This is a genomic window from Chryseobacterium lathyri, assembly GCF_030812195.1.
In the GTDB taxonomy this organism is placed as follows: domain Bacteria; phylum Bacteroidota; class Bacteroidia; order Flavobacteriales; family Weeksellaceae; genus Chryseobacterium; species Chryseobacterium lathyri_A.
Genome location: NZ_JAUSSF010000002.1, coordinates 519,042 through 576,712, shown reverse-complemented (window position 1 = coordinate 576,712; position 57,671 = coordinate 519,042). Strand labels below are relative to the sequence as shown.

54 protein-coding genes (2 of these 54 cut by a window edge) are annotated in these 57,671 nt (G+C 38.0%); 24 read left to right on the top strand and 30 right to left on the bottom strand.

The window, feature by feature from the left end; all coding sequences use genetic code 11:
- The 3 genes from J2T03_RS12745 to J2T03_RS12735 form a co-directional block, all read left to right on the top strand.
- Nucleotides 1-1,431: the 3' portion of a YifB family Mg chelatase-like AAA ATPase gene (locus J2T03_RS12745; RefSeq protein ID WP_306840855.1), read on the top strand. The gene continues 105 nt to the left of window position 1, outside the view; only the last 1,431 of its 1,536 coding nucleotides appear in the window; its start codon lies off the left edge, out of view; it ends in the stop codon at nucleotides 1,429-1,431.
- 409 nt (nucleotides 1,432-1,840) lie between these two features.
- On the top strand, nucleotides 1,841-4,945 hold the full coding sequence (locus tag J2T03_RS12740) for a non-ribosomal peptide synthetase family protein (protein ID WP_307211558.1): 3,105 nt from the start codon (nucleotides 1,841-1,843) through the stop codon (nucleotides 4,943-4,945).
- A 150-nt stretch (nucleotides 4,946-5,095) separates the two neighbouring features.
- Nucleotides 5,096-7,135 carry a hypothetical protein gene (locus tag J2T03_RS12735; protein ID WP_307211556.1) on the top strand — a complete coding sequence of 680 codons (2,040 nt, stop codon included), beginning with the start codon at nucleotides 5,096-5,098 and terminating at the stop codon, nucleotides 7,133-7,135.
- Nucleotides 7,136-7,224: 89 nt separating this feature from the next.
- Here the strand turns inward: J2T03_RS12735 and J2T03_RS12730 are convergent, their stop codons facing one another.
- Nucleotides 7,225-7,701, bottom strand: coding sequence for a YdeI/OmpD-associated family protein (locus tag J2T03_RS12730; RefSeq protein ID WP_307211554.1), 477 nt, complete (start codon nucleotides 7,699-7,701; stop codon nucleotides 7,225-7,227).
- 71 nt (nucleotides 7,702-7,772) lie between these two features.
- The gene (locus J2T03_RS12725) at nucleotides 7,773-9,983 is read right to left on the bottom strand and encodes a S46 family peptidase (protein WP_307211552.1); all 2,211 of its coding nucleotides are present in this window, start codon (nucleotides 9,981-9,983) and stop codon (nucleotides 7,773-7,775) included.
- A gap of 86 nt (nucleotides 9,984-10,069) precedes the next feature.
- Here J2T03_RS12725 and J2T03_RS12720 point away from each other — a divergent pair, with 86 nt between their 5' ends.
- Entirely contained in the window at nucleotides 10,070-10,504 is a 435-nt protein-coding gene (locus J2T03_RS12720) for an META domain-containing protein (RefSeq protein WP_306840850.1), read from the top strand.
- Between the two features lie 117 nt (nucleotides 10,505-10,621).
- Here J2T03_RS12720 and J2T03_RS12715 read toward each other — a convergent pair whose 3' ends face one another.
- From J2T03_RS12715 to J2T03_RS12700, 4 genes are all read right to left on the bottom strand, one after another.
- Nucleotides 10,622-11,047, bottom strand: a complete 426-nt coding sequence (locus J2T03_RS12715) for a hypothetical protein (RefSeq protein WP_307211549.1) — start codon at nucleotides 11,045-11,047, stop codon at nucleotides 10,622-10,624.
- 6 nt (nucleotides 11,048-11,053) lie between these two features.
- Nucleotides 11,054-13,603 carry a beta strand repeat-containing protein gene (locus J2T03_RS12710; RefSeq protein ID WP_307211548.1) on the bottom strand — a complete coding sequence of 850 codons (2,550 nt, stop codon included), beginning with the start codon at nucleotides 13,601-13,603 and terminating at the stop codon, nucleotides 11,054-11,056.
- A 4-nt stretch (nucleotides 13,604-13,607) separates the two neighbouring features.
- Entirely contained in the window at nucleotides 13,608-14,090 is a 483-nt protein-coding gene (locus J2T03_RS12705) for a T9SS type A sorting domain-containing protein (protein ID WP_307211546.1), read from the bottom strand.
- Between the two features lie 161 nt (nucleotides 14,091-14,251).
- Nucleotides 14,252-14,959 carry a LytR/AlgR family response regulator transcription factor gene (locus J2T03_RS12700; RefSeq protein WP_307211544.1) on the bottom strand — a complete coding sequence of 236 codons (708 nt, stop codon included), beginning with the start codon at nucleotides 14,957-14,959 and terminating at the stop codon, nucleotides 14,252-14,254.
- Nucleotides 14,960-15,156: 197 nt separating this feature from the next.
- Between J2T03_RS12700 and hflX the strand changes: the two genes are divergently transcribed.
- The 10 genes from hflX (at nucleotide 15,157) to J2T03_RS12650 (ending at nucleotide 25,258) form a co-directional block, all read left to right on the top strand.
- Entirely contained in the window at nucleotides 15,157-16,383 is a 1,227-nt protein-coding gene (gene hflX, locus J2T03_RS12695) for a GTPase HflX (RefSeq protein ID WP_306840843.1), read from the top strand.
- Nucleotides 16,383-17,012 (top strand): DUF4919 domain-containing protein, encoded by a 630-nt coding sequence (locus J2T03_RS12690; RefSeq protein WP_307211542.1) that lies wholly within the window; start codon nucleotides 16,383-16,385, stop codon nucleotides 17,010-17,012. Before hflX ends, J2T03_RS12690 begins: the two co-directional genes overlap by 1 nt.
- A gap of 22 nt (nucleotides 17,013-17,034) precedes the next feature.
- Nucleotides 17,035-18,321: a cation:proton antiporter gene (locus J2T03_RS12685; protein ID WP_306840840.1), complete on the top strand. Its 1,287-nt coding sequence runs from the start codon at nucleotides 17,035-17,037 to the stop codon at nucleotides 18,319-18,321.
- A 29-nt stretch (nucleotides 18,322-18,350) separates the two neighbouring features.
- Complete coding sequence (locus J2T03_RS12680; RefSeq protein WP_307211540.1) at nucleotides 18,351-18,995, top strand: DUF4919 domain-containing protein; 645 nt, start codon at nucleotides 18,351-18,353, stop codon at nucleotides 18,993-18,995.
- On the top strand, nucleotides 18,992-19,711 hold the full coding sequence (locus tag J2T03_RS12675; protein ID WP_307211538.1) for a DNA alkylation repair protein: 720 nt from the start codon (nucleotides 18,992-18,994) through the stop codon (nucleotides 19,709-19,711). Before J2T03_RS12680 ends, J2T03_RS12675 begins: the two co-directional genes overlap by 4 nt.
- 86 nt (nucleotides 19,712-19,797) lie before the next feature.
- Nucleotides 19,798-20,466, top strand: a complete 669-nt coding sequence (locus J2T03_RS12670; protein WP_306840836.1) for a hypothetical protein — start codon at nucleotides 19,798-19,800, stop codon at nucleotides 20,464-20,466.
- Nucleotides 20,467-20,481: 15 nt separating this feature from the next.
- Nucleotides 20,482-22,506, top strand: a complete 2,025-nt coding sequence (locus tag J2T03_RS12665) for a hypothetical protein (RefSeq protein WP_307211537.1) — start codon at nucleotides 20,482-20,484, stop codon at nucleotides 22,504-22,506.
- The gene (locus J2T03_RS12660) at nucleotides 22,507-23,748 is read left to right on the top strand and encodes a hypothetical protein (protein WP_307211535.1); all 1,242 of its coding nucleotides are present in this window, start codon (nucleotides 22,507-22,509) and stop codon (nucleotides 23,746-23,748) included.
- A gap of 34 nt (nucleotides 23,749-23,782) precedes the next feature.
- Nucleotides 23,783-24,121: a DUF6122 family protein gene (locus J2T03_RS12655; protein ID WP_307211534.1), complete on the top strand. Its 339-nt coding sequence runs from the start codon at nucleotides 23,783-23,785 to the stop codon at nucleotides 24,119-24,121.
- A 66-nt stretch (nucleotides 24,122-24,187) separates the two neighbouring features.
- Nucleotides 24,188-25,258 carry a calcium:proton antiporter gene (locus tag J2T03_RS12650; protein WP_306840828.1) on the top strand — a complete coding sequence of 357 codons (1,071 nt, stop codon included), beginning with the start codon at nucleotides 24,188-24,190 and terminating at the stop codon, nucleotides 25,256-25,258.
- 29 nt (nucleotides 25,259-25,287) lie between these two features.
- On the opposite strand, the gene J2T03_RS12645 is transcribed toward J2T03_RS12650, so the two are convergent.
- A complete protein-coding gene (locus J2T03_RS12645) occupies nucleotides 25,288-25,668 on the bottom strand; it encodes a group III truncated hemoglobin (protein ID WP_307211533.1) in 381 nt (126 codons plus the stop codon).
- 153 nt (nucleotides 25,669-25,821) lie between these two features.
- Here J2T03_RS12645 and J2T03_RS12640 point away from each other — a divergent pair, with 153 nt between their 5' ends.
- From J2T03_RS12640 to J2T03_RS12625, 4 genes are all read left to right on the top strand, one after another.
- Complete coding sequence (locus J2T03_RS12640) at nucleotides 25,822-26,787, top strand: ion channel (RefSeq protein ID WP_307211531.1); 966 nt, start codon at nucleotides 25,822-25,824, stop codon at nucleotides 26,785-26,787.
- Nucleotides 26,788-26,791: 4 nt separating this feature from the next.
- Nucleotides 26,792-27,280, top strand: a complete 489-nt coding sequence (locus J2T03_RS12635; RefSeq protein ID WP_306840822.1) for a YkgJ family cysteine cluster protein — start codon at nucleotides 26,792-26,794, stop codon at nucleotides 27,278-27,280.
- Nucleotides 27,281-27,393: 113 nt separating this feature from the next.
- Nucleotides 27,394-27,729, top strand: a complete 336-nt coding sequence (locus tag J2T03_RS12630) for a hypothetical protein (protein ID WP_307211529.1) — start codon at nucleotides 27,394-27,396, stop codon at nucleotides 27,727-27,729.
- A 178-nt stretch (nucleotides 27,730-27,907) separates the two neighbouring features.
- Nucleotides 27,908-28,174, top strand: coding sequence for a hypothetical protein (locus tag J2T03_RS12625; RefSeq protein ID WP_306840818.1), 267 nt, complete (start codon nucleotides 27,908-27,910; stop codon nucleotides 28,172-28,174).
- Nucleotides 28,175-28,470: 296 nt separating this feature from the next.
- On the opposite strand, the gene gdhA is transcribed toward J2T03_RS12625, so the two are convergent.
- From gdhA to J2T03_RS12610, 3 genes are all read right to left on the bottom strand, one after another.
- Nucleotides 28,471-29,829, bottom strand: coding sequence for an NADP-specific glutamate dehydrogenase (gene gdhA, locus J2T03_RS12620; RefSeq protein WP_223558007.1), 1,359 nt, complete (start codon nucleotides 29,827-29,829; stop codon nucleotides 28,471-28,473).
- A gap of 190 nt (nucleotides 29,830-30,019) precedes the next feature.
- Complete coding sequence (gene dprA, locus J2T03_RS12615) at nucleotides 30,020-31,129, bottom strand: DNA-processing protein DprA (protein ID WP_307211527.1); 1,110 nt, start codon at nucleotides 31,127-31,129, stop codon at nucleotides 30,020-30,022.
- Between the two features lie 33 nt (nucleotides 31,130-31,162).
- On the bottom strand, nucleotides 31,163-31,930 hold the full coding sequence (locus J2T03_RS12610) for a rhomboid family intramembrane serine protease (RefSeq protein ID WP_307211525.1): 768 nt from the start codon (nucleotides 31,928-31,930) through the stop codon (nucleotides 31,163-31,165).
- Between the two features lie 254 nt (nucleotides 31,931-32,184).
- Between J2T03_RS12610 and J2T03_RS12605 the strand changes: the two genes are divergently transcribed.
- Together J2T03_RS12605 and J2T03_RS12600 are read left to right on the top strand one after the other, a co-directional pair.
- The gene (locus tag J2T03_RS12605; protein WP_306840811.1) at nucleotides 32,185-33,111 is read left to right on the top strand and encodes a DUF3078 domain-containing protein; all 927 of its coding nucleotides are present in this window, start codon (nucleotides 32,185-32,187) and stop codon (nucleotides 33,109-33,111) included.
- A gap of 217 nt (nucleotides 33,112-33,328) precedes the next feature.
- Nucleotides 33,329-34,249, top strand: coding sequence for a DUF3078 domain-containing protein (locus J2T03_RS12600; RefSeq protein WP_307211523.1), 921 nt, complete (start codon nucleotides 33,329-33,331; stop codon nucleotides 34,247-34,249).
- A gap of 72 nt (nucleotides 34,250-34,321) precedes the next feature.
- Here J2T03_RS12600 and sufD read toward each other — a convergent pair whose 3' ends face one another.
- The 5 genes from sufD to J2T03_RS12575 form a co-directional block, all read right to left on the bottom strand.
- Nucleotides 34,322-35,629, bottom strand: coding sequence for a Fe-S cluster assembly protein SufD (gene sufD / locus J2T03_RS12595; RefSeq protein ID WP_306841715.1), 1,308 nt, complete (start codon nucleotides 35,627-35,629; stop codon nucleotides 34,322-34,324).
- A 117-nt stretch (nucleotides 35,630-35,746) separates the two neighbouring features.
- On the bottom strand, nucleotides 35,747-36,490 hold the full coding sequence (gene sufC / locus J2T03_RS12590; RefSeq protein ID WP_306840808.1) for a Fe-S cluster assembly ATPase SufC: 744 nt from the start codon (nucleotides 36,488-36,490) through the stop codon (nucleotides 35,747-35,749).
- An 18-nt stretch (nucleotides 36,491-36,508) separates the two neighbouring features.
- The gene (locus tag J2T03_RS12585) at nucleotides 36,509-37,012 is read right to left on the bottom strand and encodes a GNAT family N-acetyltransferase (RefSeq protein WP_307211521.1); all 504 of its coding nucleotides are present in this window, start codon (nucleotides 37,010-37,012) and stop codon (nucleotides 36,509-36,511) included.
- Nucleotides 37,013-37,019: 7 nt separating this feature from the next.
- Nucleotides 37,020-38,468: a Fe-S cluster assembly protein SufB gene (gene sufB / locus J2T03_RS12580; RefSeq protein WP_306840804.1), complete on the bottom strand. Its 1,449-nt coding sequence runs from the start codon at nucleotides 38,466-38,468 to the stop codon at nucleotides 37,020-37,022.
- Between the two features lie 70 nt (nucleotides 38,469-38,538).
- Nucleotides 38,539-38,868 carry a HesB/IscA family protein gene (locus J2T03_RS12575; RefSeq protein WP_111954251.1) on the bottom strand — a complete coding sequence of 110 codons (330 nt, stop codon included), beginning with the start codon at nucleotides 38,866-38,868 and terminating at the stop codon, nucleotides 38,539-38,541.
- 145 nt (nucleotides 38,869-39,013) lie between these two features.
- On the opposite strand from J2T03_RS12575, the gene J2T03_RS12570 reads away from it, so the two are divergent.
- Nucleotides 39,014-39,853: a GLPGLI family protein gene (locus tag J2T03_RS12570; RefSeq protein ID WP_306840798.1), complete on the top strand. Its 840-nt coding sequence runs from the start codon at nucleotides 39,014-39,016 to the stop codon at nucleotides 39,851-39,853.
- Nucleotides 39,854-39,877: 24 nt separating this feature from the next.
- Here the strand turns inward: J2T03_RS12570 and J2T03_RS12565 are convergent, their stop codons facing one another.
- Both J2T03_RS12565 and ypfJ read right to left on the bottom strand, forming a co-directional pair.
- The gene (locus J2T03_RS12565; RefSeq protein WP_306840796.1) at nucleotides 39,878-40,186 is read right to left on the bottom strand and encodes a hypothetical protein; all 309 of its coding nucleotides are present in this window, start codon (nucleotides 40,184-40,186) and stop codon (nucleotides 39,878-39,880) included.
- Between the two features lie 165 nt (nucleotides 40,187-40,351).
- The gene (ypfJ, locus tag J2T03_RS12560) at nucleotides 40,352-41,209 is read right to left on the bottom strand and encodes a KPN_02809 family neutral zinc metallopeptidase (RefSeq protein ID WP_306840794.1); all 858 of its coding nucleotides are present in this window, start codon (nucleotides 41,207-41,209) and stop codon (nucleotides 40,352-40,354) included.
- Nucleotides 41,210-41,285: 76 nt separating this feature from the next.
- On the opposite strand from ypfJ, the gene J2T03_RS12555 reads away from it, so the two are divergent.
- From J2T03_RS12555 to J2T03_RS12545, 3 genes are read left to right on the top strand one after another with little or no spacing between them, the layout of a single operon-like run.
- Nucleotides 41,286-41,606, top strand: coding sequence for a hypothetical protein (locus J2T03_RS12555; RefSeq protein ID WP_306840791.1), 321 nt, complete (start codon nucleotides 41,286-41,288; stop codon nucleotides 41,604-41,606).
- Entirely contained in the window at nucleotides 41,606-41,932 is a 327-nt protein-coding gene (locus J2T03_RS12550) for a hypothetical protein (protein ID WP_307211519.1), read from the top strand. Before J2T03_RS12555 ends, J2T03_RS12550 begins: the two co-directional genes overlap by 1 nt.
- A gap of 3 nt (nucleotides 41,933-41,935) precedes the next feature.
- Nucleotides 41,936-43,063, top strand: coding sequence for a glutathionylspermidine synthase family protein (locus tag J2T03_RS12545; RefSeq protein ID WP_307211517.1), 1,128 nt, complete (start codon nucleotides 41,936-41,938; stop codon nucleotides 43,061-43,063).
- Here the strand turns inward: J2T03_RS12545 and J2T03_RS12540 are convergent.
- The 13 genes from J2T03_RS12540 to J2T03_RS12480 all read right to left on the bottom strand — a co-directional run.
- Nucleotides 43,053-45,131, bottom strand: a complete 2,079-nt coding sequence (locus J2T03_RS12540) for an LTA synthase family protein (protein ID WP_307211515.1) — start codon at nucleotides 45,129-45,131, stop codon at nucleotides 43,053-43,055. The two genes, J2T03_RS12545 and J2T03_RS12540, sit on opposite strands and share 11 nt — an antisense overlap.
- 223 nt (nucleotides 45,132-45,354) lie before the next feature.
- Entirely contained in the window at nucleotides 45,355-45,873 is a 519-nt protein-coding gene (gene ribH, locus J2T03_RS12535; protein WP_307211513.1) for a 6,7-dimethyl-8-ribityllumazine synthase, read from the bottom strand.
- A 3-nt stretch (nucleotides 45,874-45,876) separates the two neighbouring features.
- On the bottom strand, nucleotides 45,877-46,584 hold the full coding sequence (locus J2T03_RS12530; RefSeq protein ID WP_306840781.1) for a tetratricopeptide repeat protein: 708 nt from the start codon (nucleotides 46,582-46,584) through the stop codon (nucleotides 45,877-45,879).
- 209 nt (nucleotides 46,585-46,793) lie between these two features.
- The gene (locus tag J2T03_RS12525) at nucleotides 46,794-47,330 is read right to left on the bottom strand and encodes an adenine phosphoribosyltransferase (protein ID WP_307211512.1); all 537 of its coding nucleotides are present in this window, start codon (nucleotides 47,328-47,330) and stop codon (nucleotides 46,794-46,796) included.
- Entirely contained in the window at nucleotides 47,330-48,523 is a 1,194-nt protein-coding gene (locus J2T03_RS12520; protein ID WP_307211510.1) for a hypothetical protein, read from the bottom strand. The genes J2T03_RS12525 and J2T03_RS12520 overlap by 1 nt, the downstream gene beginning before the upstream one ends.
- Nucleotides 48,524-48,770: 247 nt before the next feature.
- Complete coding sequence (locus tag J2T03_RS12515; RefSeq protein WP_307211509.1) at nucleotides 48,771-49,583, bottom strand: N-acyl homoserine lactonase family protein; 813 nt, start codon at nucleotides 49,581-49,583, stop codon at nucleotides 48,771-48,773.
- Nucleotides 49,584-49,652: 69 nt separating this feature from the next.
- Complete coding sequence (locus tag J2T03_RS12510; protein WP_306840773.1) at nucleotides 49,653-50,213, bottom strand: Crp/Fnr family transcriptional regulator; 561 nt, start codon at nucleotides 50,211-50,213, stop codon at nucleotides 49,653-49,655.
- Between the two features lie 225 nt (nucleotides 50,214-50,438).
- On the bottom strand, nucleotides 50,439-51,452 hold the full coding sequence (locus tag J2T03_RS12505) for a hypothetical protein (RefSeq protein ID WP_306840771.1): 1,014 nt from the start codon (nucleotides 51,450-51,452) through the stop codon (nucleotides 50,439-50,441).
- Between the two features lie 171 nt (nucleotides 51,453-51,623).
- Nucleotides 51,624-52,955, bottom strand: coding sequence for a quinol:cytochrome C oxidoreductase (locus J2T03_RS12500; protein ID WP_116010316.1), 1,332 nt, complete (start codon nucleotides 52,953-52,955; stop codon nucleotides 51,624-51,626).
- 8 nt (nucleotides 52,956-52,963) lie between these two features.
- Entirely contained in the window at nucleotides 52,964-53,674 is a 711-nt protein-coding gene (locus tag J2T03_RS12495) for a c-type cytochrome (RefSeq protein ID WP_306840767.1), read from the bottom strand.
- Nucleotides 53,667-54,188, bottom strand: a complete 522-nt coding sequence (locus J2T03_RS12490) for a DUF3341 domain-containing protein (RefSeq protein WP_184163928.1) — start codon at nucleotides 54,186-54,188, stop codon at nucleotides 53,667-53,669. Before J2T03_RS12490 ends, J2T03_RS12495 begins: the two co-directional genes overlap by 8 nt.
- Nucleotides 54,175-55,572 carry an NrfD/PsrC family molybdoenzyme membrane anchor subunit gene (gene nrfD, locus J2T03_RS12485; RefSeq protein WP_306840765.1) on the bottom strand — a complete coding sequence of 466 codons (1,398 nt, stop codon included), beginning with the start codon at nucleotides 55,570-55,572 and terminating at the stop codon, nucleotides 54,175-54,177. Before nrfD ends, J2T03_RS12490 begins: the two co-directional genes overlap by 14 nt.
- A gap of 25 nt (nucleotides 55,573-55,597) precedes the next feature.
- Nucleotides 55,598-57,671 carry the 3' portion of a TAT-variant-translocated molybdopterin oxidoreductase gene (locus J2T03_RS12480; protein ID WP_306840763.1) on the bottom strand. It continues 992 nt past the right edge of the window, so only the last 2,074 of its 3,066 coding nucleotides appear in the window; its start codon lies beyond the right edge, outside the window — the gene reads right to left on this strand; its stop codon occupies nucleotides 55,598-55,600.

Sequence of the window (57,671 nt, the reverse complement as noted above, 5' to 3'; positions counted from 1 at the left end):
CTTCCCGATAATGCCATCAAAGAAAGCAGTTACAGAATTTCCGCTGCTCTGAAGAATGTAGGATACAAAATTCCCGGTAAGAAAATTACGATTAATATGGCACCTGCAGATCTTAGGAAAGAAGGTGCTGCTTACGACCTCTCCATTGCGATAGGAATTCTTGCCGCGTCAGATCAGATTCTTGCCAAAAATATCCATGACTATGTTATTATGGGTGAGCTTTCCCTTGATGGGAGTCTTCAGCCCATAAAAGGAGTATTGCCTATAGCAATTCAGGCACGGGAAGAAGGTTTTAAAGGAATTATACTTCCTGTTCAAAATACCCGTGAAGCTGCAATTGTAGATAATCTGGAGGTGTATGGAGTAGAAAATATCAAAGAAGTAATTGATTTTTTTAATGAGGGAAAGCCTATCGAAAGAGTTATTCTAGATACCAGAAAAGAATTTCAGGAAAAAATGAACGATTTTCCATTTGATTTTTCTGAAGTTAAAGGTCAGGAAACAGCAAAAAGAGCGATGGAAATAGCTGCTGCCGGTGGACACAATATTATCCTCATCGGTCCTCCAGGAAGTGGAAAGACAATGCTTGCCAAAAGAGTACCGGGCATACTTCCTCCATTAACTCTCAAAGAAGCTTTAGAAACAACAAAAATACATTCGGTAGCCGGTAAAATGGGAGCGGAAACTTCTCTCATGACCGTAAGACCTTTTAGGTCGCCACATCATACCATTTCGGATGTTGCATTGGTGGGTGGCGGAAGCTATCCCCAGCCTGGGGAAATCTCACTTGCTCACAATGGTGTCTTGTTTCTTGATGAGATGCCCGAGTTTAAAAGAACAGTTTTAGAAGTCATGAGACAGCCTCTTGAAGACAGGGAAGTAACGATTTCCAGGGCCAGATTTACTATAAACTATCCTGCCAGCTTCATGCTGGTAGCCTCTATGAATCCAAGTCCCAGTGGTTTTTTTCCGGACGATCCGGGCAATACCTCATCCGTTTATGAAATGCAGCGGTATATGAATAAGCTTTCCGGGCCCTTATTAGACAGGATCGATATTCATATAGAAGTGCAGAAAGTTGAATTTGAACAGCTGGCAGAAAAAAGGAAAGGCGAGAAAAGCTCAGATATCCGGGAACGGGTACTCAAGGCACGCAATATTCAAAATGAACGCTATAAAAATCTCAATATCAGTTACAATGCACAGATTGGTCCTAAGGAAATTGAAGCATTTTGCAGCCTGGATGAAGCTTCTTTGCATCTCATTAAGCTTGCTATGGAAAAGCTGAATCTTTCAGCAAGGGCATATGACCGTATCCTGAAAGTGGCCAGAACTGCAGCTGATCTGGAAGGAGTTGAAAATATACTATCCCATCATATTTCGGAAGCCATACAATACAGAAGTTTAGACCGAGAATTTTGGAATGTGTAATTGCAGAAGTCCGGTACAGATCTCGCAAAATTCTAAATTATCAGATAATTTCTTTTAAGAGTAAAGGAATGCCCTGCTGTCTTGATTAAATCTGTGATTTTGCTGTTCCCTTTAACTATAAAGGCTAATAATAGCATGAACTTAATTCTCTTTTTTGGGAAAATATTTCAATATGTAATGCTCGTTTTAAATATTATGTTAAATTTGATTGCCATATTTTTAAAAATATTACAATATGAAAGAAAAATCCATGAACAGTACTTAAGCATTCTGATTTGAATGATTATAGCATAGAATCTACGATATTCTAAGCTGTTTAGCCTGTATTAGATATGTTTAAATATATCTAAAGACTGCCGAAAAGCAGATCATTTGACCCTATTATCACCACCAAAAAACAAAAACTAATATGCCAAATACACTACCAACGCCATCGGGGCAGCCCGCTGGTGTACCGGTTCTTTTATCCCTTGAAGACAGAGAAAGACTTCTCAACGATTTTAATAAAACAAATTGGGATTATCACAAAGAAGAAACATTGGTTTCCCTTTTCAAAAAACAAGCACTCCTTCATCCCGAAAGCCTGGCTGCTGTTTATCAAGACAGCAGGATCAGTTACTGCGAGCTCGATCGGAAAAGCAGCCAGCTTGCTAATGTGCTGTTAGAAAAAGGAGTAAAAGAAGGAATGTTTGTTCCTGTATGGCTGGACCGTTCGCTCGAGTGGGTAGTTGCCATTCTGGGTATTTTGAAGACAGGAGCAGCTTATGTGCCAATAGACCCTACTTATCCTGTAAAACGTGTAGAATATATCCTTACCGATACCTCAGCCGGAATACTTATTACCGACACACAGCGGGGAAATTCACTGACAGGGGGAATTCACACTGAAATTTTTTATCTGGATAATGCAGAAACCCTGGCTCATTTATCTGCAGAATTACCGGATATTACTATATCTCAGGATGCGTTAGCCTATACGATCTATACATCCGGTTCCACGGGAAATCCTAAAGGTGTCATGGTTTCCCACCACAGCATTCAGCATCTGGTTACATGGCACAACCAGTATTTTCATGTTGATGACACATCACACCTTACCCTTGTTGCCGGGTTGGCATTTGACATCTCTGTATGGGAAACATGGTCGGCGCTTATTGCCGGTGCCGTAATGTATATAGCAGCCAATGAAGATAGAGTAGAAGCTTCAGAACTTGTAAATTTTTACCGTAAAAACCGGATTACACATGGATTTACCCCTTCTGTTCTTGCTCCTTCCGTTGTTGAAGAAACCAGAAAGTATAATAATCTTGAACTTAAATACCTTTTTACAGGGGGAGAAAAGATTAAGCCTTTAATTACCAGCGAATTAAGCTATGAGCTAATCGATTATTACGGCCCTACTGAATGTACGGTTTTTGCCACCTTCAAAAAAGTTAGAGATGTGAATGGGCAATATATTTCTTCAATCGGAAGGCCAATAGCCAATGCGCAGGCTTACATTTTAGGAGAAAACAGTGAACTGTTACCGGTAGGGGCTGTGGGAGAGCTGCATATAGGAGGGAATCTTTTAGCTAAAGGTTATCTTAATAATGAAGAACTCACAGCTTCAAAATTCATTAACAGCCCTTTCAGGGAAAACGAAAAGCTCTACCGTACCGGTGATCTTGCCCGATGGAAACCTGATGGAGATATTGAATTTTTAGGAAGAATAGACAATCAGGTGAAAATTAGAGGCTTCCGGGTGGAATTAGGTGAAATTGAACGCTGTCTTTCCCGTTTGGAAGGAATACAGGAAGCCGCAGTCATTACAAAAGACCATGGAAGTAATAAATATATTGTAGCCTTTATCATGGTAAAGACCGATGAACAAGCAGATACCGCATGGGTAAGACAACAGCTGAAAGAAGAGCTGCCCGGCTATATGATTCCGGCCCAGATCATCAATATTGATAAAATACCACTGACAAGCAATGGGAAAACAGACACGCACTTGCTAGGGGAACTTGCAGACAAAGAGGCAAAAGAACTGATTTCTACAGAACCTCCTACCAATGAAACCGAAAGAATTATAGCAGATATTTGGGCTGAAGAACTCGAACGTCCGGTGATCAATATTACGGATAATTTCTTTGATATCGGTGGAAACTCTCTTCTTGTCGCTATAGTTGCCACTGCTCTGAATTCAAGATTTGATACTAAGGTCTATATGAGGGATATTTACCAGTTTCCGGTTCTCAAACAGCTTGCCGGTGAGTTGATCACCAGAGCCAAAGAAGCCAGCGAGTTAATTCCGGAAGAAGATGTAGAGCCTTATGTAGCGCTTCAGCAAGATGTCTATCTGGCCCCTGGAACCGTTTTTGCGGGAGGTTTCGATCCAAAACAATTGGAAAATCCTAAAAATATATTTCTGACAGGAGTGACCGGATTTGTAGGTATCCATTTGCTTCAGGAGCTTTTAGAAACCACATCTGCAGATATTTACTGTCTCGTAAGAGCTCAGGACGAATTTCATGCTGTAGAGAAAATAGACCGTTGCTATAAACAATACCATATTGATAGAAAAGAAGAGCAAAAGCCGAGAATCATTCCGGTAATAGGAGATTTATCCCTTCCATTATTAGGCCTTTCCGAAGAGAGATTCAAAAACCTTGCTGCAATGCTTGACCTTATTTACCACTCTGGCAGCTCTGTTAATTTTATAGAACCCTATTCTTATATGAAAGCACCGAATGTAGAAGGATTAAGGGAAATTATAAAGCTTGCCGGTGCCGAAAGAACTAAATGCCTTGCCCTGTTATCTACCATTTCTGTTTACAGTTGGGGGCATGTTTTCACCGGAAAAACCGTGATGCTGGAAAATGATGATATTGCCCAGAACCTGATGTCCGTAAGTAAAGACATTGGATACGTACGAAGTAAATGGGTTATGGAAGCTGTGGCTGATCTTGCTGCTAAAGAAGGGCTTCCGTTAATTACTTATCGTCTAGGTTATGCTATGTGCCACAGTGAAACAGGCGCCAGTGCTCCTTACCAGTGGTGGTCAGGTCTTGTGAAAAACTGTGTTGAATTTAAATCTTATCCCTTACTCACTGAATTAAGGGAAGGACTGATCACAGTAGATTATATGACCAGATCTATGGCTCATATCACGAAAAATAAAGATGCGGTTGGTAAAAAATTCAACCTGATTGCAAGACCGGAAACCAACCTTACCCTGGAAAATTTCTTTGCTCTGTTGAAGAAATATTATCCGCTTACCCTTGAAGGTCTTCCTTATAAAGAATGGAGAAAGCAGTGGGAAGATGACAGTAAAAACAGGCTCTATCCGCTGACCAGCCTTTTTAAAGATAATATGCATGAAGGTCTGTCAACAGTAGAGTTGTATCAGAATACTTATGTCTGGGATTGTTCCAATGTCATCCAGTTCCTGGAAGGATCTGGTATTGAGGAGCCGCAATTTGATAAGCAGATGCTGGATGCGTATTTGAAGTATCTGGGAATTCCAACGTCATAATTTCAATCAGTGAGTATAAGGCCGGAAAATTTATTTTCCGGCTTTTTGAATTAAATACGTCGAGTTTTGTCGCTACGCCGGACGATATTTGTTTAAGAACGAAAAAGAGATAAATCTTCGTCTTAAAATTAACAACAAAAAAATAATTTTATGAGTTTTCCATTTATTGTAAAAAACACAATGGCAGAGATGAGAAATATGTCAACTGTCGAAATAACTGATCTTCAAAACGGTATTTATAAAGGAGTCAGCCTTTTAGGTTATTATGAACAGAGAGATACTCCAAGCCCAATTATTTATCATTTATCTACATCTGGTACAGATGATGGAGGAAGCATTATTGAAACAGGAGGGATAAAACTAAAACATAATTTTACTTATGACTTAGACATCAGGTATTTTGGTGTGAAAGGAAATGGAATGTATAATGATACGCCGTTTATTCTCTCTTATTTTAATTATGTTAATGCTAATAATCTGTTTTGGGTTATTCCAGGTGCATTTAAAGTAGTTGTAAAAAAGCCTTTTGAGATTAAAACAAGCGGAAGATGTGAAGGAAAATTTATTCTTATAAATGAGAACGGTGATGTAATCATAACGATTGCCCGAAGATTTCCTGGTGAGGCAGTAGATATAAGCACATGGATTACGAGTAAAATGAAACGTGGGAGTCTTGATGTAGGCTTTATTAATACAGGTGTTGCGAACTTATATTTTGATTCTGAAGAGATTTTAATTGATCGTGATGGTACTCCTTCTGAAACTAACTATAAAAAGAGAGAGTTTATTAGAAGTGCTGACGGTAAGTTGACTACTCCTTTAGTTTGTTCTTACAAACAAGATTCTAATAACTCTAGTGTGTTGAATGTTAAGAAGTATATCTTAGAAGAGCCTATTTCTATAGACAACCTAAGTATTGAAACAGCTGGAAATCTAAATGTTAATACATATTTATTAGTTAGTAGAGATAATGTCACTCTTAACAACCCACAAATTTTTAATAAAATTAATAATGTAGGAGCTGTAGCTCTGGAAGTGAATACATGTGCTGATATTATTATCAATAACCCTTTTATAAAAGGATTTAGAAAAGATGGAGAGGGGTATGGTATTGCAAATTATTACTCGATAGGCGTTATTATTAATGATGGAAATGTGGTGGAGTGTAGACACGGATATACCGGTAGAAACAGTGTAGACGTTACCATTAACAGAGGCGTTTGGGAGGACGGGATAGATGATCATTGGACAGACAGATTTACAGCCAATGAAACTATCATAAAAACAGGAACGGGATCTGCTGCATTTCAATTTGCCGGGAACGATATTACCCTAAATTCTCCGGTAGTGAATGGAAGTGCCATCATATTTTTTGGAATCAGGTTGGATACTCCCAGCTTGGGTGGAATTGTGAATATAAATAACCCTGTTTTTAACACTAAAAATTTTAGTGGTGAGCCCGGGATAAGAGATATTTATATGTTCTCATATACCAGTCCGGGCGGAAATGTAGGGGAACCAATGCTGCCCAATTACACCATTAAGCCTACTTTGCCAGAAAGCCTTAATATTATCAATCCAATTATTAATACAGATGCAGATGTGGTCTACAGCTTTTTCTTAGGTGTTTTAAACAGGGAGTATATCAATCTTAAGAATTTGAGAATTACAGATACGATTCTAAATGCGAAACCTACAACTAAGTATACTGCAGTACAAATTGTTAAGGATGGTGTTAAGCAGTTAGAACATGGTACAAATATAGAAATTAGCGGCAGACTTGTGACCAATGCACTTGCTACTACAAGTGTATATTTAAATTCTATGGATAAGACTGATTATATTCGCCGTGCAAATATATATTTAACTGATTGTTTCGGATATGGAAGGGTCGTATTTAGTGGAGCGAATCTTGCAACACTTATTATGGACGGGGGAGATATCAATGATTTTAATACTGATTATACCTATGCATCATATGCTGACTGCAACATCCAGTTTAAAGATGTAGTGTGGAGAGGAGGAAGCATTGACAAACTGAGCCATGCTCTATTTCAAAACTGTGTTTTTACCGGAAGTTATACATTTCCTTCAGCTGACAGCGTAACTTTGGTTAATAATGTAAAATATGCCGGTGTTTCAGGATTGCCGTCCAATATTGTTAACAGTATGAATCCTCCGTTTGCATAAAGAAGAATAGATGATATAGATAATTTTCTCTATATAAGACCAATTAATTTAAAATAAAATAAGGAGTTCAGGAAAAATCCTGGACTCTTTTATGTCCCTTTCTTGCCCTCCAAAATCATTTCAATCATCTTGATCTTTCTGTTTTCCCTGGTTTCAGGCTTCTTCGCTTCCTCGATCCACCGGATATATTCTTTTCTGTGGGTATAGCTCATTTTGTCAAACTGGGATTTGGCTACAGAGTTTTCTTTAAAAACAACAGCAATATCATCAGCAATTTCAACAGTTCTTTCCTCTTTGTCTTCAATAAGGCTTACAACAACCTCATCACCAAATGTTTTCCCCAACTGTTTTCGGATTTCCTGGGTCAAACCTAAAATATGGCAGTCAGATTTCATTTTAGCAAGGCTTCCACGGTATTCGACCTTGCCATCAAATGTTGCTTTAATTTTGACCTGTCCTTTTTTGCCGAACAGTTCTTCTGCAGAAAAAGGAAACTCTACAAAAGCGGCGTTCATATCTCCATTCTGTTGTATAATTCCGGTAAATTCTATTCCTTGTTTCATCATCAAGATTTATAGTTCAAAAATAAAAAAACCGTGAACGTACATTCACGGTTTTAAAAATTTATCAGAAAAGATTATTTTACCTTTTTTGCTTTCTTAGGCATCTGAGTAGTTCCTGAATTTTTAGTTTTTGTATCAGGAGGTGTATTTTCTCCTCTTACAAGCTTCAATTCGTCGATCAGTCTTCTTGCCCCTGCATATTTGTCGATTGTCCAAAGAACAAAACGTACATCTACGTTGATGGTTTTCTGCCAGTCCTGTTCAAATACAATATCACCGCTTAATGCTTCACTGTTTCCATCGAATGCAATACCGATAAGGTTTCCGTCTCCGTCAATTACCGGGGAACCGGAGTTACCACCTGTAATGTCATTGTTAGAAAGGAAGTTTACAGGCATATATCCTGCAGCATCAGCATACTGTCCGAAATCCTTAAGGTTATAAAGATCGATCACTCTTTGAGGAAGATCAAATTCCTCATCACCTTTCTTATATTTTCCTACAAGACCGGTCATATCAGTATAATAGTTGTCAGTAACTCCAAAATAGTTTCTGTCATTTCTAACAGGAAGTTTATCTACCGTTCCGTAAGTTAATCTCATCGTAGAGTTAGCATCCGGATAGAATTTTTTCTCAGGCATAGCCTTCATTAATCCAGCTAAGAATAGACGGTTGTTCTTGTTGAAGTTATCATCAACTTTAGAATACTTCTCCATGCTCATTTTCTGGTCAGCAACAATTCCGTTGGCAATTTTCCAAAGAGGATCAGCATCAAGCTTCAATGCATCTGGGTTTAATACGAAGTTTGTAGCGGAAGTCTTATTGGCAAAAATTGAAGAATAGGCAACGTTAGAAAGCGTTTTGGAATCTAGTCCTAGAATAGTAGCAGATGCCACTTCTTTATTCGTTACTCTTGACTGGTAAAGACCTGCCATAGAAGCCAGCATTTCTCCTTCCAGAGAAGGATTGAAGTTTTCATAAGCTTCTTTAATTGCAGTTTCAGTTTTAGCTTTCATAGCTAATCTTCCTTGCATATCCTGAGCAGCATATGCCTTTAGAACAGAACCTACCTGTAAAGCAAGAGTGATATATTTTGCATTTCTTGAGAACTGCGAAGCATAATTTCTTTCAACATTTCTGTCAGAAACCTGCTTGTAATAAGCTCCAATATCTTCTAAAATACCATCATATTCTGCGTTTCCTGGTAATGCAGACCATTTTCTGTAAGTATCCTCAATCTTTTGTTTGTCAGAGATCGTTCCGTTTTTATCTACTGCGTCGATAGTTCCCTGTCTGTTTTTCCAGTAATTGGCTACAGAAGCATATTGAGACGCATAGTTAAGCTGAGTCGCTTTATCCTTGTCCATATACTTTTTCATAACATCCATAGCCAGTTTGGACGCTTCCACCCAAGCCGGATAGTCTTTGTTTACCATCTGCTGGATTCCGTAAGACGTAAGGTAACGGTTTGTTCTTCCAGGATATCCTAAGATCATAGAGAAATCTCCAGGCTTGATCCCTTTAAGAGAAACCGGAAGGAAGTGCTTAGGCTTCAATGGAACATTACCTGCTGCATATTCTGCAGGGTTACCCGCTGCATCCCCATACACTCTGAATACCGTGAAGTCAGCAGTATGTCTCGGCCATTCCCAGTTATCTGTATCACCTCCGAATTTACCTAATGATGAAGGTGGTGCACCTACCAATCTGATATCTTTATAATCCTGATATACAAAATAGTAAAATTCATTCCCATTGAAGAAATCTTTTACGACTACTGTGTATTTTCCGTTTTCAGAGTTTTCAGTCTGGATTGCTTTTGTTTCAGCATCAATAACTGCCTTTCTCTCTGCTCCGGTCATATTGTTGTTTAGCTTGGAAGTGATTCTTTGCGTAGCATCATCCATTCTAACTAAAAACCTTACATAAAGATCTTTTGCATTAAATTCATCCTTCTGCTTCATAGCCCAGAATCCGTTTTTCAGATAATCTTTTTCCGGAGTAGAAGCGGCAGCTACAGCACCGTAACCGCAGTGGTGGTTCGTGAAAATAAGTCCTTTGTCAGAAACAATTTCTCCGGTACAAAAACCTCCGAAACTCACGATAGCATCCTTTAAGCTTGAATTGTTTACTGAATAAATTTCTTCAGGTGTCAAATGCAGTCCTTCTTTTTGCATGTCGACCCCGTTAAGTCTTTTGATGAGCATTAACAGCCACATCCCCTCATCCGCCCTCATCTGAGCAAAGCCCAATAAGAAAGTGAACAGTAGAAATAGTCTTTTCATTTTATAAAATAATTTTTGTGTCGCTAATTTACTAATTTTTACGATATTCTGCCCCGGAATGGTATGAAAATGGAAGGATAATCCCCATGAAAAAAATACTCTTATCATTTTTTGCCATTTTGCTTTTAGGAGTTGTAGGTAGCTGCTCTTCGGTCCCGGAAAAAAATCCAAGTCTTCAAAGACAATGGATGCTCGTTTCTTTTGATAAATTTTCCAAAGAAGAATTGATTAAAAACAGAGCGGAAATCAATCTAACAGGTGCCCTGGAGAAAGGGAAAATAAAAGGAAGTGCCAATATGGGGTGCAACGGTATGTTTTTCACTTCCGAATTTAAAGCCAACGGAAAAGTAAAGATCTCAGGAGTGGGAAGCACACTGAAGGCCTGCCAGAATATGGAATTGGAAAACGCTTTTATCCAGAAATTCGATAAAATGACTGATTATTCCATAGAAGGGCATTTTCTGACTTTATCAGATGACAATGGAAATTCTATGAAATTTGTAGCTGCAGATTGGGATTAAGAATACTGTTTTTACAAAAGGAAACCTGAATTTTGAAGATTCTAAATAAATCATCGAATATGAAAATATAAAAGTCCGCACTGAGCGGACTTTTTGCTTGAAATCTGGTTATGATTATCAGTTTTTTGGAATTGTTTTTTTTATTTCTTCTAAGGTTGCTGTATTGGGCAGACCTATGACATTGCTATTTGTGTTCCTAGAATTCGCTGTACTGGTACGGGATACCTGCCTGTTGGGAATAGAAGCTTTTATTTCTTCTAAAGTTGCCGTATTGGGCAATAATTTTCCCGAGGTATTATTTGAATTGGAAGACTGAGCTTTTGCGTCTTGTTTTTTTACTTCAAGACCCTGTTCTGAAGCCAATGTGGTTACGTTTTGCTTTTTAGGAGCATTTTCCTGAGCTGTTTTTACCAGCTGGGCTTCCTGTTCTCTGAGCTGTTTCACGACCTGGGACTGATCTTCAGATTCAAGAGCTTTCTTATTTTCTTGGGCATAAACAGATACGCTTAATGCCAAAAATGTAATGATATATAGTGATTTCATGATAGCTTATTTAATATTTACCAATACTTTAATTTTACCGGTTGAGTTTTGGTCATAGTCCTGAAGTGCTTTACCAATCACCTGTCCTATTTTCACTTTTTTAGGATTCGCTTTCATGGCAGTTCCCGGTTTTGATGAGGTGACCAAAAGATCTCCCCTTTTAATTTTACCGCCTTCCAGGCATACCTTGGTAGGGATAACACCGATAACTCCCATGGGAACTTTACCGGAAATATCAGCATCTATATGTTCTTCAGTAAGCAATACTCCCGGTTGGGTAGCATATACTCCCGCTACAAGAGTAGAATAGGGTTTCGAAGATCTTTCTACAGTTCGATCCGAATTTGTGGAGATCACAAGAATATCCCCGGTTTCATATTCAGAAATATTTCCTTCAACATCAAAGACTTCTGCAACGTCTGCTCCGCTGCTTTGAGTTCCGCCGTTGAAAAATCCTCTTCCTGCTTTGTTGATACGGGCTACGTTCACTGAAGCACTCTGGTATACTGAAATATTGCCTGATGGTCCCTGATGGTTAACAAGCAGGGTAGAACCAGTACCGGTGGTTGTTACATGAACTACCGGCTGGGCATTGGCATTATTGAAGTTGGCGAACCTTCCTGCTTTACCAGTCCCGAAATTAGGGATAAAGCCTGAAACTGCATTGCCATTTCCATCACATGAGGCTTCTATACCATCTCCGGTGCCACCGGCATTTGCAGTAATACCATTTCCGCTGCCTTCTGTAAGAGCAAGTACAGCCGGACCATTACCGCTGGCATTTGAAGAATAAAATAAACCTGCGTATCCTCCGGTGCCTGATGAAAGTCCATATACACCTGCAGTCCCAAAGTTGGCAAATATAGAATTCACTTCACCTTTTACAGCAGGTGATGTACCGGTAGTACGATCCACTTTGAAGTTTCCCGCAATACCGTTACCAACTGTTTTTACAGATATTACTTCGTTTTCATTGTCTTCATTGAAAATCTCAAACCTTCCTGCACGTCCTTCTGAAAAAGTAGGTACCCATGCATACAAAGCATTTCCTGCTCCATCAATATTGGTTTCAACACCATTTCCGTCTTTACCTGCATTGGCGGTGATGGCGTTTCCGTTTCCATCAGTTAAAGCAATTAATGAAGCTCCGTTTCCAGCAGGATTTGATGCATAGAATAATCCTGCACGACCTCCTGTTCCGGACGAAATTCCAAAAATAGCTGCGGCACCAAAGTTTCCGAAAATAGTATTTACTTCACCTCTTACCGCTGCCCCTACACTGTTCGTATTATCAACTAAGAAAGAAGCTGCATTACCCTGGGTATTATCCGGAATGTTTCCATTACCGTTGGTTTCTACCTCAAATACATTATTGATTTCGTTGGTGGCATTAAAATTTTCAAAGCGTCCTGCACGTCCTTTACTGTTGTTTAATCCTACCTGTCCTAAAACCCCGACAGCCGTTCCGGTTGTATTGGTTGCAACAAAACCTCTTACCCCATAACCTCCACCGTCATTACGGCCTACTACTGCCCCGGCAATATCACTGGTTGTTCTGCCGACCACCGCTTCACCAGCTCCATTATTATCACCTACTATACCTGCAGAGGTCTGTGCACTCGTAATGCCGTGCAATGCAAATCCAGCAGCTGTAGAACTGCGTACTCCGGCTCCGTTTCCGGTAGTGGTTACATTCACTACCGTTCCGTTTCCGACACTGGAAACATTGAGGGCATTGTTATTATTGGCATTGTTGAATATTGATATACTTGCAGGAATTCCGTTATTACTGGTTGCTGTAAGTCCGGTTCCTGTATTACTGTTTGCGTATACTCCGGTTCCGTTTGCGCTTGCATTTCCATAGACTCCTAATCCGTTAGGTGTAACACCGTAAACTCCCCATCCGCTTCCGTTCTGGCTTCCATAGACTCCTACACCCAATCCGCCGGTTGCGTTATTGATACCGCGGACACCGCTGGAAAATCCACCTGCCGCTACATTGTTTACAATTCCCCGCACGGCAGCAATGTTGGAGGTGGTGGTATTATTCACTCCTTCCAGAGAAGCTCCGTCACCGTCATTGATCAGTGTAAAAAGGTTAGAGGCATGATTCACTGTATTGGTATAAGGAATAGTAAAGCTTCCGCCTGTTCCGCCAGCCGATTTGGCATACATGGCATAAGGTACGCTTAATAGCTGGCTTGTTCCTGCTATTGTATAGTTGGTACCTCCGGCCGGATCGGTTTCAGTTTTTAGATAATAGTTTCCCGTTGGCCAGTCTATAGTAGAAAAAGTTCCTGAAAGAACGGTTCCGGTTCCTATTTCCAGGCTGATGAGTCCGTTGGCATTTGTACTTCCTGTAAGTCTTTCAGAATAGACTAGTGGCCCAATGAGAGAGCCTGTCAGTATACTTACTTTTACAGCGATATTTTGATTGACCAATAGTTGGCCGGATCCGTTTCTCATCACGGCCTGATAGCTCATTTTTTCCGGTGCCTGAGCATGTCCGAGAAAGAGACCAAGCATGATCCCCAGAGATAGTAATATTTTTTTCATGGCGTTATTTTTTGATGACTTTAAAGGTTTTTAAATTTTCTCCATTCTGATTGATTCTGATAATATAAACCGCTGAAGGGAGAGAGGAAAGATTAAGTTCGGACTTTGACTGTAAGATCACGTCCTTTTTGATCAGTTTGCCCTGAGCGTCGAACAGCTGGTATTCCGATCCTTTATATGAAACAGAAGAAAAATCTATATACAGATAATCTCTGGTTGGATTCGGATAGAGTAGAATGCCTTCTTGCTTTGTTGTGGTTTCGTTGGCAGAAAGTGTCGTAATCTCGTAGGCCTGCTGTACGCCTTCCAATACTTGGGAATTTGCTCCCTTGTACAGATAAGCCGTCTGGCCGACACTGTAAGAAACCGAGCCGTTGCCTCCTGATGCATTTGTTCCCGTGGCCAGAACTGCCGATTGAGCGTTCAGGATACTGACGGAAAAGGTGAACAGAATGAGAAAGAAGCAGTGAATAGATGTTCTTTTCATGTAAAATATTTTTGTGGTTATTAATTGGTTATCTCAGTTTTCAAAAGAAAATTTGTGAACACTAAATTACCACATATCGCAACCGGATTGAAGGAAAATAGACTAACGGTAAAAAAAATCGACCAACGGCATTTTATGATAAAAATGTTGGTACTCAGCTGTTAAGGGTTGAGGAAGGACAGGTTTTCTTTGTAAGTTCTGCCAATGGGAAGCCTGATCTGGTGGATCAGCTCTATCTCATGGCTGTTTTTTCCACGGATGAAATGACGGGGTACGGCATAGCTGCGATGGATTCTTATGAAAGAATTGAAAAAGCTTTTATGAAGGAGGTTTCCCAGGGAATCTAGAACACAGTGCTTCTTTTCATGCGTAACAAGCCGGGTATAGTCTTTTAATGCTTCAAGATAAAGGATATCGGTAAGCCTGATCTGAGAAATGTTACCGTTTTCTTTTATTTTAATACAATTTTCTCCGAGAAGGGCATCGAAGCATTCGCATTTTTTTTTCATTTCAAAAAAATGGAAGACTTTCTCTATAGAATGCTGGAAGCGTTCTGCCTTAAGGGGTTTTGTGACAAAATCCAGGGCTTCAATTTCAAAGGCTTCTGCAGCCAGTTCCGGATGGGAACTTACGAAGATGCAGGCCGGAATCTTATAAGCCAGTTTCCTGAATTCTAGTCCGCTCATTCCGCTAAGTGTAGTTTCACAAATCAGCAGGTCGATTGGAAATTCAAGGTAGGGAACTGCCTTTTCCGCCGAATTAAAAGACGCCACAATCTCTATATTATCGTACTGCCTGATATGATGCTGAAGAACCAGCCTGTCCAGTTCATCATCATCAATAATCATACATTTAATACGGGAATTCATGATCTTGGTGTTAGTTTTTACAATATTTGTAATTTTAATTAATTACAAATCAGCGTTATAAAGGTATTGATTTTTTACAAATGAATGATATTGTAAACTTAAATTAACATTAAAAAATAAGGAAAATTAAAAAATGATTTTGTTTTTTTTCCTGAAAATTGGTATCTTGTGAAAATCACAAACATAGACAGAAATTAATGCTAGATAAGAAACAACATAATTACGAAAGAGCAGTTTTGGTGGGGGTTATTACCCAAAATCAGGATGAAGACAAGCTTACGGAATATATGGATGAACTTGAGTTTTTAGCCTTCACAGCAGGTGCAACGGTTCAAAAACGTTTTACTCAAAAATTAACTCAGCCTGATTCCAAAACGTTTATTGGAAGCGGAAAAGCACAGGAAATAAAGGAATACGTAAAGGAAAACGAGATCGGAACCATTATTTTCGATGATGAACTGTCTCCTTCCCAGCTTAAAAATCTCGAAAGGGAAATAGAGGTGAAAATTCTTGACAGAACCAACCTTATCCTTGATATTTTCGCACAGAGAGCACAAACTTCCTATGCAAGAACTCAGGTGGAATTGGCACAATATCAATATCTTTTACCACGTTTGACGAGAATGTGGACCCACCTTGAACGCCAGAAAGGGGGAATCGGGATGAGAGGTCCCGGGGAAACAGAGATTGAAACTGACCGCCGTATCATCCGCGACAGGATTTCCCTGTTAAAAGACAAACTTAAAACCATCGACAGACAGATGGCTACCCAGCGTAATAACCGTGGAAAGGTGGTGCGTGCTGCCTTGGTAGGATATACCAACGTTGGAAAATCTACGCTGATGAACGCACTTTCCAAATCTGAGGTTTTTGCAGAAAATAAATTGTTTGCCACCTTAGACACAACAGTAAGAAAAGTAGTTATTGGCAATTTACCGTTTCTGCTTACTGATACGGTAGGCTTTATCAGAAAGCTTCCGACACAGCTTGTAGAATCTTTTAAATCTACGCTGGATGAGGTACGTGAAGCAGATCTGCTTATTCATGTGGTAGATATTTCCCATGAAAGCTTTGAAGATCAGGTAGAATCTGTTAATCAGACGCTAATGGAGATCAATGCCCATCAGAAACCGATGATCATGGTTTTTAATAAAATTGATGATTTCAGCTATGATAAAAAGGATGACGATGATCTTACACCGTCTACAAAAAAGAATGTTTCTCTGGAAGAGTGGAAAAAAACATGGATGGCTAAATCTAAATATCCGACTGTATTCATTTCAGCTCTAACGAAAGAAAATTTCCCGGAAATGAAGAAAATGATCTATGATGAGGTAATGAAGATACATATCTCCAGATTCCCTTACAATGATTTCCTTTTCGAATATTTCGATAATGATGAGGAAGAAGAAAACAACGATTAATGAAATATCACTTTTTTCTACTATTGGTTTTTCTTTCGGTTTTCGGTTTCAGCCAGAAGTCAAAGATTGATTTGAAAAACATTGAGAAAAACCTTAAAAATCCGGATTCTCCCTACAATTATGAGAAGCTGATTTTTAAATACAAAGGATATCCTAAATCCCTGGACAGTATTGAAGCTCAGTATCTTTACTACGGCAGGAATTTCAGGGATGATAAAATTTCAGCGGTTGACGACAGCTTCAAGAATCTAACGGATGCTTTTAAACGGAATGATTTCGAAGAATGCATCAGGCTCGGCAAAGTTCTCTATGGTAAAGATCCTACCAATCTGGATATACTTCTAGTTCTTCTGAGGGCTTATGATTCCCGGAAAGAAGGAAATAATTTCATGCATCATCTGAATCAGTTCCGTCTGCTTACTGGAGGAATAAAGAATTCCGGAAACGGAAGCTCTGAAAAAACAGCCTATTTAGTCAATTCTGTGGGGGATGAATACATCCTGCTGAATATCCTGAATATCGGGAAAGATTATGTGAGAGGATCACAGCCTGCCAAAGACGGGATGTTTGATATCTGGGAGAAAGACGGGCATAAACTATATATAAAAATACTTTATTTAGACTTATAAATTAATTAAAAAACACACTTTAGTGGAATTATATTATTCATTTTCAGCCTTAATAGTATTGGCATCAATTTTTGCATATCTCAATTACAGATTTCTGAAACTTCCCAGTACCATTGGGATTATGGTAATTGCCATCGTGGTTTCTATTTTTCTGGTGATGTTTGGAGAAACAGTGCTTCCGAGAACTTTTGGGCATCTTAATAAGTTAATGAACAGTATAGACTTTACAGAAGTTCTGATGGGGGCAATGCTTAATTTCCTTCTCTTTGCGGGAGGTATCCACATCAATATCAATGATCTTAAGGAGCAGTTCAGGCCGGTGTTGATATTTTCTACGGCCGGAGTGGTTATTTCTACATTTGTGGTAGGATTCGGGATGTTTTATCTGTTGCCTTTTTTAGGAATTCAGCTTCCGTTTATCTTCTGTCTGCTTTTTGGAGCGCTTATTTCCCCTACCGATCCGGTAGCTGTTTTAAGTATTCTGAAACAGGCCAATGTTTCTAAATCACTGGAAACCAAAGTGGCTGGGGAGTCTCTTTTCAATGACGGTATGGCCGTAGTGGTATTTACAGTGGTTTTACAGCTTGCCATCGGGAAAGAAGTAGATCTGGGTGTTGAAAGTATCGGATTGCTTCTGATGAAAGAAGCCGGCGGCGGAATTCTGCTGGGTGTTTTCCTGGGATGGATCACTTCCAGGCTGATGCGAGAGGTAGATGACTATATTATTTCTGTTCTGGTAACACTTTCCGTAGTAATGGGAGGGTATCTTGTTGCAAGACAGATGCATATTTCCGGACCGTTAACGATGGTTGCTGCAGGTTTATTCATGGGTAATTTTAATGTAAGGTTCAAAATGAAATCCATTACCCAGGATTACCTCATCAAATTCTGGGAACTGATCGACGAAATTCTTAATGCCGTGCTATTCCTGTTTATCGGTTTTGAACTGTTGATGATCAAAGATTTAAGGTTCTTTATGATTCCTGGTTTACTGGCGATTGCAGTCGTTTTAATTGCCCGTTTCATTTCGATCTGGATACCCACGAAATTTATGTCTCTGCGAACAAGATTTAGTCCGCAAACAGTAAAAGTTCTCGTCTGGGGAGGAATCCGTGGCGGAGTTTCTATCGCATTGGCCATGTCTATTCCAAAAAGCGAATACAGTGAGATCATCTTAAGTATCACTTACTGTGTTGTCGTATTCTCAATTATCGTTCAGGGACTTACTATTGCAAAAGTAGCCAATCCGAAAGCCATTGCAAAAGAAGAGGAAGCGCAGGAAAGTATTGTGGCAGATGAACATGCTTAATTATAAATAAAAACACAACACAAATTAATATGAATAAATTATTTCAGATTATTTTTATTCTGAGCTTTGGATTGTATTTTTCTCAAATTAATGTTGAGGAAATTAAAAAGAATGTCACAGAGAATCCTCAGGAATATAATAATTATCTGGAGGTCTTCAAAAAGAACCCGGAAAATCTTACCCAGCAGCAAATGAATTTTCTTTATTACGGAAGCCGTTTTATGGGTTCCGGTGATGAAATCTCAAATTATAATGATGATTACAAAGAAATTTGGAAAGTTGCGGAAAAAAAACCGTCAAAAAGCAAAGCTGAGAAAATCTTAGCTAAGGCTGAGGCTGCCTATGCAAAAGATCCGTTGAATAAATCGATACTGAAAAATATGTCAAATATCTACAGATCTTTAGATGATAAGAGCAAGGAAGATCTGGCTGTATTTCAGTACAATGCTGTAGTAAATACTATTGGCAAAAGTGGAAGCGGAGCTTCAGAAGATTCTCCTATCTGTGTAATCTGGCCTGGAGATGTTATTTCTCAGATTGATAATTTGCGTGGTTATGGAACATCTGCAGATTTTAAACAGAATATGAAGTTTTTGCCGGACGGAAGTATGCTTACTGTTTATTCTATGGGATCTAAGAAAATATTTGTAAAACTTGTAGGAGGTTTCAGATGAAAGGAGTAATCAAAGAAATAGAAGAGGCACTGGCAGTACTGTCCATCCCCGAAAAAGCTGAATTCTTCCCGAAGTTCTTCAAAACAGGAAAAGGAGAATATGGAGAAGGAGACTTGTTTTTAGGCGTGAAAGTTCCGGATCAGAGATCGGTTGCTAAAGAATATTATTCAAAGATAAGCCTGCAGGATCTTAGTGTTTTGCTGTCTTCAAAATATCACGAACATAGGCTTACCGCACTATTCATACTCATCTCTAAATTTGAAAAAACAAAGGATAAGGCCGTGAAAGAAGAAATCATACAGTTTTATCTGGATCATCTTCCGCATGTTAATAATTGGGATCTGGTAGATTCAAGCTGTTACAAGATTTTAGGAAGATATGCTTTCGAAAACGGAAAGGAAGAACTTTTGAGGAATCTTTCGGATTCTGAAGAAATGTGGCACAAGAGAATTGCTGTGGTTGGTACGATGCATTATGTGAAAAAAGGATCTTTTGAGCTGACGAAAGAATTCGTGACTAAAAACCTTAAACATACCCATGACCTGATGCATAAAGCCAACGGATGGCTGCTTAGGGAAATGGGGCAGAAAAATGAAACAGAGCTCATCAGCTTTCTGAATAAGCATTATCAGGAAATGCCGAGAACCTGTCTGAGATATGCCATTGAAAAGTTGGATGAGGAAGTGAGACAGGATTATCTGAAAGGCAGAATTTGAAAAAATGGCTGTTTTCAGTGAAATAACAGAGTCCATAAAGTATTTTCAAACGGAATTAAGTAGTTTTGTGTTTTTAAAACTCAATTATGAAAAATTTTCTGAAGCTTTTTTTACTGCTTTTTCCTTTATTATTGCTGACCAGCTGTTTTGATATTTTGGATAAAGTGAATGTCAAGGCTGACGGAACGGGAGAATATACGATTATTCTAAATGCCAGTAAAAGTAAAACAAGGTTGGCTTCCATTTCTAAAATGGAGACGATTAACGGGAAAAAAGTTCCTAAAAAGGGTGAAATTGAAAATAAAATTAATGAAGCGGCCAGAATTTTTAAAGCAACTCCGGGAATCAGTAATGTAAAAACCTCAATGGATTTTGATAATTATATCATCAAACTGAGCTGTAATTTTAAAAAGATTGAAAATATCAATGCCGGGCTGGAGCAGCTGAAAGCCAAAAATATCCTTGGAAAAATGGTTCCCACACAAATTTACAGTCAGAATCTTCAGAAAAAATTATTGACCAGAAATAAAGTCAATACCTTCAAAGCGGATTACGACAAAATGGGGAAGGCAGATAAGGAGATCTTCAATAATGCCAGATATACCTCTGTAATGCAGTTTGAAAATACCGTAAAATCTCAGACCAACAGCACGTATCTATTGGCTCCGAATAAAAAAGCAGTAAAACTGGAAGCGGATATTTTAGACCTTATTTTTCAAAAGAAACAATTACAAAACACTATATTATTTCAATAAATATAAAACTCAACCATGAAATCTCTATTATTAAAAACACAGATAATTACTTTCATACTTTTTGGTTTTATGCTTGTTTTTGCACAGAAAAGCATGAAACTTCCCAGCGATGCTATATTTTATATGGAGATCAACGGGAAACAGCTGAACCAAAAAATCAACTGGCAAAAGCTGAATCCTTTATTGCATGAATTAAGCAAGAACAAGAAAAGTAAAGAAAAATCTTCGTGGAATGATTATTCCAAAACGGGAATTAAATATGATGCTACCCAATATCATTATGCGAGTTTTAATGACTCGATACAGACCTATACGACTCATTTTATTGTAGATAATAAAGAAAAGTTCCAGGAATTCATCAATGCTACCAAGAAAAAAGGATTGGAAGTTTCAAAGAAAAAGGATTATTCTTATGTGGATATAGATGATAATATCTTTGTTGCGTGGAATAATGACCGTGCTGTTCTGAGTATGGTAAACTATACCAAGCCCTATAAAGACACCTGGTCGGAAGTTGTTATAGACAGTGTGGCAACTGTTGCTGACAGTGTTGCTGTTGCTACTGCGGACAGCGCTTATGCCATAGAACCTGAAATACCTTTCGACTATAAGGAAGAAATAATAAGCCTGAAGGAACAAATCAAATATTTAAAGGATAACATCAGGGAAAGCAACAAGGAAATTACCAGAATTCAGAAAGATATCAAGTATCTGGAAAAGAATCACAAATATCCGAAGGAAAATGTAGATACCCAGCATTCTGAAGGTGAAGAAGTGTACCCAAAAGAGGAGGAATATACAGAGACTGAAGCAGATACAGCATACCAGAAAGAACTGGATTCTGTACGTATTGAAAATTTCAAAATAGTGAAAAAACTTGCAGAAGACCGTTTTGACCAATACTTCAGCTCAAATTTAGAAATTGAGGTTCCGAAAGCCATGCTCACCTTCAGAGATCCTGATTCAGATGCTTATGTTTATACGGATTACGGGAAAATGGTCAATGATGGCATCTATGGAAAAATGATGAAGCGTTTTGAATTTGGACAGTTTTTAAAAAATGCATACGAATCAAGTTCATACTACAATTTATATTTTGATAAGGATAAAGTAAAGCTGGTCAACAACTATCAGCATAAGAATCCGGAAATCCAGAAGACCATTTCATCCGTTTATAAAGGTAAGAAAAACAAGAAATTGGCAGCGCTGATCAACGAAAAAAGTATTGGTTACTATGTAATGAATGTCAACGGAGCTAAAACTTTCGATTTGATGTACGACCTTCTTAAGGAGACGGGAGATAGTGAATATAAAAAAGAAATGGAACTGATAATGGAGACCATGAAAATTGTTCTGGATGAAGAAGCCATCACCAAAATAGCTCCAGGAAACGGGATATTTGTTCTGAATGAATTAAAATCCAAAAAGGTAGATTACACAGACTACGAATATGATGATGACTACAACGAAAAAGAAGTAAAGAAAACCAAAGATGTAGCTGTTCCTAATTTCACGTTTGCTTTTGCAACAGAAAATGAAGGCTATTGGAACCGTGTTTTCAATGTAATGGCTACTAACAAGCATTTGTCTAAGAAATTCTCAAAAACCGGAAACTTTTATTCATTTAAGGATGAAAAAGGGGGTGGATATATGGATCAGCTGTATATGACAGTAAAAGACGGTGTTGTTTACCTGACTAGTTCTACAGACAATATCAACCCTCAAAGTCAGTCTGATGTTTCTAAACAATGGGCGAAAGATTCATCTAAATATCCATTATCCGGAAGGCTGGATATTCAGAAGCTTTTAATCGGTTTGGAAAAAGAATTTAAAACACCTTCCGAAAGAAAATCTCTGGATTTTATCAGAAAAAATGTGGGTGAAATGTATTATAAAACAGAGGTGAAAGGAGAAAGCGTAGAAACAGAAATAGACTACAACATTAAAAATTCTTCTGAAAACAGCTTAATGTATTTCTTTGACCTGTTTGATGAGATTTATAAAATTAATGAAGAGGAAAAGAAGACTCAAATACTGTAAATGAACAAGAAAAAAATTATTGTCCCGTTAACCCTTCTGCTCGCAGCTGCGTTCTATTTTGTATTTTTCTATAAAAACAAAGCATTAAAGTTTGTTCCTGAAAATGCAGATGCCGTTGTTTTGATCGATGTGAAAAAATTAACGGGACAATATATTTTAAGCTTCATTGCCCATCCCTCAAAATGGACAGAAAATAAAGCAAAAGATAAAAAAACGATTTCATTAAAAGATTCAGGAATCAAAACTCCGGATTTTTTACAGATATTCCACCTCAAAGACACTAAATTTTCAGAATGGTACTGCGTGGTTGAACTAAAAGACCCGCAACAATTCTCAGCTTATTTAAAGAGTTGTCAGTTTGCAAGCAAAGGAAAAAACATATTCCGGAAAGATCAGATTTTCGTCAAAATAGAAGGTGGAAACGGGATTATAGGAACTTCTTATCAGGCTTTTGATCATATTATTAATAAACTCCTTTTTCAGTCTCCCGGAAAAAACATGCTGACTGCAGATGAGTTTATCGATAATTCTTTAGGAAGTATCTCTTTCATTTCCGGACAGAAAATTCAGAATTTTTCAATTGAGTTGAAAGCAGATGAAATTGAAATAAAAAATACGTCAGAAACAGGATCTCTAGCTTCCATTGTAGCTGATATTCAGAAGAAAAACCGATTTTTAGAGGTTGAGCTGGATGCCCGTAATGTGAAAAAATACGCCCGTTTTTTTGATGAAAAACTTGCAGACTCAGCTCAGATCGGGTATTTAAAAGCGACCGCAAATCTTGAACAGGTGAATGACACGATCATCAGCTACGGTTATGATGATAATTTTAATGAGATTGAGAAAAAAACCTTTCAGAAAATTATTCAGCCCAACTATGTAATTGATCTTCAGAGTGCAGCTACTGGAAGGACGTGGGAATATTTTCAGCATAAGAAATGGATCAATGCCCAGAATCAATTCACAGCAATTCCTTTTCAGCCGAATAATATAGAGAGAAATAATAGCGGATTTATCATAAAATCTACCAGAAAACCGATTGTATTATCCCCAAAGATCAAAGAAAACTATATCTTCATCAGAAACAGCCCGCTGCTGATCTCTTCATTAAGTATTTTATCACCGGCAGAGAAAAAGCTGCTTTCCGATATAGAGTTTATATTTTACGGGAATAAAGCACAAGACTATTGGGTGAAAATAAAAGCGAAGAAAGGAGAACTGCCATTGATTTTAAGATGGTAAGATTCCATAATCCTAAAAAACTGACTGAGTATTAATGACTTTATCTGAAATTGCATTCCTTAAAACATTCACACACTATTTTTTACATCTGGTTTTTCCGGTTTTCATAGCCCTTGTTTTTTTTCGTAAAAACTGGAAAAAAGCTTATCTCATTATGCTGGCTACCATGCTCGTAGATCTGGACCATATTTTTGCCAGTCCTGTTTTCGATCCCTCAAGAAATAGTATAGGTTTTCACCTTTTACACTCCTATTATGCCATTGCGGTGTATTTTTTGCTGCTCTTCTTTAAAGGAAATATCAGAATTGTGGCCATTGGTCTTTTGTTTCATATGCTGACGGATTTTCTGGATTTTAACCTGTGGATCCATTAAAATATTATTAATATTTTCTTTTGATATTTCAAATTTCATAGATTTTTTGTATTTTGTAGACGCTTTATGAGATTAAAAGAACTTTTACATTATACGTATATTTTCCCTGTCCTGGCTGTAGGGTATTACTTCTCTGGACTAATGGGAACCGGAATTTTATATGATATTATTGCAGGCATCCTGCTCACCGGAAGTGTTTTATCCGCAGTACATCATGCAGAAGTGGTGGCTCATAAAGTAGGGGAGCCTTTCGGGACTATTATTCTTGCCCTCTGTATCACTATTATTGAAGTTGCGCTCATCATTTCACTGATGGTGGCCGGCGGAGATCAGGCGATCACGCTGGCCAGAGATACCGTTTTTGCTGCCGTAATGATCATTCTTAACGGAATTTTGGGGATTTGTATCCTTATAGGCGGTGTAAAATATCATGAACAGTTCTTTGCAAGGACTTCTGCTACAACCTATCTGGTAAGCATTGTTTCAATTCTTGTTCTTACCCTTGTGCTTCCCAATTTTACCTCAAGTGTCAATGGACCTTTCTATAACGAAGCGCAACTTATCTTTATCTCTATTGCCTGTCTTGTGATCTATGGAGTTTTCCTGATGGTTCAGACCGTGCGTCACAGAAGCTATTTTATCGTTCCTGATGAGCATCCGGAAGAACATTACATTCCCTCGTTGAAAAAGACATTCATAAGCTTCGGTTTTCTGGTAGTATGTCTGATTATTGTTGTATTGATGGCCAAAGGGCTTTCCGGAACCATTGAAGGAATGGTGCAGAGTATCGGTGCTCCAAAATCTTTGGTAGGAGTAATTATTGCTGGGGTTGTACTTCTTCCTGAAGGGGTGGCTGCCATCCGTGCTGCAAGAAGTAATCAGATACAGTCCAGCTTAAACCTGGCATTGGGATCTGCTTTGGCAAGCATTGGTTTAACGATTCCGGCAGTGTCTACCGTTTGTATAGTCTATGATATCCCGTTGGTTTTAGGTCTTGACAAAAAAGATATTATTCTGCTGTCATTATCCGTATTTATTGTAATGCTTTCCTTAAGCCGTGGAAAAACCAATGTCTTATACGGTACCGTTTTATTAGTGAATCTTGCAGCCTACATTTTTACGGTTATTGTCCCATAATCAATCCTCATCAAACTCTCAAATCCGTCTCACAGCCTCCTTGCCAGCTCCATTTTAAAAGCCATCAGCCTGGCAATGTTTTCGGATTTATAAATGGCTGTATCAGCATTTTCTCCGGCAAAATTTTCCTCAATGGTTTCTCTCCAAAGCTTTAACCACTGGTCAAAGTGTTTCTGTTCCATAGCCTGAATTTCATTGATAGGAAAATGAACACCCATAGGATTTCCTTTATAGCTCATCTGTCCAAAAAGAATAGACTCCCAGAACGAATACATTTTCGGAAGATGCTTGTCCCAGTTTACTTTGGCCACATCATTAAAGAAAAAGCCAATCGTCTCATCTTTAACGACTTTCGTGTAAAATGAATTAACAAGATGCTCAATATCCTCTCTTGATTCCAATTTTTTCATGCTTCAAATGTACTGCAAAATCAAATTAAAAATTCAATTGGCAGCTTGATAAATTTCATGAAAACAATAATTTATCTTTGCATCGTAAAAAGGCAAAATTGATAAAAACAAATTAGTGTATTTACATTTAGCGAATAAATAAATATCATAACAATGGCAAGAGGTTTCAGACAGAAGATCCGTCAGAAAAAAACCGAAAACAGCGGTTTTGGCAGCAATGCATCCGGGAGGTTCATTAATAAGGATGGGCTTCCGAATGTAAAGCGAAGAGGCGTGAATGTATTTAATAGGCTGAGCTGGTACCACACCATGCTGAACCTGTCTACTTTCCGCTTCTTATCTTACCTGGTGGTTGCTTATATCCTGATTAATCTGGTATTTGCACTGGTTTACTATCTCATTGGAGTAGAACATCTTACCGGAATTGATAAAAGTGATCCTATGAACGAGTTCATTGATGTGTTTTTCTTCAGCTCGCAAACCTTTACCACAGTAGGCTACGGAAGAATTGCACCTGTAGGCTTCATGGCGAGCTTGGTGGCTACCTTTGAGGCGTTTCTGGGATTGCTTACCTTTGCCATTGCAACCGGACTTTTTTACGGAAGATTTTCAAGACCCAGAGCTTACCTTCGGTTTTCAGATATAGCAGTTATTGCCCCGTTTAAGGAATCAAGAGCTTTAATGTTCAGGCTGGCTCCTTATAAAAACAATGCTTTGACGGATGCGGATGTTATTGTTTCAACGGCTATTGAAGTGATCGAGAATGGGGTTCCAAAAAGTAATTTTTATTCTTTAAAAACTCATCTGAGTAAGATCAACACCCTGGCGCTGAACTGGACGGTAGTTCATGAAATAAAGGAAGATTCACCGTTTTATGGCTTTTCCGAAGATGATTTTAAAAATACGGATATTGAAATCATCGTTCAGGTCCGGGCATTTGATGAAGTCTTTTCCAATACGGTAGTTCAGAGGTCTTCCTATGTATCGGCGGAAATTGTTTACGGGGCTAAGTTTGCTCCAATGTATTATCCGGATAATAATGATCAGACAACCATATTAGACCTGGATAAAATTAATGAATATCAAAAAGCAGATCTCCCTTCTTTGCAGGAGATATAAATAAATGAATTTAGACCTTTACAAAAAGCAGGCTTTACAAAAGCAGAAAGAACATAAGAAATTTCTAGACGGATTGAAAAAGAAACCGCCCAAAAACCTCGATTATATCGTTCAGGAGACCCATGAGGAAGTTTTTGAAGAAGTTGATTGCCTGCAGTGTGCCAATTGCTGTAAAACAACAGGACCTTTATATACCGAAAAAGATATTGAGCGTATTTCAAAACATCTGCGAATGAAACAGGCTGATTTTGAAGCCAGGTTTTTAAGAGTGGATGAAGATAATGACAAGGTACTTCAGAGCCTTCCATGCTTTTTTCTAAATAATGACAATACCTGCTCCATCTATGAAGTAAGGCCTAAGGCCTGCCGCGAATATCCGCATACAGACCGTAAAAAGATCTACCAGATCAACAGTTTAATGCTGAAAAACACCGTTATATGCCCCGCTGCATTTGAATTCGTGGAGAGAATGATGAAGAATATTCCAAAATAAGCCTTCATTTAAAAAATCTTAAATAATTATAAAGTACGTTAAATAAGATAATTACACATAATTTAGTAAAAAGAGTGTCGTTTAAGTTAAACAACCATTTAAAATATTACATTATGAAAAAGTTAGTTTTAACTGCAGCGTTTACTTTAGTCGGCGTAATCGCAGTATCGGCACAGGCACAGACACAGACACAACAAAAGCCGGCCGATACGTCTAATAACCAGACCACTCAGACTCAACAGCAGAATACACAGCCGAGCACTACTACAGACACCAGCACTCAAACACAAAATACCACAGCGACTGCTACGGTAGATGCAGCGGCAACTCCTGCTTCAACTGATGCTACGGCAACAGTGAATACAGAGGCCGCAACAGATGCTACAAAGCCTGCAGAGACAACAAAAGAAGAAAGAAGAGCTAAGAAAAAAGCAAAGTCATCTAAGTAGTAAATATTGAGCAAAGTAGAAAGGGAATCCTGAGATATTTATCTCAGGATTTTTTATTCTGAGAGGTTTATAATTTAAATTGTCTTAAGAAATTATAAATCACGTTAAAACAGTAACTTATAGAATATTTTAGTATAAAAATTGTATTTAACATAATATCATTTAAATTATTAATATTATGAAAAAGTTAATTTTAGCAACAGCATTATTAGTAGGAACAGTAGCTGTTTCGGCACAAGTAACCCCACAGAAAAGAGACACCATGAGATCCGATACCACCAAGAGCAATCGGGATATGAGGAATGACAACAGTACTATGAATAACAACAATAATATGGATAATACTAACAGCAACAACGGCTGGGATAAGGCAAAAACCGATACCACCAATTCGAAAAATAGAGATGCTGTAAAAGGTGACAGAAAAATGAAAAAGAAAAATTAATAAATGGTACATACAGAAGGGGAATCCTGAGATGAATGTCTCAGGATTTTCTGATTTATCTCATGGGCTTTGACTTGTACTATGAATGGTTTCTCTCAATTCTATAAGTTTTTGTTGAATTTCATCAGGAAACAAAAGAATATCGTTTATATTTTTGAAGGTGTTTTCATCCTGTAAAAATAAAAAAGCACAGTATAAATACTGCGCTTTCTCCTTTCACTTTTTACTTTTTTCCCATTATCCCGGGAACAGGCTATATCAAAAAAGGCTGGGAATTTCCCAACCTTTGTTTATTTTTATACCACTCCTTGAGCCAGCATTGCTTCCGCAACTTTTACGAATCCTGCAATATTTGCACCTTTCACATAGTTTACGTAGCCATCTTCGTCTTTTCCGTAGTCTCTGCAAGCTTTATGAATCCCGATCATGATCTCCTTCAGTCTTGCATCAACCTCTTCAGAAGTCCAGTTAAGACGGATAGAGTTCTGCGTCATCTCAAGACCTGAAGTGGCAACACCTCCGGCGTTGGAAGCCTTACCAGGTGAGAACAATATTTTATTATCCAGGAAATAGTTGATGGCGTCTAAAGTAGAAGGCATATTTGCTGCTTCAGTAACACAAAGACATCCGTTTTCTACCAAAACTTTAGCATCTTCAAGATCCAGTTCGTTTTGGGTTGCAGAAGGGAATGCTACATCACATTTCACTTCCCAAGGACGTTTTCCGGCGTGGAATTCAGCAGAAGGATATTTTTTAGCATAATCTTCAGCTCTGTTGTTTCCTGAAGATCTAAGTTCTAATAAATAATCGATTTTTTCTCCGCTGATACCGTCTTTATCATAGATATAACCATCCGGCCCAGAAATTGTTACTACTTTAGCACCAAGCTCAGTTGCCTTTTTGATTACTCCCCAGGCTACATTTCCAAAACCTGATACGCTTACAGTTTTATCCTTGAAAGTCTCGTTGATCGTTTTAAGCATTTGCTCTGCGAAGTATACTACACCGTAGCCTGTAGCTTCTGGACGGATAAGTGAACCTCCATAAGCAAGACCTTTTCCTGTAAGTACTCCGGTAAATTCGTTTCTTATTTTTTTGTATTGTCCGAAAAGATATCCAATCTCTCTTGCTCCTACACCAATATCTCCTGCAGGTACATCTGTTTCAGGACCAATATGCTTGCATAATTCAGTCATGAAAGCCTGGCAGAAACGCATTACTTCCATATCAGATTTTCCTTGTGGATCGAAATCTGAACCTCCTTTACCTCCTCCCATTGGAAGGGTAGTCAATGAATTCTTAAATACCTGTTCGAAGGCTAAAAATTTAAGAACTGAAAGGTTTACAGTAGGATGGAAACGGATTCCTCCCTTGTATGGTCCGATCGCAGAGTTCATCTGAATTCTGAAACCTCTGTTGACCTGGATCTCTCCTTTATCATCAACCCATGGAACTCTGAAGATAATGATTCTTTCAGCTTCAGCCATTCTTTCTAAAAGCTTCATTCCTGTATATTCCTTCTTGGTCATAATAAACGGAATTACAGTCACAGCTACTTCTTTTACGGCTTGTAAAAATTCTGGTTCATTAGGATTTTTTGCTTCAATCTTGGCAATAAACTCCTGGATTTTCTGGTCAATATTATATTGTTCCATATATTAGGGTTGAATATTATTGTCAACAAATTTAATTTTTTTTTCAAGATTCACAACACTGTATTTCAACATTATTTAAAATTAAATAATAATGTTTCGAAATATTATTAAATTGATAATTTGCGATCAAATTTTATTAAATATTAAAAGTTAAGTCTCAAATAATGCAATATTAAGAAATCGTTAATTCTCAAATTGCCATGAATTGCCTCCCGGAAAACGATTTTAGTTTCCCTAAAAGCTCTAATTCTAAAATTATAGGAAGAATTTTATAAGAAGGAACCGAAATCATCTGGGCGAGATCATCCAGAGATACCTGAGGATGGGCTTTTATCGACTGGTATACGGTTTTCTGAGTGTCAGTAAGCTGTATTTCTGTTTCGCTGTATGGAAACAGTTCCGCTACTTTCTCTTTTGAATGACTGAGCCCAATTGAATCTATAAGATCCTTAACCGTAGAAATGGCAGCTGCTTTATTCTGGAAAATCAGCTTATTACATCCCTGGCTGTATGGATCCGTTATCTTTCCCGGAAGGGCGAAAACTTCACGGTTATAGTCGTTGGCAAAGGATGCGGTACTTATTGAACCTCCTCCAAAACCTGTTTCTACCACTATCGTTGAAGGAGAAATTCCGGCTATGATTCTGTTTCTTTGAATGAAATTTTCACGGTCCGGCTTTCGGGATGAATTAAATTCTGTTATCAAACTACCGCCTTCCTGCAGGATTTTTTCAGACAGTTTTTTGTTTTTGGAAGGATACAGCGTATGGAAACCGTGAGCGAGAACTGCCATGGTAGGAATTTTAAACTGAATAGACTGCTCGTGAACCTCTTTGTCAACGCCAAGAGCTAATCCGCTGACAGATATGTATTTAGAAGACTGTGAGGTTTCGAAGAAGTCCCCGATGAATTGTTTGCCGTAAGAAGTCATATTCCGTGTTCCTACAATGCTGATCTTCTGTAGGGAATCGTCAAAATTTCCTTTTTGATAGAGAATTGCGGGAGCATCTTCGCATTCACAGAGCAGGTAAGGAAGCTCTTTAAGATGTCGTAGCCTGATACGGATATTGTTCTTTTCGCAGAATTTAATCTCGGTTTCTGCGAATTTTAGATATTCTTCATTTCCGATATTTGCTACAGTTTTCTTTCCTATACCATCTTTTTTGCTGAATTCCTTTTTTGCTTTCTTCCAGGCTTCTTCAGCACTTCCAAATGTCCGGATAAGTTTTTGAAAGTTAATATCTCCGATCAGGCTGCATTCGCGCAGCGCGATTGCATAGAGATGTTCTTCAGTGATCATGTGTGTTTTTTTTCAAATGTAATGAAATAAGTTTTATTTTTTTCTTAATTCATCCAAATGATCCCAGATATCGTCTCTTTTTTTATAAGGCAGTTCCAGAAAATCCTCCGGGTGATTTTCCTTGTACTCCTGCCACAGCTTATCATCTTTTTCGCTGTAATAGTTCGGGAATTCCCAGATGTATTTCTTTTTCCTGTCGCCCACATTTTTAAAGGCAAAAGCGATGATGCTTCCCACAACCGCTCCTGAAAGATGGGCCTGCCATGATATTTTGCTTGGTTCCTGAAGATTGTAAAATAACTCTTCTGGAAACATGCCCCAAACCAGGCTGCCGTAATACAAAACAACAAGCAGCGATATGGTGAGAAGCTTCATGTTCCATTTGAAAACTCCGCTGAAGAACAGAAAGAAGGCAAGAACATACACCACTCCGCTGGCTCCAATGGTGCAGGTATACATATAGTCGCCGGTGAGGATATCTATCGGAGGCAGCAGCCAGACCAGCATCCCTGTTGCCAGCCAGCCGATAATAAAGACTTTATTGGCGACTAACGGATAGAACTGATATAAAAGAAACAGAAGAACAGCTACCGGGATAGAATTGCTTATGATATGATCAATATTTCCATGTAGAAGAGGGGAGGTGATGACTCCCAGTAAGCCTTCCGGTAATAGAGGTATAATGGCCCCAAAACAGCTTTGAAAAAAGCCCTGCATCTGCAGAAAGTAGCCGAACCACATGGCCGAAAGCATCAGCAAAGGGATAATAACAGCTCTTTTGGAAATTATATTTTTAAACATGTCGAGGTTACGTCAAATCAAAAGCCAACGATAAATTTCGGAAAATTTGTCGATGTATTTAAAAGTGAGGTGTTTATTTTGAGACAAAAGGTTTCAATTTTTAAATGCAGGACCTAATATTTTGACATTGAATGTATTAAACTGGCCTGTTTTTGGATGTTGAAGAGATTTTAATCTGTTTAAAGCTTTTTATAGGCTAATATCGCTTAAAAAAAATTATATTAATATTTTTGTAATGAAAATCATGTAAAATAATGAAGAAGTTTTTATTGATTCTTTCCTTTTCTATGGGGATTTATGCAAGTGCACAAGAAGAATTGAAAAAAGATTCAGTAGTCGTGGATACGGTAAAATACTGGTCGGTATTAGGTAAAAATACTCTGATGATCAATCAGGCTGCTTTTTCAAACTGGGTGGGCGGAGGTGCCAACAATGTAGGATGGCTTGCCGGAGTGAATTACAACCTTACCTATGAAAAAGACAAGGATCTGTGGGAAAATATTATTGCCCTGGATTATGGGCAGAATGATACTAAAGGACTTGGCGTACGGAAAACACAGGATGTAATGAATATTTCCACAAATTATGGGCGAAAATTCTCCAAAAGCTGGTATTTTTCTGCTGGGGCAGGATTACAGTCACAATTTTACAAGGGATATGAAGATGGAAATAATCCGGCAGCTAAAAAAATCTCCAATTTTATGGCTCCCGGTTATCTGAACCTCGGTATGGGTATCACATACAGGCCTAATGACAATCTTACGGTAACCATGCGTCCTATCAATGCCAGATGGACTTTCGTGCTGGATAAGGACTTGCAGTTCGCAGGAAGCTACGGTTTGAAAAATGACGGAGATACTTCACTTTTGCAGTTCGGTTTTCTGGGCACAGCTTTATACAAAGTAAAACTGATGGAGAATGTTCATATAACGAATACAGCTTCTGTATTCTCCAATTACCTTGATCATCCGGAAAGATTGGTTCTTGCTTACGGGGCTGTTTTAAACTTTAAAGTCAATAAGTTTATATCATCCAATGTTACAGTAGACCTCCTGTATGATCATAATCAGATCCAGAAAACGCAGCTGAAACAAACTCTGGGGATAGGATTTGCCTATACTTTGAATAACGGGGTAAAACGTTCAGACCGTAAAGACAGCCAGTGGTGGTTTAAAAAATAGATTATAATTTCAGTTTAATAACAAAGCACTTCAGTATGGGGTGTCTTTTTACAATAGTATATAGTGATTTTAAGTAGGGATAAGTTCACTTTGACTGTTTTCAAGATGTATTTCGCAGTCTTTTAATGCATTAAATACCAATTTAATATTTCAATTGCGAGTGATTAGTTTTTTAACAAAAATTATATGTATATTTTTGTAACGAAAATCCTTACTTATGAAAAAACTTTTATTGGCCGCTTCCATTTCTTTTGGAATCAGCGCAATGGCTCAGGAGGTCAAAACTGATGCTGCTACAGCAGATACCATAAAAGCATGGTCTATCCAGGGGCAGAATACATTAATGCTCAACCAGGCTGCGTTCTCCAATTGGGTTGGCGGAGGAGCCAACAATGTAGGATGGCTTGCCGGAGTCAATTATAACCTTACTTATGAAAAAGGTAAAGATCTCTGGGAAAATATCATCATTCTGGGTTACGGACAGAATAATACAAAAGGCATCGGAACAAGAAAGACACAGGATGTGATCAACCTGTCAACTAATTATGGGCGTGAGTTTGTCAAGAACTGGTATCTTTCAGGCGGGATTGGTCTTCAGACCCAGTTTGCCGGAGGCTATGAGGATGGAAATAATCCTGATGCTAAAAAGATCTCCAATTTTATGGCTCCGGGATACCTGAATATCGGTGCCGGTGTAACGTATCGTCCCAATGACAATTTTACAATGACGCTTCGTCCGGCCAATGCCAGGTGGACGTTTGTTCTGGATGAAGACCTTCAGACCGCAGGGACCTATGGCCTTAAAAATGACGGCGACGTTTCACTGTTCCAGTTCGGTTTCCTTGGTACGGCTATCTATAAGATCAAGATCATGGAGAATATTAACCTGACCAATACTGCATCGGTATTTTCAAACTATCTTGACCATCCTGATCATCTGGTCCTTGGATACAGCGGAATCCTTAATATGAAGATCAACAAGTTTATTTCAACGAATATTACGCTGGATCTGTTATATGATCACAACCAAATCCAAAAAACACAGCTTAAACAGACTTTGGGAGTAGGATTTGCGTATAATATAGATAACGGGAAAAAACGCTCTGATAAAAAAGATAATCAGTCCTGGTTGAAATAACTTCAGACAGTATATAAAAATAAAAAAGCACTTCAGTCCGAAGTGCTTTTTTGGGTATCAATTTATATAAGTCTAAAATTCTATATCAACCTGAAGCTTTTCAGCTAAAAGTTTTGATATTTTTTCTTTAAGCGGTTCAATGTCAATGTTCTGCATTGCATCATTGGCAAAAGCATATAAAAGCAATGCCTGAGCTTCTTTCTTGGAGATTCCTCTGGCTCTTAAATAAAACAGCGCATCTTCATTAAGCTGGCCTACTGTACAGCCGTGAGAGCATTTCACATCATCAGCAAAGATCTCTAATTGAGGCTTGGTATCAATAGTAGCTCCTTCACTTAGCAATACATTGTTGTTTTGCTGATAAGCGTTGGTTTTCTGGGCAATCTTATCTACAAAAACCTTTCCGTTGAAAACACCATGTGCATTTCCATCGAAAATACCTTTGTAGTTCTGGTAACTTTCACAGTTCGGGAAATTATGGTGAACTGCTGTATGGTGATCTACCAGCTGATCTTTTCCAATGATGGTGATTCCGTTCATAAACGAATTGATATTGCTTCCGTTATGAATGAAATCCAGATTGTTTCTTACCAGTTTTCCTCCGAAAGAGAAGGTGTTTACAGTCGTTAAGCTGTCTTTTTCCTGTCTTGCAAAAGTGCTGTCGATAAGATACGACGTATTGTTGTCATTCTGAAGCTTGTGCCAGTCTGCTTTTGCATTAGGAGAAGTAAAGATCTCCGTTACAGAATTTGTCAGTACATAAGTACTGTCGAAATTATGGTGACTTTCTATCACCTCTACTTTTGCTCCTTCTTCTACAATCAATAAATTTCTTGTATTATAGAATGTATTTTCTTCCTGATTCTGAGAAATATAGAAAATATGGATCGGTTTTTCGATCACTACATTTTTAGGAACCTTCAAGAAGAAACCGTATTTGCAATAAGCAAGATTTAAGTTCGTGAAAGCTGTGTCTTTAGAAGCAATGGTATTGAAATACTTGTCAAATACTTCTTTATGTTTTTCATCATTCAAAGCATAGTTGAATGAAAGGAATTCTACATTTTCTATAGAAACTTTTGAAAGCTCTTTATGAAGCTTACCGTTCACAAAAACGATCCAGTCAAAATTTTCTTCTCCCAGATGCAGCTGATCCAGCTGTTCTTTGGTAATATTATGACTTTCCTTAGGGAAAAAATTGTAGTTTTTCTCTGTGATCTCTTTTATGCTGGTATACTTATATTCTTCGTCTTTTTTTGTCGGAAAACCTAAGTTTTCGAAATTCTGAAGAGCAGTTTGTCTATCTCCATCCAGAAATCTGTGACGAAGGCTCTCCAAAAATTCACCGTGATTGTCAATAATCTGATCGTATAAAGCCATTACTGATATTTCGGCCATCACACCTTATTTTATATATTTAAAAATAATAATATTTACTGCGGTTTTTCCGCATGTTCAGAAAGGATTGATAAAATCCCTGCTGAAAAGAGTTTCTTCTTAGTTAAGAAGCCAGTCGTAGCCTTTTTCTTCAAGCTCTAAAGCAAGGGATTTATCACCGGTTTTGATGATTTTTCCATTGGCAAGAACGTGAACAAAGTCAGGCTGGATATAGTTAAGCAATCTCTGATAGTGAGTAATCAGAAGAACTGCATTTCCTTCATTTTTAAAGTGATTGACACCGTCTGCAACGATTCTTAAAGCATCAATATCTAATCCTGAATCAGTCTCATCAAGGATCGCCAATTTAGGATTAAGCATCATCATCTGGAAGATCTCGTTTCTTTTCTTTTCACCTCCGGAGAAACCTTCGTTCAGTGATCTTGAAAGGAAATCTTTTTTGATGCCTAATTGCTCAGATTTTTCACGGATAAGAGCAAGCATTTCTTTTGCCGGCATTTCATCCAGTCCGTTTGCTTTTCTTGTTTCGTTTAAAGCAGCTTTAATGAAGTTGGTTACAGATACCCCCGGAATTTCCACTGGATACTGGAAAGAAAGGAAGATCCCTTTATGCGCTCTGTCTTCAGGAGCATCTTCGCTGATGTTTTCTCCCTGAAAAAGAATTTCTCCTTCCGTTACTTCATAATCTTCTTTTCCTGCAATGACAGAAGAAAGAGTAGATTTTCCAGCTCCGTTAGGTCCCATGATCGCATGAACTTCTCCCGGTTTTATTTCAAGATTAATACCTTTTAAAATTTCTGCGCCATCTTCAATTTTGGCGTGCAAGTTTTTTATTTCTAACATTTTTATTTGCTAAACAAATTATTTTTGAATTCTATATACTAAACTTTCAGGCTGACCAGGAACATCATTAAGCGCTCCCATACGCATCATACCTGCCTTTTCCAAAACTTTAACAGAAGCTATATTGTCAGGACGAACAATTCCAAATATCTCTTCTTTACCAATATCGGTAAATCCAAAGTCTATAGCTTTCTTTGTGAACTCTGTTGCATATCCTTTTCCCCATGCTTCCACAGCAAAGCGATATCCAAGATTTAGTTTTTCCTCTTCTCCATACATTTTATAGCTCAAGCCTCCAAAGCCGATAATGCTCTTGTTTTCTTTTGCTATAATGGCCCAGCTTCCAAAATCATATTGATCCCACTGTTCCTGTATTCTTCTGAATGTACTTTCTGCTTTTGCAGCATTCATTGGTCCACTTGGGTTATACAGATTGGTCTGCGGATCGCTGTTAATTTCAAAAAACCTTTCAAAATCATCATTTTCAGGTCTTCTTAAAATTAAATTTTCTGTAGTTTTCATCCTCAAATTATCCAACAGAACCTTCAAGAGAGATCTCTAATAATTTCTGAGCTTCAATGGCAAATTCCATTGGAAGTTTATTCAATACTTCTTTACTGAAGCCATTTACAATCAGAGCAATAGCTCTTTCCGTATCAATCCCTCTCTGGTTACAGTAGAAGATCTGATCTTCTCCAATTTTTGAAGTGGTAGCTTCATGCTCCAGTTGGGCGGTAGGATCTTTGATTTCGATATAAGGAAAGGTATGCGCACCGCATTCATTACCCATCAACAGGGAATCGCACTGGGAGAAGTTTCTTGCTCCTTTTGCAGAAGGCATTACTTTTACCAGTCCTCTGTATGAGTTCTGAGATTTTCCTGCAGAAATACCTTTTGAAATAATTGTAGACTTGGTATTTTTCCCAATATGGATCATTTTTGTTCCGGTATCTGCGTATTGGTGATTGTTGGTCACCGCAATAGAGTAGAACTCACCAATAGAGTTATCTCCCTTCAATATACAAGACGGATATTTCCATGTTACGGCAGATCCTGTTTCAACCTGCGTCCATGAGATTTTTGCATTTTTCTCGCAAAGTCCTCTTTTCGTTACAAAATTGAATACTCCTCCTTTTCCTTCTTCATTTCCCGGATACCAGTTTTGAACAGTAGAGTATTTAATTTCTGCATTATCCATTGCGATAAGTTCCACAACAGCTGCGTGAAGCTGATTTTCATCTCTTGATGGAGCTGTACAGCCTTCAAGGTAAGAAACATAACTTCCTTCATCAGCGATTACAAGCGTTCTTTCGAATTGTCCTGTTCCTGCCTGGTTGATACGGAAATAAGTGGAAAGCTCCATCGGGCATCTTACGCCTTTTGGAATATAACAGAAACTTCCATCAGAGAATACTGCGGAATTCAGTGCTGAATAAAAATTATCTCCTCTCGGAACTACTTTTCCAAGATATTTTCTTACTAAATCAGGATGATTTTTAATAGCCTCTGAAATAGAACAGAAAATAATTCCTTTTTCCATTAAGGTATCCTGGAACGTGGTTTTCACAGAAACTGAATCTATTACGATATCTACAGCAACTCCTGAAAGTCTTTTTTGTTCTTCGATATTGATTCCTAATTTTGCAAAAGTGGCCAACAATTCAGGATCAACCTCATCTAAGCTCTCCAATTCAGGTTTTGCTTTCGGGGCAGCATAATATTTGATAGCCTGAAAATCAGGTTTTTCATATTTAATGTTTGCCCAGGTAGGTTCTGCCATTTTCAGCCAAATTCTGAAAGACTCCAAACGCCATTCTGTCATCCATTCAGGCTCCTCTTTTTTCGCGGAGATAGCACGGACGATATCTTCATTTAAACCGATTGGAAACTCTTCATAATCTATCTTCGTTTCCCACCCGAATTCATATTTTTTATTTTCTAGATCGACTCTTAAATCGTCTTCAGTATATTTACTCATTGTTTTTTTTGATTTCAGATATTAGGCTCAGATCTCAGAACAGGTCTGGTATCTGGATCTAATATCTTTTCTATAAAGAAAAACTCTCTCCACAACCACACGTTCTGGATGCATTAGGATTGTTAAAAACAAACCCCTTTCCGTTTAATCCTCCTGAGTATTCAAGAGTTGTTCCCGCTAAATAGAGGATAGATTTTTTATCTACAACAATTTTGATTTCATTATCTTCAAAAACCTGATCTGCATCTGTTTTTTTATTATCGAAACCTAAAACATATTCTAAACCAGAGCATCCTCCACTTTTTACCCCTACTCTTATATAATCCTCAGCAGCGTTGAAGCCATCTTCTGTCATCAGCTGAATGGCTTTTGCTTTTGCTTGATCTGATACTTTTATCATTGTATTTATTTAGAATGATTTAATTATGCAAAAATACGTACAATAATTAGGAAATAAAAATCCGGAATTTTATTTTATCGATTTTTATTATTGATGGCTTAACTTTGTTAACCTTTTGAAATCCAAACAATAAATTTATTCTATAATGAAAAAAATCGGCATCATTGTTTTAGCGCTGTTAATGCAGCATATTTCTGCACAGGCCAACCGGTTTGTTTATCAGGTTACCATGAAACCGGATGCGGAAAATAAAAATGATATTAAAACTGAAAATGCATATTTAGATATTTCCGCTGAAAAGTCTCTTTTTTATTCTGAAAACAGATATAAGAGAGATTCTATCCTGCAGAAAGCATTCCAAGGTGGAAGAGGTAGAGGTTCCGTAAGCAGAGAGCAAATGGAAGGAGTGAGAACCAATATCAATTATTCTGTAGAAAAAGATAAGGCCAATCAAAAAACCTACTTTAAGGACAGGATAGGCAGAGATATTTACACTTATGAAGAAGACCGTCCTCTGAACTGGAAAATGTCTTCTGAAACAACGAAAATTGGAGAATATAAAGTTCAGAAAGCAACAGCGGATTTTGCCGGAAGAACATGGACAGCCTGGTTTACTACAGATCTTCCTTATCAGGATGGACCATATAAGTTTGGAGGACTTCCTGGACTGATCGTGAAGGTAGAGGATGATAAAGGGGATTATTCTTTTGATTTAATGAAGAATTATAAAATTGCTGAAATTGTAACGCTCAACCAGTTTGGAAATACTTTGAAAGTAAAAAGAGCGGAATATGTAAAGCAGCAGGAAAAATTTAAAACAGATCCAATGGCATTCATGCAGAGTGGTGGCGGAGGCTTTCCAGCACCACCGCAGCCCGGTGGTGGCAGGGGCGGAAATCAGAACCCCGCGGAGATGAGGAAAAGAATGGAAGAAAGAGTGAAAGAGGAAGCCAAGAAAAACAGCAACCCAATTGAACTGCAATAAAAAAATAACCCCTGGAGAATTTCTTCAGGGGATTAATTTAATATGTGTTTTTTCCAAAATTATCTTATTGTAATACATTAATTCCGGTATAGCCACACAATTTTTATTAATAATACGGATATTATTTTTCGCAAGTAATGCTTTGTTATTTTCAGACAGTGGGAGCGTGCCAAAATGATAATATTTCATTCTCTTTTTGCTATAATCATTTGTAGCAATTTTCTTCATATTCAAAAAAGGGGCATCACTTTTTTGAATACTAGAATATTCGGCCGCTGGAATATGAATACAGAAAAAGAGTGCAATAATAATGTTGAAGCTTTTATTTTTCATTTTTATTATAAATGGTGAAGGCAATATATAAAATTGTGAGCAAATGTTTCTAGTTTCTGAATCCACAAAGCTGAAGCTCCGGATCTTCTATCTTCGACATTATACGAGTGTCATGGTGTATGTTTCATTTTCCACCAATCTAAGAAAAGTTTTTTTAACACCAAATTATTTTAAAAGCTGGTTGAAAGTATCTCCCTGTTTAATGTCTCCAGTGTTGTATCCTTTCATAAACCATTCTTTACGTTGCGCGGATGATCCATGGGTAAAGCTTTCCTGGTTGACATAACCCTGAGATCTTTTTTGAATATTATCATCACCTACAGCTTCAGCTGCTTCTATTGCAGACTGAATATCACCCGGCTCTAAGATATGTTCTCTGCTGTCTGTCTGCTTAGCCCAAACACCCGCATAGAAATCTGCCTGTAATTCTGTTGCTACGGAAACTCTGTTCATATCTGCTTCAGAATACCTTCCGCTTCTCCTTAAGGCATCTACTTTCTGAGTAGTTCCTAAAAGAGTCTGCACATGGTGACCCATTTCGTGAGCCATTACATAAGCAATGGAAAATTCAGTAACCTGTGCACCAAATTGTTGTTGAAGCTCTTTAAAAAAGCTCATATCCATATAAACCTTTTGATCCGCGGGACAGTAAAAAGGTCCCATGGCAGCTTGAGCTGTTCCGCAGCCGGATTGCGTTGTACTTTCAAATAAGACAACTACGGCAGGTTGATATTGCATGCCGTTTTCAGCAAAAATTTTGGTCCAGGTCTGTTCATTTTCAGCAGTAACCATTTCTACAAATTCACGAATCTTAAGCTCACTGGCAGTTAATTCTCTCTGTTCGGTAGGAGAAGAATGACCTCCTCCTGAAGAAAGTAAAGATGATGGGTCTCCACCCAAAAAGAATATAATTGCAGCAATGATCAGGGTCCCCAAACCACCTCCTACAATAGCTCCACCGCCTCCACCACCAGATCCTCGTCTATCGTCTACGTTGTCGCTTCTATCGTCTGTCCATTTCATAATAAAAATTTTTGTCCTGTAAATTTAAAATAATATCATTACCAAATTACTACTTTTGTGAAAAATTACAGCCCACGTGAAAAAAATTAAACTTTGCCTGCTATCAGTTGGGATCATGGCATTTACAGCTTGTAAAAAAGAAAAAGAAGATGAAGTAAATAGTGTAGATAAGAGTGGCTCTATTGAAACGGTACTTTCTGTTGAGCATCTGGATACTGCAGATATTCTTATCACTAAACATAAGATCTGGAAAGATAAAAAGCTTTTTAAAGAGATCGTTAAAAAAGATACTATTCCTGGTTTGGGGGATACCCTTGTTGGCGGAGAAGACCGTGACGGCAATGACCATATTGCCAAAACGAAAAAAGATTATGAATTTTTTATAACGGTTCAATAATGAAAAAGTCCAGTTCTATAAAATTACTTTTCGTAACAGGAGTATTGGCTGCCTGCTCCCAGGAAAAGCCTAAAGATCAAAAAGAAAAGAAAGTATATATGAGGTCTGATACTACAGCCTCTTATACGAGGAGTCATGGTTTTTTGGCAGGAGTCCTTCTTTATCATGCATTCAGACCTTATGGGGCTTATAGCTACGGATCTTATCAAAAAGCTGGCTATTACAGTGATGCGATAAGCACAAAATCTAATATCGGCAGAAATAATTACAAAGGAAATGTAATAAGAGGGCAATTGGGGAAAAGTGGCTTCAGTGCCTCATCATAAATTATGGAAAGAATTCAGTCACAGTTCAGAAAAAACTGGCAGCATAAACTAGAGAACTTAGGTTTTGGCTATCATTCCCTGGATGGTCTTTATTGGGATGAAAGTCATTATTACCAGTTCAGTCCGGAGGAAATTAATACAATAGAAAACGCCACTGCAGAACTCTGGCAGATGTGCCTGGAAGCTGTAGATCATATTATAGCTAAAAACCTTTGGAAAAAGTTCAATATTCCTGAGTGGTTCCGGAATTATATCATTACAAGCTGGGAAGAAGACCACCCTTCTATTTACGGAAGATTCGATTTTGGATTTGATGGCAAAAATTTAAAATTACTTGAATTTAATGCTGATACCCCGACATCACTATACGAAGGTTCAGTAATACAATGGTATTGGCTCCAAGAGTTGTTTCCATATAAAGATCAATTTAACTCCATACATGAAAAATTGGTAGGTTATTGGAAGCATCTTAAAAATTACATGAACCCGCATCATATTTATTTTGCATCCCTTACCAATATTGAAGATGTCACCAATGTGGAATATATGCGTGACTGTGCTTCTCAGGCAGGATTTGATACGGAATTTATTCCGGTTCAGGATATTGGCTGGGCTGAAGATATTTCAGAATTCGTGGCCGGTGACCGGTCAATCATGGAATATATTTTCAAGCTTTATCCTTATGAGTGGATTCTTGCAGACGGTTTTGGAGAAAAACTCGTGAAAAACGGTTTCAGATCCCAATGGATTGAGCCGGCATGGAAAATTTTACTTTCTTCCAAAGCTCTTCTTCCGATCCTTTGGGAAATGTATCCTAATCATCCTAATCTGCTGGAGTCTTATTTTGAACCTAGACATCTTAAAGATTTTGCTAAAAAGCCCATCTATTCCAGAGAAGGGGCAAATGTAATCCTATATAAAAATAATATCCCGGTTGAGGAGAACGATGGAGTATATGGCAAAGATGGTTTTATTTACCAGCAGTTATTTGATCTCCCCAATTTTCAGGGTAATTATCCGGTGATTGGCAGCTGGGTGATAGGACAGGAGCCTGCTGGTATTGGGATCAGAGAAAGTGTTCATCTGATCACCAATAATCAGAGTCGTTTTGTTCCTCACCTTATCGGTTAAGTTTCTTTTCTTTAAGCCAGAATGAAGTGGACTGGTAGGCAGAAACAGCATCATTGACCAGTTTCTGATCAGGATGTTTCATCAGCTTTTCATGATAATAAAGTCTGAATTCAGGAGCAAGACTGCTGGATTCCAGCTGTAAAGAATATTGTTTTATCTTTTTAATAGGTGAAATGATTGTAAGGTATCCGTCTTTTACCAGACCAAGATCCTGGTAAGTTGCGATATAAGCTTTAGGCTGGAATTCTTTTTTGAAGACATCCTGGCCAAGAAATTTAGATGTATAATTGAAATTCAACAATCCGAAAAGAGTTGGCATTATATCTATCTGAGACATCAGCTTGTCAAACTTTTGAGGCTGTATGAAGCCTTCTGAAAAAATCATTGCCGGAATTCTGTATTTGTCCATTGGAAGTTCTGTTTTGCCCGCACTGGACGCGCAGTGGTCGGCAATGATTACGAAAACCGTATTTTTATACCAGTCCTGTTTTTTAGCCATTTCAAAGAATTTCCTAAGTGCATAATCAGTGTATTTTACGCCTCCGTCGCGGGATTTTGCCGTTCCCGGAATGTCAATCCTCCCGTCCGGATAGGTAAAAGGCCTGTGATTGGAAACGGTCATCCAATGATTGAAAAACGGCTTTCCAGATTTGGCTTCAGCATTCATGGTTTGGATTGCTTTTTTAGCCATATCTTCATCGGCAACGCCCCAAACATTGGCAAAGGTGATCTCTTCGGGTTTAAAATTGTTTCTGTCGACAATATCATAACCGTTTCCGGCAAAAAAGTCCTGCATATTATCGAAATAGCTGTATCCTCCATACAGAAATTTTACATCATATCCTTTAGATTTGAATACACTTCCCGTTGTGAATTTATTTTTGTTATCATCTCTTTTGATGACACTTTCACCTGCAGTAGGAGGGATGCATAGTGTTAAAGCTTCAAGCCCCCTTACAGTTCTGTTTCCTGTAGCATAAAGATTGGTGAACATTATAGAACGATCTGCCAGGCTATCCAGGAAAGGAGTAATCTTTAAAGTGCCTCCATAATGTTTCATGAAATCTGCTGATAAGCTTTCAATAGAGATCAGGACTACATTTTTCTTAAGTTCCGGCTGTTCTGAAGTCACATTTCTTGATAATGACGGTTCGGCATACAGGCTCAAAAAGTTCTTTTCAGCTTTCTGCTGACTTATCTGCGGGTAAAACTGTAAATAATCCAGCTCATTATGGGTAAAGGCCCAATAGAATTTTGGAAGTCCGTTATTTTCGATTTCATCAGCAAAAACATTGTTTGATCTGATTTGCATACATGAAGTTACTCCAAAAAGGCTGATGCTGCCAAGAACAGTAAACGTTCCCAGCAATATCATTTTCTGTTTAAAATTTGGAAGCTCTAAAAGTTCGTCTTTCGTTTTCTTATAAATGAACCATGTCACTGCTAAAGTGGCAATTAGAATAGCCAAAAACAAGGGGATGACAGGATAGCTTTCTATGATGTTCCCGATAACCTCATTAGTATATATCAAATAATCTACAGCGATAAAATTATAACGTACCCCGAATTCATTATAGAAGAAATATTCACTTACTGCATTAAAGATGATGAGAAGAACATAAAGCAACAGGGCAATAAAATATAATATATTACGAATCTTTATCCTTTTTGAAGGAAGAAAAAGCATCAAACCAAAGAAAATAATTTTGACTCCTACAAAAGCAAGGACCACTTCTGTAACAGATCCACCATACTGATCGAAAATATTATTTGGAATGAGTAGAATGTATAAGAAAAACAAGACTAGGATTCCAAAATTAATATACCCATACGGTTTTTTATATTTTGAATTGGACAGGAATAAAAAGTAAGCAGCTAATAATGTGCTTGCTAATGTGAAAACAAAAATGTCGTTCAACAGGCCAATACATATGACTTTAGTAATTTCAAGAAAACCAAAGCTTACGGTTGTAATAGGGTGGAGTAGAAAAATGATCCGTAGTATCAATGAAATGATCAGATAGAAAATCCCTAAATATAGGAATGGTTTTATTTTCCTTTGAAACATGTACAATAAGTCTGAGTTAATTCGCGCAAAGATAGTTTTTGTCTGCAACTTTTAATGAAAAAAAGCAGAAATCTGATATTTCTTATAATTTTTATGAATTATTAATAAATAATTAATTTATTCCATAATTGCGCAAACGAGTAGTAGAAGAGGAAAAAACATTATAAAAATAAAAAAGGACTATTAAAAAAATAGCCCTGTATGTTGTTAAAATGTATTAAGATTAAGAATGTCCGAAGCCGATATTCCCTTTTTTGTCTGACATGCTTTTTTTGAAATCAATCATTCTAAGTGCGGTTACGGCTGCTTCTACACCTTTATTTCCTAAATCTCCGCCGCTTCTGGCAATAGACTGTTCTTTAGTGTCATCCGTCAATACGCAGAAAATAGTAGGAGTATCCGTTAGGATATTACAGTCTTTAATACCTTGTGCTACTGCAGAGCAGACAAAGTCAAAGTGGGGGGTTTCGCCTCGGATCACACATCCGATAGCAATTACTGCGTCGTATTTTCTTTCTTTGCACAGCTGCATGCTGGCGTAGTTCAGCTCAAATGCGCCCGGAACCGGGAAAAGCTTAATGTTTTCTGGTTTTACCCCTTCTTTTTCAAGGATTTCAAGGGCTGCATCACGAAGATTGTACGTTATAAAATCATTCCACTCAGAAAAAACAATGCCGATAGAAAAATCTTCGGCATTTGTTATATGAAGTGGCTTGTAATCGGAAAGATTAACTGTTGCCATTTTTTAAAAGTATTTAGTCATTTCAATATAAGAATCAGACATTCCGTTATCATAGTCCTGATATTTCTCGTCAATTGCAGAGAAATATTTTTTAGCTTCTGCATTTTTCTTTAATCCTAATGCCACAATACCTGCTTTTCTTGTGAAATAGTAAGTGGTGTAAGGATCGTCTGAAGCAGTTGATGCTTTGTCCAATAAGGAAAGAGCTTCGTCATTTTTATTAAGACCTGATTTTGCATCTGCCATAGCACCGAATTTCAAAGCCATTAAAGTTTTGTTGTCGGATGAAAATTTGTCTAAAAGATCATAGGCTTCCTGAAATTTTCCTTCTTTGAATTTTAATAAACCTGCATTGTAAGCAGAAAGTTCACCAATCTTCGTGTTTGAATATTCATTATATGTCCCTACAAAACCCGGGTTGGCTGCAGATTTTCCGCCTAAAGCTTCTTTATCCTTACCCTCTGTTTGTTTTTTCTGAGCAGCAAGGAAGCTTTTTACAGCTTCAACGTTCTTAGGAGCTACTACAAACTGTTTGTAAGCAAAGAACCCTAAAACACCCAAAACCAATACCCCAAATACAATACCTATTTGCTTTGAATATTTCTCAAGGAATCTCTCAGTGTTTAAAGCCTCTCTGTCAAGGTCTTTAAAGAACTCAACTGTTTCTTTACCTTCTTGCTCATTTGGAGCATTCTTTCCCAATTTTGCCATAAATTCTTAAAAATTGAAATGCAAATTTAATTGTTTCTGAATGATTTACAAAATACTTTGAAGTATTATTGTGAAAATGTTGTGGATTGTCAAATATGAATGGTAAAAACGCTCCGACTCTGGTGTACGTGACATATTAATATTATATTTTTAAAGTCCATTAACTGTTGTCATGCTGGCCGGAGTTGTCCTTTTTCATATTCCTTGGATTAAAATTCTAAAATGTTATAGATTTCAGCATTGAATTTTTTCAGTTTTTCATGACCCTCCAAATTTTTCAGACCAATAAGAAAACTGAATTGCGAAACGGTTGCCCCTTGCTTTTCCACAAGTTTGGCGGCTGCCTCTGTAGTTCCGCCGGTTGCCAGAAGGTCATCATGGATCAGGATCCTCTGGCCTTTTTTGATCTGTCCTTCACGGGTTTCAATGATAGCACTTCCGTATTCAAGATCATATTTTTCTGAAGCGACCGGTGGGGGAAGCTTTCCTGCTTTTCTGATTAAAATGAAAGGAACTTCCAAAGCAACGGCTATGGCAATTCCGAAGAGATAACCACGACTTTCTATTCCGCATACGGCATCTATTTTTCCTTTACTGAAAGCGGCGAGTTCTGTGATGACATCCTCATAAAGCTTCGGATCCAGGAAAATAGGTGAAATATCCTTGAATTGAATTCCCGGGATGGGAAAATCAGGAATGTTTTCAATGGTTTGTTCGAGTCTTTTGATCAGTTCTTGTGAAGCCATTAAGGGTTTATTTTATAGCTGGAAATTTTCCAGTCTCCATTTACATTTTTAAGTCCGAAAGTTACCTTTAAAGAAGTTGTTTTTCCGTTCTTATCTGTTACGTCATATGTTGCGTTTACACTGGCGCCGCCAGAATTGGCAGCATTGGTGGTAATATTTTTTACACTTACATTTTTTACAGATCCAAAGCCTGAAGTAGGATTGGAGAATGATTCGTAGCTTCCCCAATTAGGGTTGCTTGAAGTTTCATAGGCTGCCTTAAGGTTTTGAGAGCTTACACTGCTTAAGAACTTACTTACTGTGCTTTTAGGATCTGCTGCCGGCTGTTTAGGAGCAGTTGGTGCTGTGGTAGGAGCGTTTGGATCCGCAGGTGTTGTAGCTGTAGGATTATTTGGATCGATTACAGCGTTAGGATCCTGTGTCACGGCCGTTGAATCATTTTTAGGTACAGCAGGAACTTTTAAGGCTGACGGATTGACATCGAGTCCTATCTTAGACATTTTGAATGTCTTGGCCGTAGTTTTTACTGAAACGGTAATATCTATTTTATTGTCTACCACTTTTGCTGCAGGAATTGAAGAGAATTTTAAATTGAATCCCTTAAAATTATTATCCTGCATCAGGTTTTTTGCTGTAGAAAGTTTTACCCCATTACTGAATACTTCCAAAGTAGCTTCCAGTCCCGCCCCGGTAAATGAAACAGGGTTTCCTGAACCATCTACAAGTCTCGGTACGATCTGAATGGCTATAGGAGCTCCGGATCCGTCATCGCCGGTTGGTCTGGTGATAATGCTTAGTGAGCTTGCCTTTACATCATTTGCATCGGTTTCTTTAGCTTTATCATCCCCGAAGATATTCATTTCTCCAAGAGAAGGTGGGGAGGTACTGGCCCATTCGATTCCGTTTTTCTGTGCAACTTCATCGGCCAGTGTAAGGATTTCAGGCACCTTTTTTCCGTCGATAAGCTTTCCAAGAGCTTTAAGTTCTTCCACATCACCGTCTGCCTCTACACCGAACGTCTTCAGAATATAAAGCGCTTCATTGAATTTAATCTGTTTAATTGTTGAAAGGCTTGAAGTCATATCATTGATACTTGACTGCAGCGTTTTAGTATTCGTAGCATCTACATGATCCTTCCTGCATGCTGTAAATAGCAACAGACTGAGAACAAGTAGAAAAGAAAACTTTTTCATTTTATTTTGTTTATTGCAAATTTAATAAAACCTTTATTAATAGTGAGTTTTTATTTTTCTTTTATGTTTTTAGTGAAAAAAAGTAATTGATCATTGAAGTATTTAAGAAGGGAATGGTGAAATACCCGAATCACCGGAGCTGATTTTATGTGGTTTAAAATTATTGGATGGCATTAAATTAAATGATAATGAGAACTTTCAATAATCATTGACTCTTGTCTTTCTGAAAAATATTTTTTTGGAATTTCTATAGCTCTATAACATGAGGCTTCATTTCAGGATCATGATTGGCAATGGCTTCTATACAAGTTGGTTTTTCACTTTCACTTTTAACCCACTTTAATGAGTTTGCTACTCTATGCTTATCTACCTGAACACCGGGTAAAATCATCTGTTCCCACGATTTTTTTGCATAACCTACGTCACTGGCTAAGAGTACAAAATTTTCTTTATTTTTTATTATAGTCGATGCAAGTCCCATTGTATGACCTGGTGTAGAAACAAATACTACTGTTCCGTCATCAAACAAATCGTAAGACAACCCTTCCGGCCCTATTCCTGTCTTGTTAAAGCTAAATAATTCAAAATCAATGCCCTTCCACATGCTTTTTACATATCGCATTGATCTATCCTGGGTTTCTTTCCATTCTAAATCACTTACCAGAATCTTTTTAGCATCTTTTACCAGCTTTATACCACTTACATGGTCAGCGTGCATATGGCTTAGTACTAAATAATCAATATCGGAGGTTTTATACCCTAATTTTTCTAATTGCTCGTTTATAGCATCGCCATCCGGTAACAAAGCTCTGCTTACAGAATATTGCAGAAATCCGAGATGCTCTTTCTGATGGCTTCTAACATCAGAATTCCATCCTGTATCTATTAGAACAAGACCTTTTGGGTGTTCTATTAAATAAACTGAAACAGGAAGCCAAACCTGATGTTTTTTGCTTCTAAATAATCCTGTATAGGCTAAAGGATTAATGCTGTTTTCGTGAAAAGGGAGTGAGCTATCTACTCTTACCTGCCCGCAATGTAATATGTGTACCTTGATCATTATGAATTTATTTTTGGGTAAATTTATAATGACTTTTACAGGAGATTTTTGATTGAAATCAAAAGCGGGTTATTTTTTATTTCTCAATCTACTTAATGTCTCTTGCGTCATTCCCAGATAAGAGGCGATATTTCCCAATGGAACATCTGAAAGATAATCGGGCATTTCGAGCAGAAAGGCTTCATATCTTTCTTTTGGTGTTTGAAATTTAAGGTTGTAAATCCGGTCATTTGATTTTTTGATATAGTCAATCATTCCACGATAAATGAATTCCTGCATGGATGGATTATTACTGATAATATTGATCCACTGTTCGTAGTCAATTACTGCAACCTTTGTTTCCGACAATGCCTCAATTCCGAACTTACAGGTATTATGATAAAAAATGCTCTCAATGGGAAGCCCTATCATATTTTCCTGCAAAAAATATAAAGTTACGTCTTTCTCTTTTTTATTATAAAATACTCGTGCTATGCCCTGTTCAATAAAATAGAGCTGTTTGGAAGTATTTTCAATGCTCAGAATTAATTCTTTCTTAGGAATTTCTTTTCTACGGATACATTTTGCCAATTCTTTCGCCTCAATGTCATTCAATAAGTTCTTTGATTCAAAAAAATCTACAATGTTCATGTTTGTAAGGTGTAATGTTTATAAATTTCACTAAAGTCCGAACAACTTACTAAGTAGTGGAATGAAAAGCCGGAACTTTCAATTACTTACTACCGTGTAAAACAGCGACGGTTTACTAAATTACAAAAACAAAAATATAAATAAGCGATTTCTAAGATCCGAATGCATAAATAGGCGCCGGCGCTTTTTGCTGAACTGTTTAATGGCGGTTGTCTTTCTGAGTTCCTATTTCTTATTCGGCTGCTCTTTCAGATCATCTTTGAAAAAGGAGCTGAAAATATTCTGCATATTGGGAAAAGAAGATTCTTGCCAGTATTGAGTTTTGTAATTGCTGTTATCCTTATTGAATTTTACTTTTTCTATATCATCATTGTTACTGAAATTAAGTTCTGATGGATAAAAGTTATTGTAAAGAATGATCTGGTTGTAATTCGGTTCGCTTTTGTGTTTAAGTTTTACAAAAGCTACCTCATTGTATTCAAGGAAATCTTTCAGGCTTTTTTCTGACCCTTTTTCAAAAGACATATTGAGTATCGTCCGGATATCATAAAATCTGAATCCGAACATGGAAAACTCTTTTTCCTGAAGAGCGGCTCCTGTTACTTCAATCTGATCTTTGCGGTCGCCTTTTAGTTCTTTGATGGTATTTCTTTTGGTCTTGTATTCTTCGGGATTTCCTACATTTTTGAGCTTCGGGAGCTGTAAGGAGCTGCCGTAATCCCATGTTGAGGTTTCTTTCTTTTCATTTTTAACTTCTAACCTGAAGACTCTATATTGCTCAACATTTGTACTTTTTAGTTTTTTGGTTTTGTTATCGAAAACATAAGTTACGACTCCATCTGCGTAGCTGTTGAGCTTATTGTTCACTGTTACGTAGGCATTGAAATTTCCTTTGATAACAATATATTTTGCTGGCTTTGTATTCTTAATGACTACGGTTTCTATTTCCTGGACCTGATCATTGATTTTAATGACCTCCTGACTGAGCTCTGAATAGGAGAGAAGGGCAACAGGGAAGTTATTGTAAACCAGTTGGAACTTTTCCTGAGCAGGGGATATTGCCTGTTTATCAATTTTTCCGTCAATATCAGAAAAAGCAAGGATACTTCCGTCTTTCCCAAAGACTGAAACTTTAGGAAGTGGTTTATTCGTTTGCTCTGACACGAAAGTTATGGTTTGTGCCTGAATGAGGCTAAACAGGAAAATGAACAGGGTAGAGATCAGATAGTTTCGTTTCATAATGATATTCCGTTTTAGTTTGGTTTTGATGAAATAATTTATCAGCTTTATTATGAAGACATCCAAAATTCAAAATGGTTGCCTGAACAGTTTAAATATTCACATATATGGCATAAAAAAAAGACTGATCATTACAATCAGTCTTTTTTATTTTATTTCTGTTACAAATCCTTAGAAAGGATACTCATAAATTTCAGATTCGTGTAAGAATGGGTTTCCTGTAGGGATCAACTTTAATTTAGATAAAGCGCTTAATACAGTAAACATAAATAATCCTGCTACGAATAGAACAGCTCCCGCTATTAATAGGAATACTTCAGGATTTTTCCAGTAAGGTCCAACCGTTCCCGGCATTACCATGTTGAAGTAATCTAAAAGGTGACCTAAAATAACCACTACAGCCATTGTTGTTACTACTTTGTAGTTTCTCTTGATGCTGCTGCTTACTAATACCAATAAAGGCAATAAGAAATTGATGATCAGCATTGGTAAGAATGTAGGTCCGTAGTGTTGGAATCTTCCAAAGAAGTAGTTAACTTCTTCCGGAACGTTCGCATACCAGTAAAGCATGAACTGAGCAAACCAGGTATACGTCCAAAGCATACTTGTAGCGAAAAGGAATACTCCTAAATCGTGTAAGTGGTTGTCATTGAACTGAGGTAAGAACCCGTTTTTCTTCAGATAAACACTTAGAAGGATGATCACAGCGATTCCACTTGAAAGGCAGCTTACCATTGAATACCAGATATACATTGTAGAATACCAGTGAGGGTCAATAGACATTAACCAGTCCCAAGCCCAAGCAGCAGAAGCAAATCCGAAGAAGGCAATGTATCCTACAGCCCATCTGTAAAGCATCTGATAATCTACTTTAGATTTAGTTTCATCTACTTTCTTAGACTGGGCTTTAAGTTTCCATGCAAAGAAAGAAGCACCTACTACATAAATGATCGTTCTGATAGCATAGAAAGGAATGTTTAAGAATCTTTTCTTTTCGAAAAGGATCACATCGAAATGTGCAGAATTAGGATCTGTCAATTCAGGATCCATCCAGTGGAATAAGTGGCCATTGTGAGTGATATTCAATATCATCATAATAACCAGAATGGCACCACCATATGGGATATAAGAAGCAATAGCTTCCATTACTCTTGTAATAATAATAGGCCAACCTGCGTGTGCAGCATGCTGAATACAATAGAAGAACAATACAGCACAACTAACTCCAAAGAAAAAGACAGCTACAAAATGCAGCGATGCCAGAGGCTGGTTGTGAACCTGAAGCTCTGCATGTTCTAAGTGAGAAGCATGATCCTGAGGTCCTACCATTTCACTTGAGTGTGTAGGGGCAGTATGGCCAGCAGAATGAACCGCTTCCATCATATGCTCTATTCTCTCAGTAGTCATTCCTTTATTCATGAAGAAGCCGATAGCAAATAGAACTAAACCTACAACAAGAAGGATTATAGAAGTTGATTTTAATTTTGGTGAAAAACTATACATTTCTTTTCTTATTTTTTAGTTGCGGTAGTAGTCTCTGTTGTTTCGGCAGCTGGTGTAGCTGTAGCCGTTGTAGCTGCTGCGGGTGCTGCTGCTCCTTTTTTGAAGGCATTCATCACATACATTGCTACTCTCCATCTGTCACCAGGGTTAAGCTGGCCAGCATAAGATCCCATTGCATTTCTACCGTTAGTTAATACATAATGAACAGATCCTACAGTAAGTTCTCTGTCAGCATAGTTGGGTACACCAGAGAAAGCTCCGCTTTGTACAATTGGTCCTTGTCCATCACCTCCAGTTCCGTGGCATGTTGCGCAAGTACGATCAAACAGCATTTTTCCTCTTTCAATATCTTTAGCAGCATTAGCCGGGTTAAGAGGGGATACTGTCAGATTCTTGGAAGCATCATATCCTGCATTGTATTGATCTGCATTTTTAGGAAGTAAGCCTTCTTCAAAGATTCCATCTTTATTTTGAGCAACTGATCCTTCTACGGGAGCAAGACCTGTTGCAAAACTATTTTTAACGAAAGCAGGAATTTCATTTTCATGATCTGAGTAGGCATCCTGAGCTTTCATCAATGGATCGTAAGCTACAGGAAAGTACATATCAGGAAAATATACCAATGGTGTATTTTCTTTTGGTCCGCAAGAATTAAGTAAAACCGTTGTTAAACCTAAAACAGCTGTAATTTTTAATACATTCTTTTTCATTTTAAGCATCTTTAACAGTTATTTCTTCAACCCCGGTTTCAATCAGCAACTGCTTTACAGACTCTACGTCATCAGTTACAAATTCCATCATGAATTTATCATCAGTAGTTCTTGGATCTGGGTTCTGAGCCGGAGCTCCCGGATACATTTTATTTCTTACTAAGAAAGTTAATGACATCATGTGAGCAGCACAGAATACCATTAATTCAAACATTGGAACTACGAATGCGGGCATGTTGTGTGCCCAGTCAAAAGCAGGTTTACCACCAATATTCTGAGGCCAGTCATGATTCATTACATACCATGTTACAGTAGCACCAATGGTGACCCCGTAAAGAGCGTAGAAGAATGCAGCATCAGAGATTCTGGTTTTCTTTAACCCTAAAGCTTTATCAAGTCCGTGAACCGGGAATGGAGTATAAACTTCGTTTATCGCAATTCCTTTATCGTTGAATGCTTTAACGCCGTTCATCAAATCGTCGTCGTCAGCATAAAGTCCGTATACAATTTTAGTGGTGCTCATCTCCTTCTTTTGCTTTATAAGTTTCACCTGAAATTTTCAGAATCGATTTTAATTCAGCCTGTGCAATTACAGGGAACGTTCTTGCGTATAGTAAGAATAATACAGAGAAGAATCCGATTGTTCCTAAGTATACACCCACATCAATGATCGTTGGTTTAAACATAGTCCAAGATCCTGGTAAGTAATCTCTGGAAAGGTTGATAACGATGATGTCAAAACGCTCGAACCACATACCGATGTTGATGATCAATGCAATAATAAATGTTGCAATAATATTTGTTCTTATTCTCTTGAACCAGAATAGCGCAGGAATAATTAAGTTACAAGATATCAATGCCCAGAATGCCCACCAGTAAGGTCCTACAGCAGCACCCGGAGAAAGGTATGTAAAGTCTTCGAATCTTGATCCTGAGTACCATCCGATGAAATATTCGGTAGCATACGCCACAGTTACCATACCCCCTGTTAAGATAATTACGATGTTCATAATTTCGATATGATACATTGTGATGTATTCTTCAAGGTGACATACTTTTCTGGCAACCAGCAATAAGGTCTGTACCATTGCGAATCCTGAGAAGATTGCACCGGCAACGAAGTAAGGAGGGTAAATTGTAGAGTGCCATCCTTTAATAACCGAAGTTGCGAAGTCAAAAGATACCGTGGTGTGTACGGAGAATACAAGTGGAGTTGCTAAACCTGCAAGAACCAAAGAAAGCTCTTCGAATCTCTGCCAGTGTTTTGCTTTACCACCCCATCCGAATGCCAGGAATGTATAGATTTTTCTAGTCCAAGGAGTTTTAGCTCTATCTCTGATCATTGCAAAGTCAGGGATTAGTCCCATGAACCAGAATACAGTTGATACTGAGAAATACGTTGAGATGGCAAATACGTCCCAAAGTAGAGGAGAGTTAAAGTTCCCCCAAAGAGAACCAAACTGGTTAGGTAAAGGGAATACCCAATATCCTACCCAAACTCTACCCATATGGATTACAGGGAAGATTGCCGCCTGTACTACTGCAAAGATCGTCATTGCCTCTGCAGATCTGTTTACAGACATTCTCCAACGCTGTCTAAATAATAATAATACTGCGGAGATTAGGGTCCCGGCGTGACCGATACCTACCCACCATACGAAGTTGGTAATATCCCAACCCCAGTTAATAGTTCTGTTAAGCCCCCATGCTCCAATACCTGTTCCGATAGTATAAGCGATACAGCCAAATCCGTAGATGAATAGAACTAAGGCTGCATATAGTGATACCCACCATAATTTACCTGCTCTTTCTTCGATAGGTCGTGCAATATCTTCTGTGATATCGTGATAAGTTTTGTGACCAATAATTAGAGGTTCCCTTATCGGAGCTTCGTAATGTCCTGACATTTTTTACCTATTTATTATTTAAACTTTATTTTTCTACTCTGTTTCTTACTTTAGTGTGATAGAACACGTTTGGTTTTGTGCCGATCTCCTCTAGTAAATAATATCTTCTGTTGCTGGAATATAATTCTCTCACTTCAGATTCTTTGTCATTCATGTCTCCAAACGTCATTGCTCCGGTAGAACAAGCAGCAGCACAAGCACAAGAATTTTTGAATTCACTGTCTGTTACTTTTCTGTTATCTCTCTTAGCAGCTAGGATTGTAGCTTGAGTTTCCTGGATACACATTGAACATTTCTCCATTACCCCTCTCGTTCTTACCACCACATCCGGGTTAAGTACCATTCTTCCAAGATCGTTATTCATGTTGAAATCGAACTTGTCATTCAGGTTATAAGTAAACCAGTTGAAACGTCTCACTTTATAAGGACAGTTGTTAGCACAATATCTTGTACCGATACATCTGTTGTAAGCCATATGGTTCTGACCTTGCTTACCATGTGAAGTAGCCGCTACCGGACATACTGTTTCACAAGGAGCGTGGTTACAGTGCTGACACATTACCGGCTGGAAGATCACATCCGGATTGTCTGCAGGGTGGTTTAGTGCACCTCCGTCTCCGAATGCCGTACCATACAATTCAGGTACTGCCATTCCTTCTTTCAATCCTTCGTATACTTCTACTTTCTGTCTTGAAGAATAGTAACGGTCAATTCTTAACCAATACATATCTCTGGACATTCTGATCTCTTCTTTACCTACTACAGGAACGTTGTTTTCTGCCTGACAAGCAATGATACATGCTCCACAACCAGTACAAGAGTTCAAGTCGATTGATAAGTTGAAGTGAGGTCCGTCCGTATCATCGAAAGCATCCCAAAGGTCAATTTTTCTAGCTGGAAGAGCTCCACTGATCGTGTGATATTCCAAAGGCTTGTTCCATCCTTTGTGCTCATCATCAAATGCTACGGTTAAGAATTCTGCCAAAGGAACTTCTTTAGCGATTTCATAACGTCCCATCAATGTATTCTGAAGCTGGATACCTGCAAATTCGTGGTCTTCTCCTGTTTTTTCGATTTTAACTCCTGAAACAGTTAAGTTAGAACCGTCAAATAATGGATAAGCGTTTACACCTGTATCAGCAGTAGTTCCTGAGTTTTTCTTACCATATCCAAGCGCAAGACCTACAGATCCTTCTGCCTGTCCTGGCTGAATGAATACAGGAACATCTTTTATTGTTACTCCGTTTACAGTAAGATTTACGATAGAACCGTCCAGCTGCATTCTTGCATTAAGATCATTTTCAATCGCGAATTTTTCTGCATCTTTAGGAGAAATAGTCAAATAGTTATCCCAAGACATTCTTGTGATAGGATCCGGCAATTCCTGAAGCCAAGGGTTGTTAGCCTGAGTACCGTCTCCCATTGAAGGCTTGGTGTATAATACTAATTCTAATTCAGAAGCTTTGAAGTTTCCTAGTTCAGCAATAGCCTGGGCAGCATTTCCTCCGGCGTAAGATAATGCAGTTGCATTATTTGAAGTAGTGATACCGTTATATAAAGCTTTGTTGAAAGAAGTAGATCCTAAAATAGAAGCAGAGCTGGCTTTCAGATAATCATAATAATTATTGGCAGCATTGTTCTTTCCGTTTTTCCAAACCAATAAGGATTCTTCAATCTGTCTTGATTTGTAGATCTTCTGGATCGTTGGCTGCATCAATGAATATACTCCGGTCTGAGGCTCAATATCACCCCAAGACTCCAGCCAGTTAGCTACCGGGATTACAGCTTTCGCTGCTTTGTACATTTCATTTTTCTTATCAGCTACCGCTACTACACAAGCAACTTTAGCCAAGGATTTTTTGAAATCTTCTCCTTTTGGATGAGAGTAGATTGGGTCTACATTGTTAGCGATCAATACGCCAACCTGACCTGCATTTACCCATCCTAAGAATTCCTGATATCTTGCTTTATCAAATTCTTTCAGGAAGTTAGCTTTACCAGTGAAAGCAACTGAACCTAATTTTTGGTTGATTAAGTGTGCTAAAACCTGTGCTCCTTTAGAACCGTCTGCTAAAACAACAGCTTTGCTGCCTTTTGCT

Excerpts from the sequence above, each read along its gene's own strand:
- J2T03_RS12630 (WP_307211529.1), top strand. The coding sequence starts at position 27,394 with ATGAAAAAGTTAGTTTTAACTGCAGCGTTTACTTTAGTCGGCGTAATC.
- J2T03_RS12675 (WP_307211538.1), top strand. The coding sequence starts at position 18,992 with ATGAAAGGAGTAATCAAAGAAATAGAAGAGGCACTGGCAGTACTGTCC.
- J2T03_RS12645 (WP_307211533.1), bottom strand. The coding sequence starts at position 25,668 with ATGAAAAAATTGGAATCAAGAGAGGATATTGAGCATCTTGTTAATTCA.
- J2T03_RS12610 (WP_307211525.1), bottom strand. The coding sequence starts at position 31,930 with ATGTTTAAAAATATAATTTCCAAAAGAGCTGTTATTATCCCTTTGCTG.
- nrfD (WP_306840765.1), bottom strand. The coding sequence starts at position 55,572 with ATGTCAGGACATTACGAAGCTCCGATAAGGGAACCTCTAATTATTGGT.
- ribH (WP_307211513.1), bottom strand. The coding sequence starts at position 45,873 with ATGGCAACAGTTAATCTTTCCGATTACAAGCCACTTCATATAACAAAT.
- J2T03_RS12515 (WP_307211509.1), bottom strand. The coding sequence starts at position 49,583 with ATGATCAAGGTACACATATTACATTGCGGGCAGGTAAGAGTAGATAGC.
- J2T03_RS12540 (WP_307211515.1), bottom strand. The coding sequence starts at position 45,131 with ATGTTTCAAAGGAAAATAAAACCATTCCTATATTTAGGGATTTTCTAT.
- J2T03_RS12670 (WP_306840836.1), top strand. The coding sequence starts at position 19,798 with ATGAAAAATTTTCTGAAGCTTTTTTTACTGCTTTTTCCTTTATTATTG.
- J2T03_RS12490 (WP_184163928.1), bottom strand. The coding sequence starts at position 54,188 with ATGAGCACCACTAAAATTGTATACGGACTTTATGCTGACGACGACGAT.
- J2T03_RS12530 (WP_306840781.1), bottom strand. The coding sequence starts at position 46,584 with ATGGCAAAATTGGGAAAGAATGCTCCAAATGAGCAAGAAGGTAAAGAA.
- J2T03_RS12570 (WP_306840798.1), top strand. The coding sequence starts at position 39,014 with ATGAAAAAAATCGGCATCATTGTTTTAGCGCTGTTAATGCAGCATATT.
- hflX (WP_306840843.1), top strand. The coding sequence starts at position 15,157 with ATGCTAGATAAGAAACAACATAATTACGAAAGAGCAGTTTTGGTGGGG.
- J2T03_RS12710 (WP_307211548.1), bottom strand. The coding sequence starts at position 13,603 with ATGAAAAAAATATTACTATCTCTGGGGATCATGCTTGGTCTCTTTCTC.
- J2T03_RS12520 (WP_307211510.1), bottom strand. The coding sequence starts at position 48,523 with ATGAAAAAGTTTTCTTTTCTACTTGTTCTCAGTCTGTTGCTATTTACA.
- J2T03_RS12705 (WP_307211546.1), bottom strand. The coding sequence starts at position 14,090 with ATGAAAAGAACATCTATTCACTGCTTCTTTCTCATTCTGTTCACCTTT.
- J2T03_RS12510 (WP_306840773.1), bottom strand. The coding sequence starts at position 50,213 with ATGAACATTGTAGATTTTTTTGAATCAAAGAACTTATTGAATGACATT.
- J2T03_RS12660 (WP_307211535.1), top strand. The coding sequence starts at position 22,507 with ATGAACAAGAAAAAAATTATTGTCCCGTTAACCCTTCTGCTCGCAGCT.
- J2T03_RS12565 (WP_306840796.1), bottom strand. The coding sequence starts at position 40,186 with ATGAAAAATAAAAGCTTCAACATTATTATTGCACTCTTTTTCTGTATT.
- J2T03_RS12545 (WP_307211517.1), top strand. The coding sequence starts at position 41,936 with ATGGAAAGAATTCAGTCACAGTTCAGAAAAAACTGGCAGCATAAACTA.
- J2T03_RS12575 (WP_111954251.1), bottom strand. The coding sequence starts at position 38,868 with ATGATAAAAGTATCAGATCAAGCAAAAGCAAAAGCCATTCAGCTGATG.
- J2T03_RS12640 (WP_307211531.1), top strand. The coding sequence starts at position 25,822 with ATGGCAAGAGGTTTCAGACAGAAGATCCGTCAGAAAAAAACCGAAAAC.
- J2T03_RS12735 (WP_307211556.1), top strand. The coding sequence starts at position 5,096 with ATGAGTTTTCCATTTATTGTAAAAAACACAATGGCAGAGATGAGAAAT.
- J2T03_RS12585 (WP_307211521.1), bottom strand. The coding sequence starts at position 37,012 with ATGAAAACTACAGAAAATTTAATTTTAAGAAGACCTGAAAATGATGAT.
- gdhA (WP_223558007.1), bottom strand. The coding sequence starts at position 29,829 with ATGGAACAATATAATATTGACCAGAAAATCCAGGAGTTTATTGCCAAG.
- J2T03_RS12715 (WP_307211549.1), bottom strand. The coding sequence starts at position 11,047 with ATGAAATCACTATATATCATTACATTTTTGGCATTAAGCGTATCTGTT.
- J2T03_RS12550 (WP_307211519.1), top strand. The coding sequence starts at position 41,606 with ATGAAAAAGTCCAGTTCTATAAAATTACTTTTCGTAACAGGAGTATTG.
- J2T03_RS12495 (WP_306840767.1), bottom strand. The coding sequence starts at position 53,674 with ATGCTTAAAATGAAAAAGAATGTATTAAAAATTACAGCTGTTTTAGGT.
- J2T03_RS12680 (WP_307211540.1), top strand. The coding sequence starts at position 18,351 with ATGAATAAATTATTTCAGATTATTTTTATTCTGAGCTTTGGATTGTAT.
- J2T03_RS12665 (WP_307211537.1), top strand. The coding sequence starts at position 20,482 with ATGAAATCTCTATTATTAAAAACACAGATAATTACTTTCATACTTTTT.
- ypfJ (WP_306840794.1), bottom strand. The coding sequence starts at position 41,209 with ATGAAATGGACAGACGATAGAAGCGACAACGTAGACGATAGACGAGGA.
- J2T03_RS12525 (WP_307211512.1), bottom strand. The coding sequence starts at position 47,330 with ATGGCTTCACAAGAACTGATCAAAAGACTCGAACAAACCATTGAAAAC.
- sufD (WP_306841715.1), bottom strand. The coding sequence starts at position 35,629 with ATGGCTTTATACGATCAGATTATTGACAATCACGGTGAATTTTTGGAG.
- J2T03_RS12720 (WP_306840850.1), top strand. The coding sequence starts at position 10,070 with ATGAAAAAAATACTCTTATCATTTTTTGCCATTTTGCTTTTAGGAGTT.
- sufC (WP_306840808.1), bottom strand. The coding sequence starts at position 36,490 with ATGTTAGAAATAAAAAACTTGCACGCCAAAATTGAAGATGGCGCAGAA.
- J2T03_RS12605 (WP_306840811.1), top strand. The coding sequence starts at position 32,185 with ATGAAGAAGTTTTTATTGATTCTTTCCTTTTCTATGGGGATTTATGCA.
- J2T03_RS12690 (WP_307211542.1), top strand. The coding sequence starts at position 16,383 with ATGAAATATCACTTTTTTCTACTATTGGTTTTTCTTTCGGTTTTCGGT.
- J2T03_RS12600 (WP_307211523.1), top strand. The coding sequence starts at position 33,329 with ATGAAAAAACTTTTATTGGCCGCTTCCATTTCTTTTGGAATCAGCGCA.
- J2T03_RS12635 (WP_306840822.1), top strand. The coding sequence starts at position 26,792 with ATGAATTTAGACCTTTACAAAAAGCAGGCTTTACAAAAGCAGAAAGAA.
- J2T03_RS12655 (WP_307211534.1), top strand. The coding sequence starts at position 23,783 with ATGACTTTATCTGAAATTGCATTCCTTAAAACATTCACACACTATTTT.
- J2T03_RS12730 (WP_307211554.1), bottom strand. The coding sequence starts at position 7,701 with ATGATGAAACAAGGAATAGAATTTACCGGAATTATACAACAGAATGGA.
- J2T03_RS12650 (WP_306840828.1), top strand. The coding sequence starts at position 24,188 with ATGAGATTAAAAGAACTTTTACATTATACGTATATTTTCCCTGTCCTG.
- dprA (WP_307211527.1), bottom strand. The coding sequence starts at position 31,129 with ATGATCACTGAAGAACATCTCTATGCAATCGCGCTGCGCGAATGCAGC.
- J2T03_RS12740 (WP_307211558.1), top strand. The coding sequence starts at position 1,841 with ATGCCAAATACACTACCAACGCCATCGGGGCAGCCCGCTGGTGTACCG.
- J2T03_RS12500 (WP_116010316.1), bottom strand. The coding sequence starts at position 52,955 with ATGTATAGTTTTTCACCAAAATTAAAATCAACTTCTATAATCCTTCTT.
- J2T03_RS12725 (WP_307211552.1), bottom strand. The coding sequence starts at position 9,983 with ATGAAAAGACTATTTCTACTGTTCACTTTCTTATTGGGCTTTGCTCAG.
- J2T03_RS12700 (WP_307211544.1), bottom strand. The coding sequence starts at position 14,959 with ATGAATTCCCGTATTAAATGTATGATTATTGATGATGATGAACTGGAC.
- sufB (WP_306840804.1), bottom strand. The coding sequence starts at position 38,468 with ATGAGTAAATATACTGAAGACGATTTAAGAGTCGATCTAGAAAATAAA.
- J2T03_RS12505 (WP_306840771.1), bottom strand. The coding sequence starts at position 51,452 with ATGAAACGAAACTATCTGATCTCTACCCTGTTCATTTTCCTGTTTAGC.
- J2T03_RS12625 (WP_306840818.1), top strand. The coding sequence starts at position 27,908 with ATGAAAAAGTTAATTTTAGCAACAGCATTATTAGTAGGAACAGTAGCT.